General features: G+C 43.3%; 50 protein-coding genes, 1 rRNA gene and 2 pseudogenes. 10 read left to right on the forward strand and 43 right to left on the reverse strand.

What is annotated here, in order from left to right:
- Positions 1-106: 106 nt before the first annotated feature.
- The 3 genes from ACR65H_RS17580 to ACR65H_RS17590 form a co-directional block, all read right to left on the reverse strand.
- On the reverse strand, positions 107-448 hold the full coding sequence (locus tag ACR65H_RS17580) for a stage V sporulation T C-terminal domain-containing protein (RefSeq protein WP_440502135.1): 342 nt from the start codon (positions 446-448) through the stop codon (positions 107-109).
- Positions 449-561: 113 nt separating this feature from the next.
- Positions 562-777, reverse strand: coding sequence for a hypothetical protein (locus ACR65H_RS17585; protein WP_440502137.1), 216 nt, complete (start codon positions 775-777; stop codon positions 562-564).
- Positions 761-1,027, reverse strand: coding sequence for a hypothetical protein (locus tag ACR65H_RS17590; RefSeq protein WP_440502139.1), 267 nt, complete (start codon positions 1,025-1,027; stop codon positions 761-763). The genes ACR65H_RS17585 and ACR65H_RS17590 overlap by 17 nt, the downstream gene beginning before the upstream one ends.
- A gap of 228 nt (positions 1,028-1,255) precedes the next feature.
- Between ACR65H_RS17590 and ACR65H_RS17595 the strand changes: the two genes are divergently transcribed.
- Together ACR65H_RS17595 and ACR65H_RS17600 are read left to right on the forward strand one after the other, a co-directional pair.
- The gene (locus tag ACR65H_RS17595; protein WP_440502141.1) at positions 1,256-1,426 is read left to right on the forward strand and encodes an AbrB/MazE/SpoVT family DNA-binding domain-containing protein; all 171 of its coding nucleotides are present in this window, start codon (positions 1,256-1,258) and stop codon (positions 1,424-1,426) included.
- A gap of 217 nt (positions 1,427-1,643) precedes the next feature.
- Positions 1,644-2,832, forward strand: a protein-coding gene (locus ACR65H_RS17600; protein WP_440502143.1) for an IS3 family transposase whose coding sequence is annotated in 2 segments (ribosomal slippage) — positions 1,644-1,912 and positions 1,911-2,832 — 1,191 coding nt in all. Because the reading frame shifts where the segments join, the coding sequence is not laid out codon by codon here.
- Between the two features lie 391 nt (positions 2,833-3,223).
- Here ACR65H_RS17600 and ACR65H_RS17605 read toward each other — a convergent pair.
- The 3 genes from ACR65H_RS17605 to spoVT (ACR65H_RS17615) all read right to left on the reverse strand — a co-directional run bounded on the left by ACR65H_RS17605 (position 3,224) and on the right by spoVT (ACR65H_RS17615) (position 5,956).
- Positions 3,224-4,474, reverse strand: coding sequence for a trypsin-like serine protease (locus ACR65H_RS17605; RefSeq protein WP_440502217.1), 1,251 nt, complete (start codon positions 4,472-4,474; stop codon positions 3,224-3,226).
- A 98-nt stretch (positions 4,475-4,572) separates the two neighbouring features.
- Positions 4,573-4,962, reverse strand: coding sequence for a YhfM domain-containing protein (locus ACR65H_RS17610; protein ID WP_440502145.1), 390 nt, complete (start codon positions 4,960-4,962; stop codon positions 4,573-4,575).
- A gap of 472 nt (positions 4,963-5,434) precedes the next feature.
- On the reverse strand, positions 5,435-5,956 hold the full coding sequence (gene spoVT / locus ACR65H_RS17615; protein ID WP_440502219.1) for a stage V sporulation protein T: 522 nt from the start codon (positions 5,954-5,956) through the stop codon (positions 5,435-5,437).
- 822 nt (positions 5,957-6,778) lie between these two features.
- Between spoVT (ACR65H_RS17615) and ACR65H_RS17620 the strand changes: the two genes are divergently transcribed.
- Both ACR65H_RS17620 and ACR65H_RS17625 read left to right on the forward strand, forming a co-directional pair.
- A complete protein-coding gene (locus tag ACR65H_RS17620) occupies positions 6,779-7,264 on the forward strand; it encodes a hypothetical protein (RefSeq protein ID WP_440502146.1) in 486 nt (161 codons plus the stop codon).
- 21 nt (positions 7,265-7,285) lie between these two features.
- Positions 7,286-7,735, forward strand: coding sequence for a hypothetical protein (locus ACR65H_RS17625; protein WP_440502148.1), 450 nt, complete (start codon positions 7,286-7,288; stop codon positions 7,733-7,735).
- Between the two features lie 161 nt (positions 7,736-7,896).
- Here the strand turns inward: ACR65H_RS17625 and ACR65H_RS17630 are convergent.
- A pseudogene (locus ACR65H_RS17630) lies at positions 7,897-8,353 on the reverse strand (stage V sporulation T C-terminal domain-containing protein); the annotation flags it as partial.
- A 120-nt stretch (positions 8,354-8,473) separates the two neighbouring features.
- On the opposite strand from ACR65H_RS17630, the gene ACR65H_RS17635 reads away from it, so the two are divergent.
- Complete coding sequence (locus tag ACR65H_RS17635) at positions 8,474-8,734, forward strand: AbrB/MazE/SpoVT family DNA-binding domain-containing protein (protein ID WP_440502150.1); 261 nt, start codon at positions 8,474-8,476, stop codon at positions 8,732-8,734.
- Positions 8,734-9,132 (forward strand): type II toxin-antitoxin system death-on-curing family toxin, encoded by a 399-nt coding sequence (locus ACR65H_RS17640; protein WP_440502152.1) that lies wholly within the window; start codon positions 8,734-8,736, stop codon positions 9,130-9,132. Before ACR65H_RS17635 ends, ACR65H_RS17640 begins: the two co-directional genes overlap by 1 nt.
- A 162-nt stretch (positions 9,133-9,294) precedes the next feature.
- Here the strand turns inward: ACR65H_RS17640 and spoVT (ACR65H_RS17645) are convergent, their stop codons facing one another.
- A complete protein-coding gene (gene spoVT / locus ACR65H_RS17645; RefSeq protein WP_440502154.1) occupies positions 9,295-9,831 on the reverse strand; it encodes a stage V sporulation protein T in 537 nt (178 codons plus the stop codon).
- Between the two features lie 774 nt (positions 9,832-10,605).
- Positions 10,606-10,871, reverse strand: a pseudogene (locus ACR65H_RS17650) (stage V sporulation T C-terminal domain-containing protein); the annotation flags it as partial.
- A 4-nt stretch (positions 10,872-10,875) separates the two neighbouring features.
- Between ACR65H_RS17650 and ACR65H_RS17655 the strand changes: the two are divergent.
- Together ACR65H_RS17655 and ACR65H_RS17660 are read left to right on the forward strand one after the other, a co-directional pair.
- Positions 10,876-11,424 carry a matrixin family metalloprotease gene (locus ACR65H_RS17655; protein ID WP_440502156.1) on the forward strand — a complete coding sequence of 183 codons (549 nt, stop codon included), beginning with the start codon at positions 10,876-10,878 and terminating at the stop codon, positions 11,422-11,424.
- 23 nt (positions 11,425-11,447) lie between these two features.
- On the forward strand, positions 11,448-12,218 hold the full coding sequence (locus tag ACR65H_RS17660; RefSeq protein ID WP_440502157.1) for a hypothetical protein: 771 nt from the start codon (positions 11,448-11,450) through the stop codon (positions 12,216-12,218).
- A 122-nt stretch (positions 12,219-12,340) separates the two neighbouring features.
- Here the strand turns inward: ACR65H_RS17660 and spoVT (ACR65H_RS17665) are convergent, their stop codons facing one another.
- The 18 genes from spoVT (ACR65H_RS17665) to metG form a co-directional block, all read right to left on the reverse strand.
- Positions 12,341-12,877 (reverse strand): stage V sporulation protein T, encoded by a 537-nt coding sequence (gene spoVT, locus ACR65H_RS17665; protein WP_060205952.1) that lies wholly within the window; start codon positions 12,875-12,877, stop codon positions 12,341-12,343.
- An 88-nt stretch (positions 12,878-12,965) separates the two neighbouring features.
- Positions 12,966-16,508, reverse strand: a complete 3,543-nt coding sequence (mfd, locus tag ACR65H_RS17670; RefSeq protein ID WP_440502159.1) for a transcription-repair coupling factor — start codon at positions 16,506-16,508, stop codon at positions 12,966-12,968.
- Between the two features lie 78 nt (positions 16,509-16,586).
- Positions 16,587-16,835, reverse strand: a complete 249-nt coding sequence (locus ACR65H_RS17675) for an anti-sigma-F factor Fin (RefSeq protein ID WP_440502160.1) — start codon at positions 16,833-16,835, stop codon at positions 16,587-16,589.
- 56 nt (positions 16,836-16,891) lie between these two features.
- Complete coding sequence (gene pth, locus ACR65H_RS17680) at positions 16,892-17,455, reverse strand: aminoacyl-tRNA hydrolase (protein ID WP_440502162.1); 564 nt, start codon at positions 17,453-17,455, stop codon at positions 16,892-16,894.
- A gap of 73 nt (positions 17,456-17,528) precedes the next feature.
- Entirely contained in the window at positions 17,529-18,167 is a 639-nt protein-coding gene (locus tag ACR65H_RS17685; protein WP_440502164.1) for a 50S ribosomal protein L25/general stress protein Ctc, read from the reverse strand.
- 82 nt (positions 18,168-18,249) lie between these two features.
- Positions 18,250-19,209 (reverse strand): ribose-phosphate diphosphokinase, encoded by a 960-nt coding sequence (locus ACR65H_RS17690; RefSeq protein WP_440502166.1) that lies wholly within the window; start codon positions 19,207-19,209, stop codon positions 18,250-18,252.
- 14 nt (positions 19,210-19,223) lie between these two features.
- On the reverse strand, positions 19,224-20,594 hold the full coding sequence (gene glmU, locus ACR65H_RS17695) for a bifunctional UDP-N-acetylglucosamine diphosphorylase/glucosamine-1-phosphate N-acetyltransferase GlmU (protein ID WP_440502167.1): 1,371 nt from the start codon (positions 20,592-20,594) through the stop codon (positions 19,224-19,226).
- Positions 20,595-20,987: 393 nt separating this feature from the next.
- Complete coding sequence (gene spoVG / locus ACR65H_RS17700) at positions 20,988-21,272, reverse strand: septation regulator SpoVG (RefSeq protein ID WP_440502169.1); 285 nt, start codon at positions 21,270-21,272, stop codon at positions 20,988-20,990.
- Positions 21,273-21,476: 204 nt separating this feature from the next.
- The gene (locus ACR65H_RS17705; RefSeq protein ID WP_381444424.1) at positions 21,477-21,854 is read right to left on the reverse strand and encodes a RidA family protein; all 378 of its coding nucleotides are present in this window, start codon (positions 21,852-21,854) and stop codon (positions 21,477-21,479) included.
- Positions 21,851-22,684: a pur operon repressor gene (gene purR, locus ACR65H_RS17710; protein ID WP_440502172.1), complete on the reverse strand. Its 834-nt coding sequence runs from the start codon at positions 22,682-22,684 to the stop codon at positions 21,851-21,853. Before purR ends, ACR65H_RS17705 begins: the two co-directional genes overlap by 4 nt.
- A 57-nt stretch (positions 22,685-22,741) precedes the next feature.
- Complete coding sequence (ispE, locus tag ACR65H_RS17715; protein ID WP_440502174.1) at positions 22,742-23,608, reverse strand: 4-(cytidine 5'-diphospho)-2-C-methyl-D-erythritol kinase; 867 nt, start codon at positions 23,606-23,608, stop codon at positions 22,742-22,744.
- 316 nt (positions 23,609-23,924) lie between these two features.
- Positions 23,925-24,110, reverse strand: a complete 186-nt coding sequence (locus ACR65H_RS17720; RefSeq protein ID WP_440502175.1) for a small, acid-soluble spore protein, alpha/beta type — start codon at positions 24,108-24,110, stop codon at positions 23,925-23,927.
- 128 nt (positions 24,111-24,238) lie between these two features.
- Positions 24,239-24,505, reverse strand: coding sequence for a biofilm formation stimulator Veg (gene veg / locus ACR65H_RS17725; protein WP_440502177.1), 267 nt, complete (start codon positions 24,503-24,505; stop codon positions 24,239-24,241).
- A 143-nt stretch (positions 24,506-24,648) separates the two neighbouring features.
- Complete coding sequence (gene rsmA / locus ACR65H_RS17730) at positions 24,649-25,533, reverse strand: 16S rRNA (adenine(1518)-N(6)/adenine(1519)-N(6))-dimethyltransferase RsmA (protein WP_440502179.1); 885 nt, start codon at positions 25,531-25,533, stop codon at positions 24,649-24,651.
- Positions 25,526-26,086: a ribonuclease M5 gene (gene rnmV / locus ACR65H_RS17735; protein WP_440502181.1), complete on the reverse strand. Its 561-nt coding sequence runs from the start codon at positions 26,084-26,086 to the stop codon at positions 25,526-25,528. The genes rsmA and rnmV overlap by 8 nt, the downstream gene beginning before the upstream one ends.
- A gap of 208 nt (positions 26,087-26,294) precedes the next feature.
- Positions 26,295-27,527, reverse strand: a complete 1,233-nt coding sequence (locus ACR65H_RS17740; protein WP_440502183.1) for a resuscitation-promoting factor — start codon at positions 27,525-27,527, stop codon at positions 26,295-26,297.
- Between the two features lie 131 nt (positions 27,528-27,658).
- Complete coding sequence (locus ACR65H_RS17745) at positions 27,659-28,429, reverse strand: TatD family hydrolase (RefSeq protein WP_440502185.1); 771 nt, start codon at positions 28,427-28,429, stop codon at positions 27,659-27,661.
- 122 nt (positions 28,430-28,551) lie between these two features.
- On the reverse strand, positions 28,552-30,513 hold the full coding sequence (gene metG, locus ACR65H_RS17750) for a methionine--tRNA ligase (RefSeq protein WP_440502187.1): 1,962 nt from the start codon (positions 30,511-30,513) through the stop codon (positions 28,552-28,554).
- Between the two features lie 478 nt (positions 30,514-30,991).
- Between metG and abrB the strand changes: the two genes are divergently transcribed.
- Positions 30,992-31,267 carry a transition state genes transcriptional regulator AbrB gene (gene abrB, locus ACR65H_RS17755; protein WP_239433317.1) on the forward strand — a complete coding sequence of 92 codons (276 nt, stop codon included), beginning with the start codon at positions 30,992-30,994 and terminating at the stop codon, positions 31,265-31,267.
- A gap of 56 nt (positions 31,268-31,323) precedes the next feature.
- Here the strand turns inward: abrB and rsmI are convergent, their stop codons facing one another.
- The 15 genes from rsmI to ACR65H_RS17830 form a co-directional block, all read right to left on the reverse strand.
- Positions 31,324-32,202 carry a 16S rRNA (cytidine(1402)-2'-O)-methyltransferase gene (rsmI, locus tag ACR65H_RS17760; protein ID WP_440502189.1) on the reverse strand — a complete coding sequence of 293 codons (879 nt, stop codon included), beginning with the start codon at positions 32,200-32,202 and terminating at the stop codon, positions 31,324-31,326.
- Positions 32,180-32,467, reverse strand: coding sequence for a GIY-YIG nuclease family protein (locus ACR65H_RS17765; protein ID WP_440502191.1), 288 nt, complete (start codon positions 32,465-32,467; stop codon positions 32,180-32,182). Before ACR65H_RS17765 ends, rsmI begins: the two co-directional genes overlap by 23 nt.
- On the reverse strand, positions 32,451-33,200 hold the full coding sequence (locus ACR65H_RS17770) for a tRNA1(Val) (adenine(37)-N6)-methyltransferase (protein ID WP_440502193.1): 750 nt from the start codon (positions 33,198-33,200) through the stop codon (positions 32,451-32,453). Before ACR65H_RS17770 ends, ACR65H_RS17765 begins: the two co-directional genes overlap by 17 nt.
- A 290-nt stretch (positions 33,201-33,490) precedes the next feature.
- A complete protein-coding gene (yabA, locus tag ACR65H_RS17775; RefSeq protein WP_440502195.1) occupies positions 33,491-33,850 on the reverse strand; it encodes a DNA replication initiation control protein YabA in 360 nt (119 codons plus the stop codon).
- 13 nt (positions 33,851-33,863) lie between these two features.
- Complete coding sequence (locus tag ACR65H_RS17780; protein ID WP_440502197.1) at positions 33,864-34,691, reverse strand: PSP1 domain-containing protein; 828 nt, start codon at positions 34,689-34,691, stop codon at positions 33,864-33,866.
- Positions 34,684-35,679, reverse strand: coding sequence for a DNA polymerase III subunit delta' (gene holB, locus ACR65H_RS17785; RefSeq protein ID WP_440502199.1), 996 nt, complete (start codon positions 35,677-35,679; stop codon positions 34,684-34,686). The genes ACR65H_RS17780 and holB overlap by 8 nt, the downstream gene beginning before the upstream one ends.
- A gap of 41 nt (positions 35,680-35,720) precedes the next feature.
- A complete protein-coding gene (locus ACR65H_RS17790) occupies positions 35,721-36,161 on the reverse strand; it encodes a YaaR family protein (RefSeq protein ID WP_440502201.1) in 441 nt (146 codons plus the stop codon).
- Positions 36,162-36,181: 20 nt separating this feature from the next.
- Positions 36,182-36,511 carry a cyclic di-AMP receptor DarA gene (darA, locus tag ACR65H_RS17795; protein ID WP_060206001.1) on the reverse strand — a complete coding sequence of 110 codons (330 nt, stop codon included), beginning with the start codon at positions 36,509-36,511 and terminating at the stop codon, positions 36,182-36,184.
- 100 nt (positions 36,512-36,611) lie between these two features.
- Positions 36,612-37,256 carry a dTMP kinase gene (gene tmk, locus ACR65H_RS17800; RefSeq protein WP_440502202.1) on the reverse strand — a complete coding sequence of 215 codons (645 nt, stop codon included), beginning with the start codon at positions 37,254-37,256 and terminating at the stop codon, positions 36,612-36,614.
- 18 nt (positions 37,257-37,274) lie between these two features.
- Positions 37,275-38,696: an aminotransferase class I/II-fold pyridoxal phosphate-dependent enzyme gene (locus ACR65H_RS17805; protein WP_440502204.1), complete on the reverse strand. Its 1,422-nt coding sequence runs from the start codon at positions 38,694-38,696 to the stop codon at positions 37,275-37,277.
- A 253-nt stretch (positions 38,697-38,949) separates the two neighbouring features.
- A complete protein-coding gene (locus tag ACR65H_RS17810) occupies positions 38,950-40,101 on the reverse strand; it encodes an ABC transporter permease (RefSeq protein ID WP_440502206.1) in 1,152 nt (383 codons plus the stop codon).
- 12 nt (positions 40,102-40,113) lie between these two features.
- The gene (locus ACR65H_RS17815; RefSeq protein ID WP_440502208.1) at positions 40,114-41,292 is read right to left on the reverse strand and encodes an ABC transporter permease; all 1,179 of its coding nucleotides are present in this window, start codon (positions 41,290-41,292) and stop codon (positions 40,114-40,116) included.
- Between the two features lie 11 nt (positions 41,293-41,303).
- The gene (locus ACR65H_RS17820) at positions 41,304-42,236 is read right to left on the reverse strand and encodes an ABC transporter ATP-binding protein (protein ID WP_440502210.1); all 933 of its coding nucleotides are present in this window, start codon (positions 42,234-42,236) and stop codon (positions 41,304-41,306) included.
- A gap of 135 nt (positions 42,237-42,371) precedes the next feature.
- Positions 42,372-43,025 (reverse strand): response regulator, encoded by a 654-nt coding sequence (locus ACR65H_RS17825; protein ID WP_440502212.1) that lies wholly within the window; start codon positions 43,023-43,025, stop codon positions 42,372-42,374.
- Positions 43,026-43,027: 2 nt separating this feature from the next.
- Positions 43,028-44,230, reverse strand: a complete 1,203-nt coding sequence (locus ACR65H_RS17830) for a sensor histidine kinase (RefSeq protein ID WP_440502214.1) — start codon at positions 44,228-44,230, stop codon at positions 43,028-43,030.
- Positions 44,231-44,418: 188 nt separating this feature from the next.
- Between ACR65H_RS17830 and ACR65H_RS17835 the strand changes: the two genes are divergently transcribed.
- On the forward strand, positions 44,419-44,919 hold the full coding sequence (locus tag ACR65H_RS17835; RefSeq protein WP_440502216.1) for a DUF4871 domain-containing protein: 501 nt from the start codon (positions 44,419-44,421) through the stop codon (positions 44,917-44,919).
- 55 nt (positions 44,920-44,974) lie between these two features.
- On the opposite strand, the gene rrf is transcribed toward ACR65H_RS17835, so the two are convergent.
- A 5S ribosomal RNA gene (gene rrf / locus ACR65H_RS17840) occupies positions 44,975-45,048 on the reverse strand; the annotation flags it as partial.

Consider the following 45,048-nt stretch of genomic DNA (forward strand, 5'->3'; position numbering starts at 1 on the left):
AATCATCTGTATATTTAACCATAATAAAACACCCCAAAAGTTAGATTTTCAACTCTAACTTTTGGGGTGCACTTCACGATTCTTCCCGGTGCGTGCAGGCAGTTTTTCATTGTTCCATCTGTTTCGCCAAACAATGCACGGCGGTTTCTGCTGCTTTTTGTTCGGCTTCTCCGATGAAATGCACTTTCGATAGTAAATAAACAGCGCCAATTGTGTCTCCGCCCGCTACGATTGGGGCGATGCAGTAGGATTTCACTTTCTCGACTTGTCCAGGCACCCATTCCACTGCTTTTTCAAGCTTTTCCGTAACGATGGTGCGGCCCTTTAAGATGTCTTCCACGTCCGGAGCCAATTGGCGGTTCAAATAATCTTTTTTCGATAATTCGGATGCGGCGATCATTTCATCCCTGTGACCACCATCCCCAATAGCATATGGTCCTTTCCTCACCTATTTTAATCGCTGACGCTTTGATCTTGCCGGAAGGATGTTAATAACGTTGATTTCTCTATCATTTTCACGAACCACATAAAAAACAACATAATTTAGCATTCGATGCCGGCTCAGCCTTCAAAGGGTCCATGCTCAACCGTTCTGCCGACATACGGAAAAGAAGATAATAGACGATCAATTTCATCAATCATGTTATCTTCTTTAGAAAACCACCATTCAAGCACATCTTCTCCTTGTTCCGCAAAGAAAGCCTGAATTTGGTCTAAACAGTTATTGAATTCCTCTGTGAAATGAACCGAATAACTTCGGTTATTTTCTTCTCTCATGCCGCAATTCCTTTAGTTCTTTCGCAGTAAAGCGTGGCATATCAGGATTATCATAATAACGTTGGAGGGATTCCATTAACTCTGGATATACTTCAATTTGTTGTGCTAAGTTACCATCCTCTTCATCCATAAAAGACGTTTCATGAACTTCTAATGAAAACAGTTTTCCTTCTACAACAAACATTGCTGCATTTTGATCATTCAAGGCATTCGCAAGTTCTTCTTTTACATTTTTACTTAATGCACCCATTACGCATCACCTCAATAGATTTCTTTTCTTTATTATAGCACAGCAAAAGGTCCTTACTGATTATTCAGAACCCCCCACTCGCTGATTTTTCTCCTCCATGACGACAAATGAAAAACAGCCCATCCACACTTGGCAAGAATATGATATTAAATAGACGTTTTCCTCGTTGAAATGCAAATAACCTATTGTTATATTCGTTATAACAGTACTAACAAGGGTGTGAAAAGATTGGGGTTAATTGAAAAAAAAGTTACCAAGATCGGGAATAGTATTGGAATAACGCTGCCTTCGGAGATTTTAACACAAGCGGGATTATCGCAAGGATTCGACGTACAAATTGAAGTAAAAGACGGAAACATCCTTTTAAAAAATAAGGAGCATTTACAACATTCTAAATGATGCGATTAAGAAGCACGACAGAGCATTTAAAGGGCTAGTGGATGAATAATGGATTTGATTGTTTACTTAACACCTCATCAAGTAATTGCCATTTAGAAGTCAACGTTAGTTCAGCAGTACCCCCAGTATGCTAAGATGATTGATGATAGTCTAAAAATAGGACTCACTGAATTGGGGGAGTTATAATAAACTTATCCAATTGAGCGGAGTGAAAAAGATGAAAAGACAGTATGATAAAGAATTTAAAATGGATGCAGCCAGGTTAGTTGTGGAAGCGGGAAAAACAGCAGCCCAAGTGGCAAGGGACTTGGGTATCGCGGAACAGACGCTTCATAACTGGATTAAGAAATATAAAGAAGACAAGGACGGCAGTAGTTTTATCGGCAGCGGGCATAGTGCACCTGAGAAAGAGGCTATGCTGGATCTTCAGAAAAAGGTACGTGACCTAGAGGAAGAGAACGCCATCCTAAAAAAGGCTATGGGCATCTTCGCAAAAACCAGAAGTAATTTATAACTTCATCGAAGAGCACCGGCACGAATTTCGTGTCGCGAAGATGTGTCAGGTCCTAGGTGTATCTAAAAGCGGTTATTATAACTGGCGTGCTCGTGAGAAAAGTCCGCAGAAAGAGCGTCATGAAAGCCTTGTTCGCCATGTGAAGCGAGTACATCTTGCATCCAGAAAAATCTATGGTAGCCCCAAAATTACAGAGAAGTTAAATCAAGAAGGCATTAGCGTCTCGCAAAAAACAGTCGGCCGGATTATGAAAGAAGAAGGAATTAGATCCCAGACGGTCAAAAAATATAAAGCAACCACTAACTCTAAACATTCATTGCCTGTTTATCCAAACCTATTGAATCAAGAGTTTCATGTAGACGAACCAGGCAAGGTATGGGTCGGTGACATCACGTACATCTGGACAAAAGAAGGCTGGCTATACTTGGCGACCATCATGGATTTATATTCTCGACGGATACTCGGCTGGTACATGAGTGAACGAATGACAAAGGAGCTTGTCATCACTGCCCTCAAACGGGCAATCGGTCGTCAAACTCCATCTGAAGACCTTATTCACCACTCGGATCGAGGAAGCCAATATGCATCCCATGACTATCAAAATATCCTTCGAGGGTATCGTATAACCACAAGCATGAGCCGGAAAGGCAACTGTTACGACAACGCTTGCATTGAATCTTTCCATAGTATTATTAAACGTGAGTTGATCTATCACGAAACCTATAAGACGAGACAACAGGCGAAAGACAGCATCGTTGAGTATATTGAATGTTTTTATAACACAATTCGAATCCATTCAACAAATGGCTATTTGTCCCCAATTGATAAGGAAAATGCCTATTATCAGTGTCTATTAGTAGACGTCGAGGGAAGCCCCTTAACCTTGTCGTAAGTGAATAGAGTGAAACTCTGTTCGCTTATGACAAGGCGAACAAGCAAAGCGCGTTAGTTAGATTATACAAGTAGCTATGAATCTCAATTTATTGTGTCCAATTTATTGACTTAGTATCACCATTAGCTTCGCAATTTTCTCGGATATCCCATCTTTGTCATGAATGTGAACTTATAAAAGATAACACTGTTCTGTTCCATCATTAGGTGATGCAAGATATAAATTCTAAACCCTTACTACACCTGTATTTATCTTCGTCTTTCTTTTTCTTAAAGACAAACAACATTTGCCCGTAGTACCGAAAAAAACGGCGAATCGCCGCTTTTTTTGCTTATTATGGCTCAGAACTGATATTTTTAGTATCTATAATCAAGCACACACCTGTGGTGGGTTAATCAGCAACTTTCAGCGGTGTACTGCTTGTATAAAGAAACAAATCATAATGATTAAATACATCTATAATGTCTGTAAAAACTGGATGACCATTTTCTAACTTACCTACATGAATTCCTGTTAATACGTTTCCATTTGCACTAGGACGATAAATGGCTCCTCCACTATCGCCTTTGGCAGAATAATTTGCCCAGTCATCAGGAACTACTACAGACACTATTCTAGTGAATGGAGGGTTTTCCCAATTGTTAGACACAAAACCTTTCTGGATAACTCTTCCACATGTTTTAGGTGTACTTATACCAACACGACAAATTACTTGACTAAATGCAGGGCTTGTCGATGCAGCATTTACGAAATAATTATCAAATTCTTCTGATGCACTATCATCTGAAACTACTTTAATACCGTTAGTAGCATAGCGTCCACCTAACAACGCATTATCCATTATTTTCACTAAAGCAGCGTCTAAATTCACATAGCCTGCTGCAGTATGCTGGCGACCCACGTATGAACTCCATTGTCGTACACGACTGCCTGTACCGTCACTGGCTGTTGTTCCAGAGTTAAAACAATGAGCAGCAGTCAATAAAAAATATTGACCATTTTTATATGCTATCCCTGCTACAGAACAAGAACCGCCAGTTAGTTGAATACCGAGACCTGCCCCTAGTTTATTCCAATTTGATTTTACAGATTTCTCTGAAATGCTTTTTCCACTAAACTCCTTTAATCTAAACTCTAATACATCAGAGTGATTTTCCATAAGCTTTTCTAATAAACTATTATCTAAGTACTCAGCAGAAAACTTAACTTTTCCTTCAAATATATCTGGAACCAATTCAAATATAGGTAACTTTGATTCATCTCCGTAATAGTTTTTTACTTCTTCATAAATTATCATTTGCTGTTTAAATAAATCATCAAATGTGTAATTAGTTACTTCTGTTTTAATACCCCTTTTCTGAAGCTCATTGATTAATTCTCTTATGGCTTTATTGGAGATATATTCGCTCTCCTTATATCTAAAATGCAAAACGTCGTCCTCATCAAAGTATAAATCTCCAATCAACCCTATGTTACTAGACAATGTATTCAATTTATTTGCTATGCTATTAAATTCCTCTAATTGTTTGTCTTGGTTCTGGATAGTGGTTTCGGTTATTTTTTGCTGTGCAGCAAGTGTTTGACCATCAAAACTAAATAGAAGGATGACGACACTAAAGAGGAAGGTTCCAATAAATACCACTTTCTTCAAGTGAATCTACTCCCTTATTAGTAATTATGTTGCTGCCATGACTAATAATTGACTGATAACCCGGAATACCAACTCTCGATTTTAACGAGTTATTTATCCAAAAAATTAACTAACCTAGGAATAGCTTTTTCATTTAATGAATATTTTTCATCGGCTACCTCAAAACGTCCTGTAGTACTGGAAAAAAGCCATAAATCTACGACTTCTTTGGCATCATTTTTATAAGTCACCTCTAGCTTATATCTTGACCCGACATCTGATACAGGCCCTCGATATTTATCCGCATTCTGAATGGCGTCTACAAAAATATTGATTTCATCGGATTTTTTTATTTCTTGTGGGTCCATTGCCTCTGATCCTTGGTCTATTACAATAATTGACTGAATTTCGTCTTTAAATTCAAATGTATTTTCCTCCTTTTCTTTATTATTACATCCAACTAGCAACAGTAAGCTGAATAAGATAAACAGTTTTTTCATTATTGTTCCCTTCTTTCGTTTATGGTAAACTCACAAACTCATATTTTATTCCAATATCCCTTTTCTCCTTTAAACATATGACGTGTTGTCTAAAGAAATTGTTACATTTTTCTTTTTCAGTAATCAAAAAAGCTCCTTTCTTATCGTATTATTTATATTATCAATGTTTTTATTTTACCATTTTACAGGCATATGGATTCATGGATCAATTCGCTATTTATCAATATTGTTATGGCTGCTACCTTATTATCACGTGGTGAATTTTTTATTATTCGATACTGTTCTACCCCGGCTCTCCCCTCAGCGTGAACTTGCTTCGGGTGACGGCTTCATTATTATATCTCTCATGCTCATTTTCCCATTAATGGCTTGGCAAACGATAGGAAGGCAACCGTTTTATAAAAAAACTTGGATTTCACGCGAAAAAACAGCCCACCCACCCCGATTATTCCCGGTGCGTGCAGGCTGTTTTTCATTGTTCCATCTGTTTCGCCAAAAAGTGAGCTGCAGTTTCTGCTGCTTTTTGTTCGGCTTCTCCGATGAAATGTACTTTCGATAGTAAATAGACGGCGCAAATTGTATCTCCGCCCGCTACGATCGGGGCGATGCAATATGATTTCACTTGCTCGGTTTGGCCGGGCACCCATTCCACTGCTTTTTCAAGCTTTTCCGTGACGATGGTGCAACCTGTTAAGATTTCTTCCACGTCCGGAGCCAATTGGCGGTTCAAATAATCTTTTTTCGATAATCCGGATACGGCGATCATTTCATCCCTGTCACTGATCAGGGCGGGTGTTCCGAGGGTTTCGTATAGTGTTTCTGCGTACTCTTTCGCAAATTGACCGAGCTCGGAAATAGGAGAATATTTCTTAAGGATACCCTCGCCATCCCTGTCGGTGAAGATTTCAAGCGGGTCCCCCTCGCGTATGCGAAGCGTCCGTCTGATCTCTTTCGGAATGACCACCCTCACCAGATCATCAATTCTGCGCACGATTCTGTTGCTTTCATCGATAGCATACCATTGATTTCTGTCTTCCTTACATAACTAATGTTTCAATCGAGGGCATATGAAGCAATTAAAAACACAAATATACATTTACTTTTATGAGATGATTTTTTATTGTTGTTTGAAAAAGGTTTTTAAAAAAACAGATTAAAAAAAGTTTAAATGATACAGCAAACCATAGCAAATTAACATTGATCCTTTAAATGTTTTTGACTATCTGAGCGGTCTCACCATAAGTAAAATTTCCCAGCACCAAAAATTATGTAATAAATATACAGGGTACAGTGCTTATTCTCATAAGATTACTTATGAAATAATCGAAAGTATTCCTGTCTAATAATAGAAATTAGATATGGGAAAATACTCTAGTTCTTTTGACATGTTTTAAGAGTGTTTAGTTCAATTTCGATAATTGAACATGACGTATTGGCACCTGTAGTTGGGAAAATTGCTTATACGCTTGTATTTTGATTAAGAAATTGACACAATCAGGTTATAAGAAATTCAATTCCCACTATTATGAATAATTCCGCATTTAATAAAAAAAGGGAGGTTACGTGAATAGAAAAATCTAAAAAATTGCTAGAATTCTATTAGCGTTATGGTATTCAGGTGGAATGGTATAGCAATTACAGAGTTGATTTCTTCAACAGTGATCCATAATGTAACTTTTGATATTTAATGAAGAATGCAATGGTAATCCTCTGAATTTTACCACTCTGTAAAAAAGATTATTACTTAGAAGTAGATTTATTATAATCCTGTGTATCTAAAATATCTATTTACAAACAAAAACAGGGAGGGATTTTCATGGATAAAAAGAGTAAAAAGTTTATGATTTCTTTTATCTTATCTTTCTTTTTTCTATCGTTATTCAATTTTTCATTGGAATTTAACGTGAGTGCAGCAGTACCCCCTGTATGCTCAGATGATGTAAAAGCAGTACAGGCAATAGATGATGATTTAATTACAATTCAATGTTCTTCTAAGGATCAATGGGCTGCTATTAGATCTAATGCAACGTATTCCAATGTAAATGGAAATTTCGTTAATTATTCAAATACGGGAGGGTATACGAAAGCTAGACGAGATTTTGATTCGATGCCCGGGAGAGTTACAGTCAACACGTCCAGTACAATGGTAAAAGACACAGGCGAAGGGCTACATTTAACACTATATAGATCAACTGGCACTAATACAAATCCATGGTCATTACAATATCCACGCAGCCTAATTTCAGGTACTTATGATAAAATTAGATACTATGAGGGGTCGGTAATACCTATAGAACCATAAAATATGAAAGTTGGCCAGAGCATGATAAGAAAACCAACACTCATCACTTGGGAACCTACTGAAGAACTTACTAAAGGATTTATTGAAGTAGTAAAATTTGATGTGTGTTTCAGTGATAAGGGGTTAACTATAACTCTAATTGACAAAATGAGAACTACAGTAGACATCACATATGATAAGGGGACAAACTACTTGGGAGATTATGTTGTATCTTTCCGTTATACCAGTGAAATCCCCATGTCCATGCTTGCCTCACTTGCAGAGGCAGCCAGGGATAAGAGTTGTCTAAATAATTTCGAGACTTGTTTTTATAAAGCATTGGACTCTGATTATTTAGATCGGTTCAAGCCATATTTTCCCGGCGATTTAGCAGATGGTTTGGAGCACCATATATTTCCGGTGGGCACGGGAATAGTAGAGGTTATTAGTGACTATAAACCGAGCGTTACTTTAACTAAGACCACATTCTAATCAGTAGACCTATGTCGATTAACCCAAAAACAATAATCCATCCTTGAGTGTCTAGCTCGATAGGATGGATATCGAGCAGAGATGCAAAGCACGCAAGATAGCACTATTTCAAAAAAACAGCCCACCCACCCCGATTCTTCCCGTTGCGTGCAGGCTGTTTTTCATTGTTCCATCTGTTTCGCCAAAAAATGTGCAGCGGTTTCTGCTGCTTTTTGTTCGGCTTCTCCGATGAAATGCACTTTCGATAGTAAATAGACGGCGCCAATTGTGTCTCCGCCCGCTACGATTGGGGCGATGCAGTAGGATTTCACTTGCTCGACTTGTCCGGGCACCCATTCGACTCCCTTTTCAAGCTTTTCGGTTACCATGGTGCGGCCCTTTAAGATGTCTTCCACGTCCGGAGCCAATTGGCGGTTCAGATAATTTTTTTTCGATAATCCGGATACGGCGATCATTTCGTCCCTGTCACTGATCAGGGCGGGTGTTCCGAGGGTTTCGTATAGTGTTTCTGCGTACTCTTTCGCAAATTGACCGAGCTCGGAAATAGGAGAATATTTCTTAAGGATAACCTCGCCATCCCTGTCGGTGAAGATTTTCAAGCGGGTCCCCTACGTGGATCGTGAATATTCGTGATAGTCTGTTACAAGCATGCCAAGAATTCGATAGTAAATATAAGTTTTCCTCATTGAAATAGAAATAACCAAATGTTATATTCGTTATAACAGTACTAACGGGGATGTGAAAAGATTGGAATTAATTGAAAGAAAAGTTACCAAGATCGGAAACAGTATTGGAATAACTCTGCCTTCAGAGGTTTTAACACAAGCTGGATTATCGCAAGGGGACGACGTACAAATTGAAGTAAAAGACGGAAAGATCATTTTAAAAAAGAAAGAGCATTTACAGCTTCCAGATGGGGTTGACGCAGAGTTTATGGAAATTCTGAATGACGTGATTAAGGAGCATGATAAAGCATTTAAAGGGCTAGTGGATAGATAATGGAGAAAATTGTTTACTTAACAACCAATCAAGTAATTGCCATTAATACAGTGCAAATTCATCTATATTCACCAAAAGAACCGGTAGGCGTAAAAGATCCCGGACTACTCGACTCTGCAATTAACCGGCCAAAGCAGACAGTATTTGGTAGTGATGCCTACCCCTCAATTCATGAAAAAGCCGCTGCTCTATTTGAATCTATTGCTAAAAATTATGCTTTCCATAATGCAAATAAACGAACAGCCCTTGCTTCCCTAATTGTATTTTTGAAACTCAATCACTACAGGTGGACAATGGGAATACAAGAGGAACAGGATTTTACTGTGGACATGGTAAACCATGAATACACTTTTGAAGAAATTGTCCTCACTATTAAAGAGAACACCGAAGCAATTTAGTGTTATTTAAGAATCATGTCATAGCCGATTGAAATCCTATTATGCAGGCATATTTTATTGTACAGATATGCACCTAATTAATGGACAGCATGCATTTGCATAGTTTTTAAGCAAAAAACAGCCCACCCACCCCGATTCATCCCGGTGCGTGCAGGCTGTTTTTCATTGTTCCATTTGTTTCGCCAAAAAATGCGCGGCGGTTTCTGCTGCTTTTTGTTCGGCTTCTCCGATGAAATGGACTTTCGATAATAAATAAACAGCGCCAATTGTATCTCCGGCGGCTACAATCGGGGCGATGCAATAGGACTTCACTTGCTCGACTTGTCCGGGCACCCATTCCACTGCCTTTTCAAGCTTTTCGGTTACCATGGTGCGGCCCTTTAAGATGTCTTCCACGTCCGGAGCCAATTGGCGGTTCAAATAATCTTTTTTCGATAATCCGGATACGGCGATCATTTCGTCCCTTTCACTGATCAGGGCGGGTGTTCCGAGGGGTTCATATAGTGTTTCTGCGTACTCTGTCGCAAATTGACCGAGCTCAGAAATTGGGGAATACTTCTTTAGAATAACCTCGCCATCCCTGTCGGTGAAGATTTCAAGCGGGTCCCCCTCGCGTATGCGAAGCGTCCGTCTGATCTCTTTCGGGATGACCACCCTCCCCAGATCATCAATTCTGCGCACGATTCCTGTTGCTTTCATCGGTAGCACCCCATTGATTTCTGTCTTTATTAAATCATTAAGGTTTCAATCGAGGGCATATAAGCAATTAAAAACACAAATATACATTTACTTTTATGAGATGATTCTTTATCGTTGTTTGAAAAACATATGTTAAAAAAACAAATTAAGCAGTTAAAATGATACAGCAATCCAATGCACATTTACATTGGTCTTTTTGATGTTTTTGACTATCTGAGTAGCCTCACCATAAGTAAAATATCACAGTACCAACAATTATGTAATAAATATACAGGGAATAGTGTTTATTCTGATAAGATAACTTTTGAAAAAATCGAAAGTATATCCCTGTCCAATAATAGAAATTATATACGGGAAAATAATCTATTCCTTTCAACCTGTTTTAAGAGTATTTAGTTCAATTTTGATAATTAAACATGACATGTTGGCACCTGTAGTTGGGAAAATTGCTTATACGCTTGTATTTTAAATAAGAAACTGGCACAATCAGGTTACAAAAACCAATGCACACTACTATGAATAGTCCCATATTTTTAAAAACAGAAAGGAAGGTTAAGTGAATAGAAAAATCCAAAAAAATTGCTAAAGTTCTATTACGTTATGGTATTCAGAAGGAATGGTATAGCAATTACAGAATTGGTTTTTTCCTCAGTGTTGCATAATGTACCTTTTGATATTTTATGAAAAATGCAATGTAATTCCCCGAATTTTACCACTCTTTAAAAAAGATTATTACCAAGAAGTCGATTTATTATAGTTTTAAACTGTGTATCTTACGGCGATCATTTCATCTCTCTCACTGATCAGGGTTGGTATTCCGAGGGTTTCATATATTGTTTTGCGTACTCTTTCGCAAATTGACCGAGCTCGGAATTAGGAGAATACTCCTTTAATATAAACTCGTCATCCCTGTCGGTGAAGATTTCACGCGAGTCCCCTTCATGTATGCGAAACGTCCGTCTGATCTCTTTCGGGATAACCCCCTCACCAGATAAGATCTTAGCGCTATAAGTAATTAATAATTGATTACAGGGAGGCATTAACATGAATAAATACAAAAAGAAGTTAATATTTATTTTCTCTTTTTTACTTTGCCTTTTGGTTTTAACTAATCTTTTGCAAAGAGACGTATTTGCATACGAATTAAAAGGACATCGACAAGGAAACCCTTCATTTATTTCTTACAAATGGGGAAGTGGCTTGACAAGTTCAATGATACAAAATGGATGGACAAAGGGAGGAGACAGCTGGAGAGTATCAACCAAAAGTTATGTGAGGTTTTATTATAACTCAGGCTCTGTAAATACATTCTCACAATATTATATAAGAGATTATGGCGATTATGGTGAAATAATTTATCTAAATATATCTGGAGGGCTTTTGACAAGATTTGAAGCTAAATTAAATGAATATGCAATTTTAACGAATAATGTAGCACAAAGCGTAGCAGTTCACGAAATGGGACACGCTTTAGGATTAAGCGACTTGTCTAGTGGGGCATCCATAATGAATCATAATAGAAACCGAGCCGTCATAATAACGCCCCAAACAGATGACTTAAATGGTATTAGAGCTATTTATGGAGAATTTTAATCAAACACAAAGGAGTTGAAATAATGAAGAATACTTCCGAGCGCCCATACATCCTATTCATTATTCTACCAGTACTTTTATTAGCTTTTGGTGCGTTCATAATTATTCCTTTTGCAACTAGTAAGGAAAGTTCTAAAAATGTTGAAGTAGTTTTAACGCATGATTTGAATGTGCTTGGCGAACTATCCGATATGGTTACTAACTCCGACTATATTGTCTTAGGTTCTTACACTAGCTTCGATTCTACTTGGAACATGGCGAGCAATCCTCACAACCCAATGGATGAGTCAAATGACAAATATGTAGAGGGGAAATTATTTAATTTTAAGATTGAGGAAGTCTTAAAGGGCAATATTAGAGATGAGGTTATTAAGATTAACCACAGACATTCTGAAATTGTAGATCTAGAAATTACTTCAGGAGACGAGGTTATTTCTCCAGAAGGGTTACTAATCAAGTCGCCATCTAAGATTACAGTCCATAAAGTTAACAACAATTACCCTTTATTTATAGAACCGGAGTTTGGAGGAAGGTATATAGTCTTTTTAAAGAAGGATCAGTTTGATGAGATTTATTTAAGGCCGGGTGAACCTTACTTAATAAAAGTAAATAAAAATGATACGGTAGCATTACAAAGTAAACTGCTCAGTCCTGATTTGAGTTCATTCATAACCGAAAATAGAGGAGAGAAAAATATTACAATAATAAATGAATTTAGCACCACTATTGATGATAAAGTCTCTGGTATGGATTTAATTCAAGTACTCGAAAAAATCAAAGGTGAACTAGAATAGGTAGCTACGAATAATTGAGGAGCAATACCCGGTAACTATGCAAACCGTATTATGCGAATATGACTTTTTTTTAAAAAACAGCCCACCCACCCCGATGCTTCTCGGTGTGTGCAGGCTGTTTTTCATTGTTCCATCTGTTTCGCCAAAAAATGTGCTGCGGTTTCTGCTGCTTTTTGTTCGGCTTCTCCGATAAAATGGACTTTCGATAGTAAATAGACGGCGCCAATTGTGTCTCCGCCCGCTACAATCGGGGCGATGCAGTAGGATTTCACTTGCTCGACTTGTCCAGGCACCCATTCCACTGCCTTTTCAAGCTTTTCCGTTACAATGGTACGACCCTTTAAGATGTCTTCCACGTCCGGAGCCAATTGGCGGTTCAAATAATCTTTTTTCGATAATCCGGATACGGCGATCATTTCGTCCCTGTCACTGATCAGGGCTGGTGTTCCGAGGGTTTCATATAGTGTTTCTGCGTACTCTTTCGCAAATTGACCGAGCTCGGAAATAGGGGAATATTTCTTAAGGATAACCTCGCCATCCCTGTCGGTGAAGATTTCAAGCGGGTCCCCTTCGCGTATGCGAAGCGTCCGTCTGATCTCTTTCGGGATGACCACCCTGCCCAGATCATCAATTCTGCGCACGATTCCTGTTGCTTTCATGCATGATGCCTCACTTTCCAAAAATTAAAACCGTCTTCCGTTCGGATATAGTATGCATCATGCTTGGACATTTTATGCAATAGTTCCTTTAGACGGAATCCACGGATGATGGTTCCTTAATGGACGAATGCAAAATCCTCATCATCGCTTCAAGGACGTCAAATTCCGTCTTCTTGCCTGTATGGCGCTCATCCACCGTAATGATCAGCCTTCCGTCTTCCATCGTAAAACCGACAGCACGGCCGAATTCCATCGAGTCGGCTACTATTTTAGCTCCGTCCGTTTTTGCTGTTCCTTCTTCGGTCAGACGGATTTCGATGACAGCACGCTGCTTTTTGATTGATTCGACGCCTGCCATGCGCCCCCATGCTTTAATCCGTCCGACACGCAGCAATAGGTCGGCTTCTAACGGCAGATCACCGAAACGGTCTGTCATTTCATCGACAAGCTCGGAGTAATCCTCCTCGCTTTCGATCGCTTTCACCCGTTTATACATTTGTATCTTCTGGAATCCGTCTTTGATATATGAATCCGGCAAATACGCATTGATCGGCAATGAAATCTCGACGTCCGGAATTTCCGATTTGACGATGCCTGTCTGTTTTTCTTCGATTGCGTCTTGCAACATTTGCGAATAAAGGTCAAATCCGACAGAATCGATGAAGCCATGTTGCTGGGAACCTAGCAAGTTCCCGGCTCCGCGAATCGACAAGTCCCGCATCGCAATTTTGAACCCGGATCCGAGCTCCGTAAATTCTTTAATTGCTTGCAGACGGCTTTCCGCGACTTCCGTCAGCACTTTGTCGCGCTGGTAAAGGAAGTAGCCGTATGCGACGCGGTTCGAACGTCCGACCCGTCCGCGCAGCTGATACAGCTGGGATAAGCCCATTCGGTCTGCGTCATGGACGATGAGCGTATTGACGTTTGGAATATCAATGCCTGTCTCGATAATCGTCGTCGTGACGAGCACGTCGTATTCGCCTTCCAAGAAGCTCAGAATAACAGATTCCAGCGTCGACTCATTCATTTGCCCATGGGCGAAGGCGACACGCGCTTCCGGGACGAGCTGTTTGATTTCATCGACCTTGCGCGTCATGTCCTCAACGCGGTTGTATAGGTAGAATACTTGCCCACCGCGCCCGAGTTCGCGCTCGATCGCTTCTCTCACAAGGGCAAAGTTGTGCTCCATGACATACGTCTGTACCGGGAAACGGTTCGCTGGAGGCGTTTCAATGACAGACAAATCCCGGACACCAAGCATCGACATATGCAGCGTTCTTGGGATTGGCGTCGCCGTCAATGTAAGGACGTCGACATTCGTTTTCAGCTGCTTCAATTTCTCTTTATGTGTTACGCCGAATCGCTGTTCTTCGTCGACGATGAGCAGGCCTAGGTCTTTATAGACAACGTCTTTAGAAAGAAGACGATGAGTGCCAACGACGACATCGATCGTACCCGCTTTCAAGCCTTTCAACGTTTCTGTCTGTTCTTTCCGCGTGCGGAAACGGTTCAATAGTGACACTTCCACCGGAAAGCCGGAGAACCGCTCCTTCATTGTCTCATAATGTTGCTGGGCAAGAATGGTTGTCGGGACGAGGAAAGCGACTTGCTTACCGTCCGCGACCGCCTTGAAGGCAGCACGGATTGCCACTTCCGTCTTCCCGTATCCGACATCCCCGCAAAGAAGACGATCCATTGGACGCTCCCTCTCCATGTCCTTTTTCACTTCCGCGATGGAACGGAGCTGGTCTTCCGTCTCGTCATATGGAAATGCATTTTCGAAAGATCGCTGCAAATCATCATCAGCGGAGAACGCGTACCCTTTTTCCGACTCACGCTTCGCATAGAGTTTGATCAGATCATCCGCGATGTCTTTTACTGCGGATGACACTTTGCTCTTCGTCTTCTTCCATTCTGCACCACCGAGCTTATGGAGTTTTGGTTCCTTCTCCCCGGAAGCTACATATTTCTGGATCAGATCGATTTGATCCGCAGGGACGAAAAGTTTATCCTCTCCGCGATAGCGAATATCGAGGTAATCTTTATGGATGCCGTTCACTTCGAGTGTCACGACGCCATAATATTTACCGATTCCGTGGTGGACATGGACGATATAGTCGCCAGGCTTGATTTCCGAATAGCTTTTGATGCGTTCCGCGTTTGTCATTTTCTGGGGACGAGTTTTTCGCTTCGGTTTCCCTTTGAACAGCTCGGCGTCCGTAATGACAGCAAGACGGTGGAACGGCAACTCGAATCCTGCTGACAGATCCCCCTCAATGATGGAAATGGATCCTGCAGATCCTGCATCTGTCGGCTTGCCGTTCAATGTCGCATCCATCTCGTAATCTCTTAGAATCGATTGGACTTTCTTCATCCGTTCATCGCCATCAGCAACGATAAAAACATTGTATTTCCCTTGCTGCCAACGTTCCATTTCATTTTTCAACAGGTTCATCTGGCCATGAAATTCTTGCATTGGTTTGCAGGAGAACGAAACGGTTTTTTTCAAGACGATGCCAGGAACTGCCCGTACGAACAAGGATAAGTAAGATTTCGGCTGATCGAGCATTTTGTGCATCTCTTCGAATGAAAACGAGATTTTCGCATCATGGACGATCTTTCCATCTTCAAGAAGCGTCAGAAACCATTCCTTCTCTTCGCTTTCCATAGAAGAAGAAACTTCAAGAATTCGTCCGATTTCATCAAATAAGACGATGCCGTTTTCCGGAAAATAATCACCTAGATAGGATGGAACCCGATCTGAAAACGATACATGCTTCATCATCCCTTCCGGAGTGATGCCATCCCGCAAAAGGTCGATGTCTCGGGTGATGTTCATTGTCAGGGATTCTTTTGCCTCTTCATTCTTCATCCGCTTCAAACTTGCACTGAGAGCGTCCTCTAAATTAGTGGCGATTTGTGATAGTTCGGCGGCACCCCAAACATGTTCCGTCGCGGGAAGGATCGTCACCTCTGTCAGTTTGTCGGTCGAACGCTGGTCTTCTGCAGAAAATGCCCGGATGGAGTCGACATCCGTGTCGAACAGCTCGATTCGGATCGGGTTCTCTACATTCAATGGATACACGTCCAAAATACCGCCCCGAAGAGCGAAATCGCCCGGCGCAGTTACCATTTCCTGTCTTCCGTAACCCATTTCCACAAGCTTTCGCGTCCACTCGTCCACGTCGATACTGTCATCCAGATGGACGGACAAGGAATTTTCGAGCCATCTATCTTTTGGAGGAAGAAGTTTCTTCATTCCCGCAACTGGCGTAATATAAATTCCTTTCCCAACACGCGCCATATGGTCGAGCGTATCGATCCGGCTTGCACGAAGTTCATAACTAGCCACAGAAAAATCGGCAGCGACCAATTCCTCTGCAGGATACAAGTGAACGAGTGATTCTCCAAGCATTTTTACAAGGTCTTCATATGTACGTTGTGCTTGCAGCATGTTGGGAGTGATGATCAGGATTGGCCTGTCAGCGGACTGCTGGACAGTCTTAAAAAAGACGGCTTTTGCACCGCCCGATAGACCCGCCAAAAGTTGACGGTCCTGTCCCGTTTTCAGTTCCTCAACGACTTTAGTAATCTCTTTGTCTTGTAGAAATAATTCTATGAGCGCATCCAATGATCATTTTCCTCGCTTTGCAATAAATAAAATTAAGTGAAAAAAGCTTTGCGCGCGCAATACGCCAAAGCAGAAATTCTATTGTATCCATTTCCGTAATGCATAGTAATCGGGATTCATTCGCAGCGACTGTTCACATTGCTCACAAATGCAACGGACCGTCATCGAACCATTTTCATCATACTCTATGAATTGCTGGTCATGCCCTACATGCCCTTCTTCCATCCTTTTCAGTTCTCGGATGATTTCATCGGCAGATGAAAGTGGAATGCTGCCGACCTCCGTATTGCAATGTCTGCATGAATAACGAATGTCCTTCGGTTTCATCAGTATCATCGGCCCCTTTTTAACAAAGTATAGGCTAGGGAGTCGATGATTATTCCTTATGAACCATTATAGTTATTCATAACCTCTAAAAATGGGTTTTTAAGCCAATCTAGGCATGCAGAAGCGCTTTTTTCAACCATCTCTTCAATAAGCGGCTGCTCTTCCTTGCTAAATGGGGCCAGTACATAGTCTGGCACTTTCATGCCGCCAGTCGGACGTCCGATTCCGATACGGATCCTATTGAAAGCATCGGAGCCTAGATGGGCAATCAATGATTTCATACCGTTATGGCCGCCAGCGCTTCCTTTTTGACGCAATCGCAGTTTGCCCGGAGCGAGGTCCAAGTCGTCATAGAGGACGACGATGTCTTCGAGCTCTATGTCGTAATAATCCATGAGTGGTTCGACACATTCCCCAGAGAGATTCATATACGTCAAAGGTTTAACGAGCATCACTTTGCCTTCCGGACGGTGGATAATTGTGTAGGCGCCGTTGAATTTCAGTTGCATAGCAGGGGCATCCAATCGACTTGCCAATTCATCGATTACATGGAAGCCGACGTTATGCCTCGTTTTTTCGTATTGCTTCCCCGGGTTTCCGAGGCCAATTATCATTTTCATAAGGCATATCTTCCTTTTGAATAAATTATAAAAAAGGGCGCACGCTTTGCACGTGCGCTCCTAAATTGTGCTATTATTCTTCTCCCTTTTCTCCCTGATTCTCTCCGACAAGTTCAGGTTCTGCTTCAGCATCCGGGAGGTTTTCTCCGTCCAATTCCTCTTCGGAACGTGGAGCGGAGATGGTAACGAGTGCGTACTCGTCATCCGTAATAATTTCAAAATTCGTTTTCCCACGCACGTCTGCTACTGTCAATGTGTCGCCGATTTGCATTTCGGAAACATCGACTTCAAATGACTCCGGAATATCTGAAGGTTTGACTTTGATCGTCACTTCACGGTTCGGCTGCTGTACGACGCCGCCTTCCTTCTCGCCGACTGATTCGCCGACAAGATGTACCGTCACATCGACTTCAAGCTCTTCAGACATATTGATTGCGAGGAAATCCGCATGGCGGATATCGCCTTTTAAAGCATCTTCCTGAAAATCGTTCAAGACGACGTTCAATTCCTTGCCGTTGACTTCAAGCTTGATAACTCCATTGCGTCCGACTTCGCGCAATGTTTTCATTAAATCGCCCTCTTTTACGGCGATTGGTGTAGATTCTGTATTATATCCATAAACAACCGATGGGATAAACCCGTCATTTCGTAATGCTGTCAAAGCTGATCTCGTTTTTGTTTCTCTTGGTTTCGACTGAATTGCTGTACTCATTTGCGTAGTCACCTTTCCTAAAAAAGTATATTCTATCTCTTGAAATACCCAAAATCAGACGACATGAAACTAACTGACTTGCTTATTCAAACAATGTGCTGACAGATTTTTCTTCAAATACCCGTTTAACTGCTTCACCCAAAAGCTTAGCAATCGACAATTGCTTGATTTTCGGTGATTTTTTACTTTCCGGCAGTTCGATTGAATTCGTAATGACCAATTCTTTAATTTGTGAATTGTCGATCCGCTCGATTGCAGGGCCGGATAACACCGGATGCGTACAGCAAGCGTACACTTCCTTTGCACCGCTCTCGATAATCGCGTTCGCTGCGATTGTAATCGTTCCGGCAGTATCGATGATGTCATCGATCAAAATTGCTGTTTTTCCTTCGACGTTTCCTACAATGCTCATTACTTCGGCAACATTCGGACGTGGACGGCGCTTATCGATGATTGCGATTGGAGCTTTCATGCGGTCTGCCATTTTACGTGCACGTGTTACGCCGCCATGATCCGGGGATACGATAACAAGTTCATTGCCTTCCAAGCCTTTGCTTTTGAAGTATTCTGTTAAGATCGGCTCTGCCACGAGATGGTCGATCGGAATGTCAAAGAAGCCTTGGATTTGCGGTGCATGTAAATCGATTGCGATAACACGGTCTGCGCCCGCTTTTTCAAGCAAGTTCGCTACGAGCTTCGCCGTAATCGGTTCACGGGAACGCGCTTTGCGGTCTTGGCGTGCATAGCCATAATAAGGCATAACAACATTGATTGTACGGGCTGATGCGCGCATCAATGCGTCAATCATGATAAGGAGCTCCATCAGGTTATCATTGACTGGGTTGGAGGTTGATTGGATGACAAAAACATCGCAACCTCGGATACTTTCTTCGATATTGATTTGAATTTCTCCGTCACTGAAACGTTTGACGGAGCACTTGCCGAGTGGGCGTCCGATTTCGTCCGCCACTTCTTGTGCAAGAGTTTCGTTAGAATTTAAAGAGAATATCTTCAGTTTATCATTAGGATAATGATTAGCCATCATGGTCCCCCTGGTTAGTTAAGATTTAATTTTGTTGCGTATCCTTCTTTATTCTCCTGGCGCGCACGCCCAATTGCAAGTGAACTTTCTGGTACATCTTTTGTAATGGTTGATCCAGCCGCGACATAAGCGCCTTTGCCAACTTTTACAGGTGCCACCAGATTGGAGTTGCATCCGACAAATGCATTATCTTCGATTGTTGTCTGATACTTGTTTTTACCGTCGTAATTCACTGTGATCGTTCCGCAGCCGATGTTGACATGTGTGCCGACTTCCGCATCACCAATATAGCTTAGGTGGGAAACCTTGCTTCCTTCTCCAAGACTTGACTTTTTAACTTCAACAAAATTGCCGATTTTTACATTGTCGCTGAGTTTGGATTCCGGACGGATATGTGCGAACGGGCCTACTGTCGTACCGGACCCGATGATGCTGTCCCGTACAACTGACGAATGGATGGTTGTATGATCGCCAATTTCACTATTGACGATATGACTATTCGGTCCAATGATACATTTATTCCCAATGACCGTCTGTCCTTCGATCATCGTGCCTGGTTGAAGAACTGCATCCTTGCCGATTTTTGCATCCGCGCTAATATACGTACTGCCTGGGTCGATGATTGTAACACCGTTTCGCATATGAGATTCTGCAATCCTCTGACGCATCACTCTTTCTGCCTCAGACAGGATGACCCGGTCGTTAATGCCGATTGTTTCACTGAAGTCATCCGTTACGTAGGCTGAGATTAATGCTTGTTCAGACTTTAGGATGCCGATGACATCGGGCAAATAATATTCGCCTTGTGCGTTATCGTTCTTCACTTTTTTCAAAGCTTCGAACAGGGCACGATTGTCAAAGCAGTATGTTCCCGTATTGATTTCGGTCACTTTCCGCTCTTCCGTTGATGCATCTTTGTGCTCAACATTGCGAAGGACGTTTCCTTGCTCATCCCGAATGATGCGGCCGTAACCTGTGGGATCGTCGGCATGCGCGGTCAGAATTGTCGCTTTCGCCTTCGTGTCGGAGTGGTGTGCAATCAATGCTTGCATCGTTTCCGATTTAATGAGCGGTGTGTCTCCGCAGACGACGAGCGTCATTCCTTCGAGTTCGCCTAGCCGGTCCTCTGCCTGCTGAACCGCATGTGCCGTGCCAAGCTGTTCTGCCTGTAGGGCATATTCGCTTTTGGCACCAAGTGTTTCTTCTACCATTTCTGCGCCGTGGCCGACAATCGTTACGATTTTATCCGCGCCGATTCCGAGGATATGGTCGACAACGTGTTCGACCATCGGTTTTCCACAGACAGGATGCAATACTTTATATAAATCGGACTTCATCCGCGTCCCTTGCCCTGCAGCTAGGACGATGGCATATGTATTCGTCATTTGCTGGCCTCCATCCATAATTTCATTATTGACTATAGCTGAAAATAATATAAATTTCAACTATCCCCCCTTGACAATGTAATGTAATTCTTTTAATATTGTTCGTTTCTTTTTTTATTTGTGTATGAAAATGGGAATTTCCACTTCAAGCGGTTGAGTTCCACCCAAATTCCTGCTGACCTTAGCAATAAAAAAGAAAAAAGCTGTCACAGAAAGTCATATTTACTGACTTCTGTACAGCCCATCGAACAGCGAAGGGTTCGATTTGCCTTAATTACCCTCGCAAAAGCCGTTCTTCGTTACAGCTTTCGATGCAATCCTTCTTTGAAATAAAAGAAGCCGTTACAGAATGACTTCTGCACAGCCTCTGTGATGCTTTTCAACTAGTATAACTTACGCTCCAGCCTCTTCGAGCACTCCTTTTTCCTCAACCATATGATACGCGGTTAGGACGGCGTCTTGGACTTTCATCCTCGCTGAAGTGTTGATCGGGTGTGCGACGTCACGAAATTCTCCTTCCGGCGTACGCTTGCTCGGCATCGCGACAAACAATCCGTCATTCCCCTCAATGACACGGATGTCATGTACGACAAACTCACCATCCAAGGTAATCGATGCGATCGCCCTCATCCGGCCGTCCGTCTCAACTTTCCTCAGTCTTACGTCTGTTACCTCCATTATTCCCCACTCCCTTTGTTGTTTCTCTAGCTTCAAACGCCGAGGCGTCCTGCGCTTTCGTTTTATGCTCAACGATTATATTCTACAAAAGTAAGCATTTCCCTTTTATTTTTACAAACTTTTTCTAAAAAACTTTTTTATCAACTTTTGGACACAAAAAAATGGCTGGCCTGCTCTTCATCCAAGCTGGCCGCCACTTATTATTTATTCCCCTGCAAGGGCGATAACTTCAATTTCGACAGTTGCATCTTTCGGCAGTCTTGCCACTTCCACTGTGGAACGTGCAGGAGTGTGGGAACCGAAATGTTGTGCGTATACGTCATTCAATGCTGCGAATTGGTTCATGTCCTTAATGAATACGGTTGCCTTGATGACTTGATCAAGGGAAGATCCCGCTTCTTCCAAAACTGCTTTCAAGTTGGCGAAAACTTGGTTCGTCTGCTCTTCGATCGTTCCTTCGACGAGAAGCCCGTCCGGCGTCATTGGAAGTTGGCCAGATGTATAAACCAGTCCATTCACTTTCACTGCTTGTGCATAAGGTCCAATTGCTTTTGGTGCATTTTCAGTAGCTACATAATTCATTCCGTTTTTCCACCCTTCTTGAAATAGTTTCCTTCTTCCAGTTCAATCGTACGATCCTTTTCATTCACCGCACGGAGCTTGACTAAGGACAAGTAATCGTCAACGAGCACTTCCTCCGTATGTTCCGCCTCTACTAAGACAGCGGTACCCGCAAGCTCGCAGTCGAACTCCTCCAATAAGTTCTTCATGCCGGCCATCGTTCCGCCCGCTTTCATGAAGTCATCGGTGATCAATACTCTTTTGCCGCTCTTCATGCTTCTCTTCGATAATACCATTGTCTGGATACGGCGTGTAGAGCCGGACACGTAATTGATGCTGACGGTCGAACCCTCCGTCACTTTACTGTCCCTACGGACGATGACAACAGGGACATTCAAATGGCGTGCAATCGCATGGGCAATCGAAATGCCTTTCGTCGCAACTGTCATAATGACGTCGATCTCCGTATCGCCGAATGCAGAAGCAAATACTTTACCGATGCGATCCATCATTTTAGGATCCCCTAAAAAATCGGTCATATATAAATAACCGCCAGGCAACAACCGATCCGATCGACCAAGATTTTCTTTAATAAGGGCGATCACTTCACGGACTTCCGTTTCGGAGACTTGCGGAATGTATTTCACTCCACCAGCAGCACCCGAAACAGTCATCAGTTTGCCTGTCCCATTCTCCTCGAAAGTCTCCTTGATGATTGTCAGATCTTCACTTATGGATGACTTTGCGGCATGATAGCGCTCGGAGAAGAAAGTGAGCGGTATGAGTGTATGAGGATTTTCCAATAGATGACGCGTCATATCGACGAGTCTTCCGCTCCTTTTCCACTTCATGATTAACAACCCCTAAACCCGAATGTTTTATCCGTAGATTACCATAATTATACGCCTTTAATCAAGCAGGAAACGTTCTCCCACCATTCTTACAGCATGAACTTCCTTGCAGAAGCCCTTTAGTCCATTGTAAATCCTTGAGACTCTTGCCTCCTGCCGGACGAATCCGAAAACGGTCGGTCCGCTTCCGCTCATCAATACTGCATCTGCTCCAAATTGTTCCATCTTTTCTTTTAAGACGACGACTTGCGGATGTAATTTCATCGTCACCGGCTCCAGGACATTTCCTAACGATGCACACATTTTGTTGTAACTTCCCGAATGCAATGCTTCAAGCATACCTGCTGTGTCAGGATGCTTGATGGAATTGACATCGAGGTTACGATAAATATCCGCCGTAGAAACGGAGATTGAAGGTTTTGCAAGGATGACCCAGCAATTAGGTGGTGCCGGCAAATGCTGGATCTTCTCTCCGCGCCCTTTCGCAAGCGCCGTCCCTCCATGTACGCAGAACGACACATCTGATCCGATCTTTGCACCAAGTTCCGCCAATTCATCTGCACTTAGCTGCAGGTTCCAAAGCCGATTTAAACCGCGTAATGTCGCCGCAGCGTCGGAACTGCCTCCCGCGAGACCCGCAGCTACAGGTATTTTCTTGTCGAGTGTAATCTCGACCCCGTCGCGAATGCCGTATTTCCGTCTCAATAAATCGGCTGCCTGATAGGCTAGATTTTTTCGGTCATTCGGGACGAACCGCTCGGACACCCTAATATTGATATGCCCGTCATTCGATGGGCGAAGCCAGACACGGTCAGCCAAATCGACTGTCGTCATGATCATTTCCACTTCATGAAAACCGTCGGGGCGTTTATGTAGGACATCGAGTGTCAGGTTGATTTTTGCAGGTGCTTTCTCATATAGCATCCAGCCCCCTCCATTCCAAGCTTGTCATTGTTCCCTATTTTACCATAGGGCGAATGGATTTCACCCTGAAAAATTACAAAAGTTATGAGTGGTTGCTAAGAGACGACAGGATTCATACGGAAACAGCCGGGGCAAAGGTATGAAAATGACAATATATCTTAGGGAGTGATGGATAACTTTCAGGAAAGACCGATACCTTTTCATGACAGTCTTTTGCCAATATGCGTTGATCCGCTAAAAGAAAAGAGCTGCACGGCGTCTAGTACGACATCCATGCAGCTCTTCCTTTGTCAGTCGTTCATGAGATGGGTGGATCTTAGCTGTCGTTCCGTTTTTCCGCCAATCCACGCTCCGCCATTTGAATGGCATACTTCACCATGTTTCCAGCGTCACGCGATTTGATGCCTCCCCAACCTTCCCGCTGAACAACATCGTAAAAGCCAAGCTCTTTCGCAATCTCTTCCTTCAAGTGCTCAGACATTATACTACGTCTTCTCGCCATTGGGTTTTTCCTCCTTATCGACTGACAACTCTAGTATGAGCAATGGGCATAAAAAAACACCTATGCGCATCCGTTAAGGAAGACATAGGTATTTTTTATAAAAAACAATACATGATTGCTATAAAAACCTATTTGATGATCAACGCAGTGGCGTCCCCATCATCCAGAACTGTTATTTCGACTGCTTCCGTCAAAATATCCGCGTAGCTGTAAGACACCCTTTCAAAAGCATTTTCATCCTGGTCCAGTTCAACAACAAAAACTGCCCGATACGTCTCACGAAGGACTCCGGCACGTTCGATTGTTTTCTTACGGCCGCCGTTTGCTCTTAAATGCAAACGTTTCCCCAAGTGAGCATCCAATGACTTCTTAATGTCCGCTAATGTTTTTGGCACGTCGCTTACACCTCACTGGATACTAGTATAACACTTTTAAAAAGTTCTGTCAATTAAAAGAAGAATTTTATCAGTAAAACCTTATTGATGTCAATTCTTTTTTCGTCCTATTCGACGAATTCACCCATTAATTCCCCTATTTGTCATGATTTTTTAAAATCCGCATGTAAAACATTCGACAAATCCCCGAACTCCTTAATCGATAATGTCTCACCTCTTCTGCCCGGATCCATGCCGATCCGCTCGAACGCCTCAAGAATTTGCTCCTTTTTCGCCTTTCCGTCAGGCAACGAGGATTGCAAATTGTTCAGCAACGTCTTCCTTCTTTGGACGAATGAACCTCTTGCCACCTCGAATAGAAAGTCTTCGTCTATTACTTCCACAGGAGGTTTTGTTTTTTTTGTGAGCTTCAGCACAGCTGATTCGACATTCGGTTGCGGAATGAAAACCGTTTTCGGCACTATCATCGATACTTCGGCATCCATGTAATATTGAACCGCGATTGATAATGACCCATATGCTTTCGTACCTGGAGACGCAGTAATACGATCTGCAACTTCCTTTTGCATCATGATCACCATGCCACGGATGGGTACTTTTCCTAGCAAAAACTTCATAATGATTGGCGTCGTCACATAATAAGGGAGATTCGCCACGACGACAATATCGTCGTATTCGCTAAATTGCTCCTCGACAATCTTATTCAAATCTGCTTCGAGGACATCTTGGTTGATGATCGTGACATTGTTATACGGCGACAATGTATCTTCCAACACAGGCAGCAGACGTCCGTCGATTTCAAATGCAACGACCTTTCCTGCAGTACGAGCCAAATGCTCCGTCAATGCCCCGATGCCCGGACCGATTTCGATGACTCCTGTCTTGTCCGTCAATTCGGCATGCGAAACGATGTTACGTAATATATTCGGATCGATCAAAAAGTTTTGCCCTAAGCTCTTTTTGAATGAAAATCCGTGCTTCTCCAAAATTTCCTTCGTTCTAATGGGCGTTGCAATATCTTTATTCATGGCCATCCTCCTCGTGCAGGACTTTCAATGCCTCCATTAATTGATGTTGCCCAATCCGGAACATTTCAAGTCTTTTTTTCAATCCTTTGCCGTTCACTTGTCCGATTTGCAGTATTTCACTTAGCCGGTCGCGCCTTTTTTTCGCATCGGGATGCCCAATAAGCCTTTCATCCAAAAGCATCCGCAAAGGAATGTCCTCGATTGGCTGGACATCGACTGAATAGACCGCTTCGAGTGCTTTTTGAATATCTTCATCCTTCGCATGCTCGATGCCAAGTCCTTGGCCGTTTTTTGCAATCGTTTTCGATTTATGCAAAAATGCGTGTTTGACTCCAGGAATCTGTTCTTCAATAATGGAGCGAATCCGCTTGCCCGGAAAGTCGGGGTCTGTAAATACGATGACTCCACGTGTCTCCTGGGCGTGGCGAATTTTATCCAACGTCTTTTCGTCGATTGCCGATCCATTTGTTTCAATTGTGTCGGCCCCTGTTGCTCTTTTGATTGCAATTGTGTCAGATTTGCCTTCGACGACGATGATTTCTTTTATGTTCACAGTGCCCCTCATTTCATTAGGTTACGTTTGTTTAATTTTACGTGTTGAATAGGCTCTTGTACAGGCAATCGAACAACGAAGGGTTTGATTTGCCGTATTTCTGCGCACTTTGCAGATATTAAGGCAGCCTTTGGTCAAAATCATGAAAAAAACCGCGGGACTGGTTAGCCCCACGGATCGATGTGGAAATAAAATAATTACTATGAAATTAGTCAATCACTTTTACTTTCACTGTACGACGGCCAAAATTGTATGCTGCCGACTTTGTTGGTACATGAAGATCAATCTTCTTCCCTTTGATTGCGCCGCCGGTATCCCCAGCGATAGCGTACCCGTATCCTTCCACCCATACTTTGGAGCCGAGCGGGATGACGCTAGGATCTACGGCGATCACTTTGAGATTCGGATTGGCTCTTAAGTCGATGCCTGTTGCCGTCTTCCCTGTACATCCGTTACAGTGCGCTGTATAGGCAGTAGCAGTTACATAGAATTCTTTTCCGCCTGATGGTGCTGCTGAGCTGCCGCGTGATACTGCGACATTGGATTTTTTATTGTATGCACTTGCAACAACCACTTTGGAACCGACCGCAACAATTTTCTTTTGCGGTTCCTTAATGACTTTCTCATTCAATAACGTTCGAGATACTTCCTTGCCATTCTCTTTGACAATTTCAAACTTGCGTTCAACAGACCCCTTCTTGCCTTCTTGGACAACTTTTTCGCGTCCTTTCAGCAATTTGGCATCACTCTTCGTTACAACCGCAAAGTTTGTTGGTTCTTCCACTACATCGGTGACCTTTTCTACACGTACGACTTCAACTATTGAACCCGGCTTCACGTATCCGTCCGCCTTCCGGTTCAGCTTGTCGTGTTCATTCAATTGAATGTTCTCTCTCTTTAAAAAGTCAGCGACCGTAGTCGAAGTTGACCACATTTGTTTCTCATTTCCGCCATCGATAAGCGTCAATTGGAACGCTTTTTGAACATTGATTCGTAGATCATCTTCTAGGTTTTCATCCAGATTTGGCATGACCTTATCATGTTCTGTAAGGTCCATTCCGGCAGCGGCCAAAATATCGCCGACTTTACGATCCGTAGTCCAAATCTTTTCGATTTCTTTTCCTGTATGAATTTCTACTTGCTTTGCCTGTTCCCACCTGATCGATAACCCTTCTTCGACCGGGGTATTCACTGAGGGTGTTACTAAATCGTGTTCAGCAACTTCGATATCTTGACTTGCAAGAAGTTGCCCAACTGTATGTGCAGATGTTTTTATTTCAATTTGCTCATCGTTCACATGAAGCGTGACCGATTTCTTAGATCCTTCGTAAAGAACAAGTGAAATGATTGAAACGAATAGCGCCAATGCAACAGCAACAGCTACTATTTGTTTACTCCTCAATGACATCGAGAACAGATTTTTCATGGTACTTTTTGTCATGAAAAAACTCCTCCTTTATCACTCGGCTGATTATAAAGGTTCCTTTTCAACGTGTCAACTCATTAGAACCTCAAGTCATGCGACTATGTATCGTTGAATTCAGGCAGGAAGCTATACAATCAGCCTTCGCATTATTTCGAAATACGGAAGATCTTTAAAGCATTTTCGGTCGTTCGTTTTGCCACCTCTTCAACGGAAATTTCTTTCAATCGCGCGATTTCTTCCGCCACAAGCGTGACGAGAGCCGGCTCATTCCGTTTTCCGCGATGAGGGTGCGGAGCAAGGTAAGGAGCATCTGTTTCAATCAACAAATGATCCAAAGAAATGTCTGTCGCAACTTGTTTCGGCATCTTTGCGTTTTTGAAGGTGACAGGTCCGCCAAGGGAGATGAGGAAGTTCATATTTATGCATTCTTTTGCAGTCTCGACGCTTCCGCCATAGCAGTGCATGATCCCGCCCGTAATGCCGGCATCCTCTTCTTTCAATATCCTGACGACATCCCCGGTAGCGTCACGATTATGAATGATAATCGGTAAATCGACTTTCTGTGCAAGCCTTATTTGCTTTCGGAACAATTCTTGCTGAACGTCTTTCGGAGATTTATCCCAATAATAATCCAGACCCGTTTCCCCGATGCCGACGACTTTCGGATGCGCTGCCAAGGACTCGATCCATTCCAAATCTTTTTCGGTACAATCAATGGCGTCTACTGGATGCCAGCCGATGACCGCGTAAATGAAAGGGTATTCCTCAGCCAGTTCCATCGCCTTCTCAATCGTCACACGATCGAAGCCGACGACAACCATTGTGTTGACCTCCGCATCAATAGCGCGTTGAATGACTTCTTTAACATCTTCTTCATATTGCTCTGCATTCAAATGGACATGAGTATCGATATACATTTTGCGTCTCTCCTCACAAGCTTCATTCTATTTCAATGAAATATGACTTTCGTTACAGTATGGTGACAAATTGGTTAAAAGATAAAGACGGCGCCTCTATTAAGAAACGCCGTCCTTTTCAATTACTTTACTTTTGCGCCGTTTTCCATAGATGGATCAACGGTTGCCAATTTCAAAACGCCATTTGACTCGCCCGATAAAATCATACCTTCGGATAATTCGCCGCGTAATTTCACCGGCTTCAAATTGGCGACAACAATGACTTTTTCACCGATCAACTCTTCCGGTTCATAATGCTCGGCAATGCCGGAGACGACTTGGCGTTTTTCACTGCCTAAATCGAGTTGGAATTTCAATAGCTTGTCCGCTTTTGGAATCCTCTCACACGCAAGAACGGTCGCGACACGCAAATCAATTTTTGCAAAGTCATCGATCGTGATTTCTTCCGTTTCGTCTTCGACTTCAGCCGGCTTTTCCTCCTGCTTTTCTTTTGGCGCAGTAATAGCCATTTGGTCACGGATATAGACGATTTCCACTTCCGGATCTAGACGAGGGAAGATCGGAACTCCCTTTTCCACAACTTTCGTCCCTGCAGGAATAACATCGAAATCACCTAACGTTTCCCACGCAAGCATTGTTTCATCCAATCCGAGCTGTTCAATGATCTGAATCGGTGCCTTCGTCATGAACGGCTGCAATAGAACTGCAATTTGGCGAAGTGATGCTGCAAGATGAGCCATGACGGATGCCAATTTCGCTTTATCCGCCTCTTCTTTTGCAAGCACCCACGGAGATGTTTCATCGATATATTTATTCGTCCGTGAAATGATTGTCCATAACTCCGATAGGACAACGCTGAATTGCATCTTTTCCATCGAAACTTCATATTTCTCGATTGCGTTCTTCGTGAAGTCACGCAGTACATTGTCGAATTCGGTCGGCTCAAGCCCCTCTGTAGGAATGACGCCGTCGAAATACTTATTGATCATAGATACCGTGCGATTCAACAAGTTGCCAAGGTCATTGGCCAAGTCGTAATTTGTCCGCTCGACGAATGATTCAGGAGAGAATGTTCCATCTTGTCCAAACGGCAATTCACGAAGAAGGAAATAGCGTGTCGCATCCAATCCGTAACGCTCCACGAGCATTTCAGGGTAGACGACATTCCCCTTTGATTTCGACATTTTACCGTCCTTCATCATAATGAAGCCGTGTGCAAACACTTTTTTCGGCAAAGGCAGATCAAGTGCCATCAGGAAAATAGGCCAATAAATTGTATGGAAACGGACGATATCTTTTCCGACGACATGTACGTCTGCAGGCCAGTATTTATTGAATAGAGTTTCATCATCAGAGCCGTATCCGAGCGCTGTGATGTAATTCGTCAATGCATCGACCCAAACATAAATGACATGTTTTGGATCTCCTGGTACTTTTATGCCCCAATCGAATGACATACGGGAGACGGATAAATCTTCAAGGCCCGGTTTGATGAAGTTATTGATCATCTCATTTTTCCGTGATTCCGGTTCAATGAAATGCGGATTGTCTTCGTAAAATTGTAGAAGTCGGTCCGCGTACTTCTGCATGTTGAAGAAGTATGATTCCTCTGCTACCCTTTGCACCGGACGATGACAGTCAGGACAGTTGCCATCTTCAAGTTGAGCCTCGGTGAAATATGACTCACATGGGACACATTTCCATCCTTCATACTCGCCTTTGTAAATATCACCATTGTCGAGGAACTTTTTAAAGATTTTTTCGACAGCCGCTTTATGACGATCCTCCGTTGTTCTAATTAAATCATCATACGAGATGTCCATCAGCTTCCATAAATCAATAGCAATATCCGCGATACGATCAACGTATTGCTGCGGAGGAAGGCCTTCCTCTTCTGCTTTCTCCTGGATCTTCTGTCCGTGCTCGTCCATTCCCGTCAGGAAGTGGACGTCGAATCCACGCAGTCTTTTATAGCGAGCCATCGCATCGGATGCTACGGTCGTATAAGCAGTTCCTATATGAAATTTCCCACTCGGGTAATAAATAGGAGTCGTAATGTAAAATGTTTTTCGCTGTTCAGCCACCAAAATACCTCCTGTGTTTCAATCTATACTAACCATTTTATCTAAAATTCAACAAAAGCGCTATGTAGACACCTAGAAATTCGTTAATCCCCTCATAAACCTCTTTATACACGCATAAATCGTCTAAAATGCTCATAAACATGCAAAGCACGTGTTAAACGCCTGTAAGCACCCACAAACCGCTCCAACTGTGCATAAATGCCGAAATCTATTCATTATTAAATTTCCTTAATAATGCTCAACTCGTCTTTCGCTTCCATTTCCCTAAATCTCAGTTGGAATGGCTACTTATTACCTCAATGACAATATAAAAGTTAAATATCAAAAGTCCTGTTTTCATCATCCAATCTATTATTCTCTACATAATATTAAGAAGGTTTTATTGACGTTAAATGGAAGAGTTGGTATGATATTTGATAGACAAGAGAAATATGTCGAATTTTGACGAAAATTTAATCGTTTAGGAGGAATTCTTGTCATGAAATCTACAGGAATCGTTAGAAAAGTCGACGAGCTAGGACGTGTCGTCATTCCAATCGAGCTTCGCCGTACACTTGGAATTGAGCAGAAAGATGCTTTAGAAATCTATGTCGATGATGACAAAATTATCTTGAAGAAATATATGCCAAATATGACTTGTTCTATTACTGGCGAGGTGTCCGACAATAACTTGCAACTTATTGACGGAAAGCTAATTTTAAGCCCGGATGGTGCTAGACAACTCATTAAAGAGATTGAAGAGAAGATAAAATAATATTATCCTATCAATAATAATTTAAATCCAGAACAAATAACCGTTCTGGATTTTTATTATGAATTTTCGTTTATATGGTACTCCTGATAAACATCCCTTTTAGGTAGTCCTCTTTCAGATGCCACTAATTTAATCGCTTCCTTCGATGAAATGTTTTCCTTTTCCATCACCATTTCCACATGGGTTGGAATGCTTATATCCTTCCACCAATTTTCAGCCACTTCTTCTACATTCTCATTCCCTGCAATGACGATACAAAATTCCCCTCTTATTTCATTTGATTCCACCCAAGAAACGGCTTCCTCAAGCGATCCGCGGAGAAATTCCTCATACCGTTTCGTCAATTCCCTCGCCAGTACGATTTGGCGCGAACCTCCGAATGCTTCGGCAAGTGATTTGACCGTTTCCTTCAAGCGATGGGGCGCTTCATATAGTAGCAAAGTCTCCTCCTTCTGCTTCAGCTTTCGCAATTGCTCGTTGCGCTCCTTTTTCTGTCGCGGCAAAAATCCGAAGAACGAGAAGGGCTGCGTTTGGAGCCCCGAAGCTACTAATGCACTGATGGCAGCATTGGCTCCAGGAACTGGAACGACATCGAATCCCTCTTGAATCGCTTTCGTAGCAATATCATTACCTGGATCGGATATACACGGCATTCCCGCGTCACTCACCAAGGCGACAGTCTTTCCTTCCGCCAGTAACGACAGAATTTTTCCCCCGCCCTTTTCGAGATTATGCTCGTGGTAACTCATAAGCGGTGTCTTAATGTCGAAGTGATTGCAAAGCCTGATCGTATTTCTCGTATCTTCCGCTGCTATCATATCCGCTTCCTGAAGAATTCGGATTGCACGGAATGTCATGTCTTCCAAATTACCAATCGGCGTCCCAACGAGAAATAGCTTCGCATCCTCCGCTTCAGCGCTTTTCTGTGATTTCATCGATACGTTGCCCCTTCCTTATATATCGTTCCTTTGCAGGCCTCGTTAATTGTTTGAACTGATATTCAGCCCGCATCGCATCCTGCTTCGTTTCATAGCTTTCCCGGTAAATGAGGCGAACCGGAAGCTTGGCACGCGTATATTTTGCACCTTTTCCTTCATTATGGGTACGGATGCGCTTCTCCAAGTCATTTGTATAGCCGGCATAATAAGAGCCGTCATTGCATTCAAGGACATAGAACAGATGCTCATTCATCTTGTCCATATAATAAAAGCCTCACTTCTTCTGTATACTCCCCATTTTCTCCATAGACATAAAGGGGTGACAATATTTTCAAGTCTGGCTTGCCGTCTTTTATTCCTTCTATTAGCAACGTATTGGCTTCTTTGCCTTCCTTCGGGTACACGAAACGGATCCTTTTCGGTTCCAACCTGTTCGCACGCATCGCTGTTACAATGTCTAGCAGCCTTCCGGGTCTATGAACAAATGCCGCTTTCCCACCTTGCTTCAACAACTCACTCGCGGACTTTACAGCTTGTTCAAGTGTCAGACGGATTTCATGTCTAGCAATAGCGACATGCTCTTTTAAGTTTTTCTCGCTCGCTTCACTCGCAGGGAAATAAGGTGGATTGCAAGTAACCGTATCATATTTTTCATAGCCGATCTTGCCTGAAATTCCGATTACGTCGTCATTTAAAATAGAAATCCGTTCATCTAATCCATTATAGCCAACACTTCGCCGTGCCATATCCGCAAGTCTCTCCTGCAGCTCAACTGCAATAATATCGGCATTGGTCCGGGCACTTAAGAAAAGTGGGATTGCTCCGTTGCCCGCACATAAATCGACAATCTTCCCCGAACGGATCGGCACATACGCAAATTTTGCCAGTAGGACGGCATCGAGTGAAAATGAAAAGACGGAAGGACTCTGAATGATCCTTAAGTTTTCCGCCAATAGATAATCCAGTCGTTCATCGTCCTTCAATAAATTCTCCATATCTTCTCCTCCGGTTGAATTAAATCTTCTTCTATAAAACCTTCGCTATATAAGATAAAAAAAAGAAACAGACATTCTTATACAGCGTTGCATCGGACGCTTTCAGCGGGCACGGCTTCAATCTCCTCGGTAGTTGCTCCCAAAGCTTTCTCTTTTGGGACCATAAGCTACAGCGTTGGGAACACCGGCTGAGGCAACGCCCGCGGAAAGCGAGTGCTGGAACGAAAAGAAACTGTCCAGTTATAGACAGAAAAGAGCCGATGCCTACGTAATTATAGGATCGGCTCATCTCATGCATTCTGTTTGCTCAGGAAGGATAGGCAGAACAAACAATCTTCCCCTTTACGGCTGCTTCCATAATGGACATTACAGACGTGATATCCTTCATTATATAACCTGGCCAAGTTGTCCACCCCTTCGCCGATATCGACCTTATGGGGCTTAACAGGCGGTCTTTGTTCATCTATCAATTGGGTTTTGTCAGTCAGTTCTTCAAGCCGTGTCCGGAGATGATGGTTTTCCAGTTGAAGTGAGTGGTTCTCTTCCGTCATCTTCGCCACAAATCCAATAAGTTCCCGGAATTGCTCATGCATGGCTTCGAGCTGCTGCTCAAACTCCATTACTCTGTCGAGAAAGTTCCCTTCTTTCAACTATTTCACCCCATCATTTCGTCAATTGAGCTACTGAGTTTTTTCGACTCTCTATTTCTTCCCATGAATATTCCAAGACCTGTTCCTGATCCGCTAAATTCACTTGCAAAATTCTCTCAAGCAAATTCAAGCCAACCACTTTTCCTGGTCCTTCAGGCGTCTGCACCCGCTCGCCGATATCAGGCATGAGGGCTTTTGCCTCTTCATATTCATCGTTTTCGTATTTTAGGCAGCACATAAGGCGGCCGCATAATCCGGAAATTTTTGATGGGTTGAGCGATAAGTTCTGATCTTTGGCCATCTTGATGGAGACAGGTTCAAAATCGCCCAAGAATGTCGAACAGCAGAGCATTCTTCCGCACGGTCCAATTCCTCCAAGCATTTTCGCCTCATCACGGACACCGATTTGACGCAACTCGATGCGTGTACGAAAAATTGCGGCAAGATCTTTTACGAGATTCCGGAAGTCGACTCGTCCTTCCGCTGTGAAATAAAAGACGATCTTATTACGATCAAACGTGTATTCCACATCGACAAGCTTCATATCCAGTTCATGCTCCCGTATCTTTTCGACACATTTGCCGAAGGCTTGCTCGGCATCTGCCCGGTTTTCATCCACTTGGAGTTGGTCTTCCATAAGTGCCTTGCGGATAATTTTCTTAAGTGGTAAGACGACGTCATTTTCATCGACTTCCCTCACAGGACTAGCAACTTTTCCGTATTCGATCCCACGGGCTGTTTCCACGATGACATAGTCACCGACAGTAAGCGGATAATCGAGCGGATCGAAATAATATATTTTACCCGCTTTTTTAAAGCGGACACCTACAACATTATACAAGCGTTAACCCCTCCTGCAAATTGAGCACCAGCTGTTCCATTAAAAGCGTTCGGTTCATATTGCCGTACAGCTTTTTCTTCGCTTGTAGAACCGCTTCCATATTGGATGATAGGCGGCTGTAAGTCATCTTCATTGAAAGACCACGGAAAATCTGTTGCTGATCGGGAAACGACAACTCCGATTGCAGCCCAGCTTTCATCGAGACGATATCACGGTATGCATAGAGAAGCAAGTCGAGACCACGTTCTACATCTTCCTTCTCTTTCATTGCCGGCAACCATTCAGATTGGATGAATAGAAGCGCTTCGTTTACATTGCGATCTGATGCTTCAATCAATTTTAACACTGTTTTTCGCATGTGTGCAAATTGATCATTTTCCGCAAGCTCTTTCGCTTGCGCGATATCCGCTGTCATCATTGTAACCGTCGCAGCCATCGATGCAGTAATTCCTGCATCGGTCAATTTTGCAATCAACTCTTCCCTCTGAGGCGGAAGAAAACTGACGCGCTGGCATCTAGATTGAATCGTCGGGAGAATTGACTGATACGAATCAGTCAGAAGAATCGCAGTCACTTCCCCTTCTGGCTCCTCTAAAAACTTCAACAATGTATTAGCAGCCGACACATTCATCCGATCCGCGCGGGAGATGATATACATTTTACGCCCTGGCTCGTATCCTTTTCTCGTCATTTTCATGATCAAAGAAGACATTTGCTCTTTTTTGATGTCTTGTCCATCTGGTTCGATTTTCGTCACATTCGGGTGATTTCCTGATGCTACCCGTTTACAATTACTACATGTTTCACATGGAACAGCATTTTCGGGATTTTCGCAAAGTAATAATTTTGCAAAATGGATGGCTGCCTCTTCTTTTCCAGTACCCGCCTCGCCATCGAAGAGATAGGCGTGGCCAATCCGGTTATTCCGGTAGGTCGCTTCAAGTCTGTCGATGACGGCCTTCTGCCTCCGCTTGATGCTATTTTCCATGCTTGTACCTCCTTGCCACAAAAAACGTGTAAAACACGCACTCATCTATATAGATTAATGAGAAGCCCTTTGATTTCTCCGATTTTCCCTAGCAACTCGACAGACGTATGCTCATCATTCAATAAAGCTTCCGCCAATTCAATGAGCTTTTCGTCAATCGTCTGGACTGTTTTCAATCTTCTTCCTTCTCCGAATTGATTCCACGTATGTGATTGTTTCAATCCCATTCCGGATTCAACCGACTCTTTCAAGAAACGGCGGATGAGCATCTTAAATTTTGCCATATCCCTTAAATTCCGTGAACGGGCAAGACGGTCCCCTGCCGAAGAAATATCCCCAAGAAGTCTTGTAATCTGTTCCCCGTGCAAGCGTTCTTCCTGTTTCAGAACCATTTGACCAAACCGGGCGCTTCCTTGCGTCGTACGCAAGGGATCATTTCTGAATTTATCAGGCCCGGTCCGATACTCTCCATTCACTTTCATTACTATATCACCTCATTTCATCAGAAGTGATGAAATTGTTCAATCGGCAAGACGAATACCGTAGCGCCGCCCACTTCCACCTCTACAGGGTAGGGAATATAAGAGTCGGCGTTGCCGCCCATCGGTGAAACGGGGGCAACCATCTGATCGCGCGAACGGCAATTTTCGCGGATTAGTTCTAAAGCTTTCGGAACGAGGCTGTCATCCGTTCCGATGAGGAAAGTTGTGTTTCCTGAACGTAGGAACCCTCCTGTACTGGCTAGTTTCGTAGCACGAAAATCATTTTTCGTCAACGCCGCAGACAAACGGTTGCTATCTTGGTCCTGTACAACTGCCACAATCAATTTCACGGTACCCTCTCCTTTTAGCTTTTTTATATTATTTTACGAATACTGTTGATAAGCAATCATTTTCCAAATCAAGAGGTTAAAAGACCTCTACTACATTATATCATGAATCCTGTTTATTAATGAGTTGAGAACTTATAATTTTCCAAACATTTTCAGTTACTTCAGATAATGGTTTGCTGGCGTCTGTGCTGATGATGCGATCAGGGAATTGTTTGAGCAGTAATTGGTATCCTTCGTAAACCTTTTTGTGAAACTGTAAGGTTTCGTTGTCCAATCGGTTTTGTTCCCGCTCGCCGCTATTAGCAATTCGCTGGAGTCCTTCTTCCGGTGAGATATCGAAAAAGATGGTTACGTCGGGCATTGTTCCTCCGATGGCAAATGAGTTGATCGTCATGACTTCCTCCATGCCAAGTCCTCTTGCATAGCCTTGGTAGGCGAGTGAGCTGTCGATGAAACGGTCGCAGAGGACAATTTTCCCTTCATCCATTGAAGGGATGATTCTTTCGACAAGGTGCTGTCTCCGTGCCGCGGCATATAGGAGCGCCTCTGTCATGCCGTCCATTTCCTGATGTTCATTGTCGTGAATAATTTCCCGGATTTTTTCAGAGATGCGGATGCCTCCCGGTTCTCGGGTTAATATGGCCTTTTCGCCTTCTTGCTCTAACCTCTTATATATTTCTGCAATGACAGTTGTTTTCCCTGCCCCTTCAGGTCCTTCAAATGTAATAAATTTTCCTTTTGACATGTTTGATTCCTCCGACCTTCATTTCAATACAAATAGCTCTTTTTCGGCAAGACGAACAGTGCCTTGGAACCTTGCTCCGACCTTCATTAATGCCGATAATTCTTGGATGTGGCTTTCCTTGATCTCCTCGCCTTTAACCAATAACGGGATGCCTGGCGGATATGGGATAACAGATGCCGCTGAAATGCGTCCTTCTGCTTCATTCATCGATATCCATTCAGTTTCCATGTCTGTTATAGAAATTGGAGGGTATGCAAGCGTGGAGATGCCATCTGGCCAAGCAGCTAAACTTATTGAAATAGGGGTATCTCCTACTTTACCCAAGTTAGTGACTGCTGCAACCATTTTTTCCTTCCAAGCTTGTAATGGAGGAGTGAATTGTTCATTCCACAATGGTAGTATGAATAATATTTGGTACGTATCTGCGAGCTCCGCGTATATCCCTTCTGCTTCAAGAGCTGCTTGCAATGCGAATCCGGAATGCCCTTCAGCGCGTATTAACAGCTTTAATGGATCGTCCGTCTCCACAATCTCCAGGCGATCGATCCTCTTCAGCATCTGAATAAATGAGAATCGTAGCGCAACAAAATTACGTTTATCGTTATCCTTGTAGGAAGCAACGTATGCCCTCGCATCATCTAAGGAGGCCATAATTACATAAGACGGACTGCTGGATTGCAGCATCTGTAAGTAATGTGCAATTTTCTTTTCCGATATGTGATCCGATCGGACGTGCAGGAAAGATCCCATTGTCATGGCCGGTAACGTCTTATGTGCGGAGTGCACGACGACATCCGCCCCCATTTCAATCGCAGAGCGTGGAAACGGCTCGCCGATGATGAAATGCGCTCCATGCGCTTCATCAACTAAGACAGGGACAGAACGAGAGTGGCATAGTTCGATGATCTCCCTTAGCCCCTCCCCTGCGATGCCGTAATATGTCGGGTACGTCAAGACGACGGCTTTCGCATGAGGATACGCAGCGAGCGCTCTTTCCACCTGATCTGGAGTTAAGACGCCTGGAGTACGAGTATGCGCATCCCACGGTGGGCTGAGCAGTACTGGACGGGCTCCTGTCAATTCGATCGCATGGAAGACCGATTTATGGGCATTGCGCTGAACGATTATCGTGTCGTCCGCCCGGCAAGCAGCATAGATCATCGCCAAATTGCCAACCGTTGAGCCATTGACGAGGAAAAAGCTCCTGTCTGATCGGTATAGGTCGGAAAGAAGGCTTTCGGCTTCTTGAATAACCCCTTCCGCTTCATGAAGATCATCTAATCCGGTAAGCTCGGTAAAGTCGTATGTTAGTGCTTGCCTCATTTTATGGGGCAGCCCTGATAAAAGTCCATGCTTGTGCCCCGGTACGTGAAATGAAACCGGGGTCTGTTCGTTGAAATATTGTAACGCCTGCACAAGCGGGCGATCATTTTGATTCATTTAACGTTCCACTTCCTTTATCTGATTCTATTATAAAGGAAGTCTGTCATTGAAGGGTGAACTCTTTATCAGGAATTGAAAAAAGCCGGATTTCTCCGGCCCAGCCTGTTGACAAACGCTCGCATCCGTTGTTGCTCGTTTCGCTCGTCCGCTCATGAACTTTAGTTCTATTCGCGTCTTCGCTCAACTTCGCGCCTAGGCTGACAAGCGCTTTCAATCAGGCTGGGGAAGTCCCTGGCAATTGCTATTTGTCTTAAAAAGCATGTTTTATTCTCGACAAACCGATGGAAAGGAATACGATTGCAAACCCAAGCAATACAATGAGCGGCATGACGATATCCCCAATATTGCCGCCTTCCGAAATGAGCGTCGTAAATCCTTCCATTGCCCATGTCTGCGGAATGACTTTGGCGATTTTCTGCATAACGTCCGGCACGATGCTAATTGGCCAATAGACGCCGCCAAGCATGCAAGTCGAAATAATCACCAATGTGCCGATTGCGTTCTGCTGCTCGACCGTCTTCACGAAGCCTGCTATCGCCATACCGAGACCGACGACACAAAGGAGCAAGGCCGTGACGAGGAAAATCAATGCTACTGGTGTTCCCCAGTTGACGTCAAATAATATGGACGATAGCAAGATAAGAAGGAAAAACTGTATCCAGCCGACAATGAAGAACGATAAAAAATAGCCAAACAGCACTTGAAGACGGGTGACGGGTGTCGTAAACAATCTCGACCAAATACCTGTCTGCCTTGCCTCTAGCAGTATACCTGTCATCGAAAGCATCATAATCATAACGAACATGATTGAAAATCCTGCGGAGCTATAGGAAATGCCAGTTACCGGATTCCCCGAGGATATACTTGTTTGTTGTTCAGTCCAAACTTGGATTTGACCCCCATTATCGGTGATCCGTCCGTAGACAGATTCCCAGCTTTCATCAAAATAAGAACTTCCCACCTGTGCCGCCGCAACGTAAACGCCTACACCTTGTATCACCTGATTTACTTGTTGTTTGACGAGAGGCGCGGTTGCCATGCCGGGTGAAGATTGAAAACTGATGGCCGGCTCTTCATTGCGCAACTTAGATGCAATTCCTTTTTCCAATCTTACAATGCCCTGTACCTCTTTACTCGCCAATAACTCCTCTGCCTCGCTTGCTGCAACAAGCTCATACGTGATCATTCCATCGAGCATTAATCTCTGAATGATGTCCTTGGAAAGCGCCGTCTGTTCCTCGTCGACCAATGCGATCTGTAACGAATGAACCGCATCTTTTCCAAAAATGCTTCCGAATAAAAAAGTGAATAACAGCGGCATCGCGAACATTACGACTAACGCCGATTTTTTCTTGAATGTCCGTTTGATTTCAAACAGGCAAATCGATAAGATTTTCTTCACCCCGCATACCTCCTATGCAATCCGGCGTTTAAGCCGGAGGGAACTGATGAAAATGGATCCAACCCCTATACCGAGCAAAACCACTGCCGGCAGCCATAACGTGGACCATGCTGTTCCTGTCATGATCGAAGTGAAGCTCGTCAATGCCCATGAATTCGGCATTGCCATGGCAATTTTCCGCATTGCTTCAGGGAACAAGGAGAGAGGCAACATCGAGCCTCCAATCAGTGCCATTACTTGAACGCCTATGGTTCCGACGATATCCGCCATTTTCTCGTTCGACGTGAATGCTGCTACAACCATTGCCAATCCAGCTACCGAAAAAATATAAAAGAAGGTGATAAAAAGGATTTGCAGGATGGACGGACCCCAGTCGACCTTCAACAGGAAATGAGTGGCTCCTATGAAGATTAAAAATTGAATCCATGCAAATAGTAACGTGCCGATGAATTTCCCAGCCAGTAAGGAATGGACGGAAGTCGGTGTCATCATTAATCGTGACAGCGTTTCACTCCGCCTCTCCTGATGAAATGACTTTCCGCCCGCCATTGCGTTGAATAAAAGGAACATCGCCGCCATGGCCGCAGCATAGTACTTCATGGAGCTTACCGATTCTTCTTCAGGCGGCTCACTTACATAGGATCGTTGTTCATTCACCACTTTCCCTATCGAAGCGGCAAGGTCATATTGGATGGCCTCCCTATCGTCCGATGACAAGACTGCCGCCTCCGTCAAAATGGCACTTGTCGAATTTGTAATTGCTTGCGACATGTGAGCGAACGTTTCGATCAACTGCTGAATGACGATCGCTTCCGTTTCTTGCCCGGATATTGGCAGGATGACTGCACGGTCCTCCGTTCCAGTGCCCCATCCATCAGGAAATAACAAGCCGACATGCACTTCCTGTTCATCCATCCAATCCATAAGTTGCTTCTCCGACTCCGCCAGTTCGACTGTGATGGCAAGCCCATCATCATCCAGTGTCCGGATGATGATGTCGGACATTGCGTCTGTTCCAGAGGAGTAGACGCCTAAAATCGTTTCGGGCATACTAACGCTTCCCATCACCCCTTTCAAGGCGGAACCTAAAATGACTGTTAACAAAATCGGCATGAGAATCATCATCAGAATGGCTTTACGGTCTTTCAAGTGGATTTTCGCATCTTTAACGGCTATCAAAAGGCTCTTCATTTCAGTCCCTCCTATTCACGCAAAGAGCGTCCCGTTAATTGCAAAAATAACGTTTCCAAATTAGCTTCTTTAAGCTGCATATTGTGTATCGTCATCCCTGATCGACTCGCTAGCAGAATGATATCCGAAACTATTTCCATTTTCGACTGCAAATGCACATCGATTTCCTCCGAGGCTTGGACAGTAACCTTTGCCACTCCGATTAGCTTCTTTACTTGTTCAATAAATGTGGGGTGCAATGAATCGACTGTAAGCTTCAACACGGTTCCTCCCGCTAAACGATTGCTCAAATCCCTTTTCGTGCCGCTTACGATGAGCTTGCCTTCATCAATGATCGCAATCCGCTTGCAAAGAAATTCGACTTCTTCCATATAGTGACTCGTGTAAATGACAGTCATTCCTCGTTCATTCAATGCTTTCACCGTCTCTAAAATATGATTCCTCGATTGGGGATCAATGCCGACTGTCGGTTCGTCCATAATGAGCAGCTGCGGCTCATGCATGAGAGCAGCCCCAATATTGATGCGCCTCTTCATCCCGCCTGAAAAGGTTTCGATGCACCCTTTCGCCCGTTCGGTGAGCCCTACGATTTCAAGCACTTCCTTCGCACGGGATTTCGTCTTTTTGCTGGATAACCCGTACATCTTCCCCCAAAACATTAGGTTATCGAGCGCTGACATCGTCGGATAAAGTGCGATGTCTTGCGGAACAACTCCTATCATCTGTTTCGTTTCCTTCAGATGTTTGCCTACAAGCTTTCCATTCATCCGGATTTCACCGGATTCATACGGAATCAGCCCGCATATCATCGAAATGAGCGTCGACTTTCCCGCGCCATTCGGACCAAGCAAGCCGAATGATTCTCCTTTTTCAACCTGAAATGATACCCCTTTAATGACCTCGTCTGCATTAAAACTCTTTTTCACATTCGAAAGTGTAAGCAATCTCCGCAGCCCCTTTCTTTACTTCCATCTTAATAAGGAATTCCTTTTTTTACATCGAGCGCGCGATAGACTTTAAAGGCATGAAAAAAACGGCATCGATATGCCGTTTATCACGTACGTATGCAAAAAGTAATGTCAAAACCTCGTTATTCCATAACGGACGGCGTAAATAGCCGCCTGCGTCCGATCACGGAGCCCAAGCTTTTGAATGACATTGGAAACATGGTTCTTGACCGTCCCTTCGGTAATGAACAACGTATCCGCAATTTCCTTATTATTCATACCTTCGCCAAGATGAGTGAGAACTTCCATTTCCCGGTCAGATAAGTCTTCTATTCTTTCCGGCATTTTAATGGGGCTGCTATGATTTTTCATTCTAAGCTCTGCCAGCACTTGCGAAGTGAACTCCTTCGGCAATACGACACCGCCATGATGGACGGTAAGAACCGCTTGGACAATCGTATCTGTCGGCATATCCTTCAGCAAATACCCACTCGCCCCTTCTTCAAGTGCATCAAAAATATATTCACTGTCATTAAAAGTCGTCAAAATCAATACTTTCACATCAGGCAGACTGTCTTTTAGTAGCCTTGTCCCTTCAACACCGTTCACGCCGGGCATCCGAATATCCATTAACACAATATCCGGGAGAAGCGCAACCGCTTTTTGCAACGCATCACTACCATCCACGGCCGTTCCGACAACCTCAATCTCTGGCCGTAAGCCGAGCAATGTGCCGAGCCCTTCTCTTACTAACGGTTGGTCATCGACGATCATGATCTTGATCATACTTATACCCCCACTTCCTTCTGTTGAAATGGCAATGCAATATAAATCCCGAAGCCTTCCCCCTCCACGCTTTCGATTGCAAATGAACCTCCATGCTCCGCAACCCGTTCCTTCATATTAATCAACCCAAAATTCGGGTGAATATTCTTCTGTCCGATTCCATTGTCCTTAATCGTCAAACGGACTTCCTTTTCCGTTACAAAAATCTCTACAAGGCAAACATCTGCATTCCCGTGCTTCTTTGCATTTGTTAGACCTTCCTGTATAACCCTTTTAATCGTCGGCTCCAACGACTTGGGAATTGAAGAGAATTCACCTTTCACTAAAAGGCGTGTTTCCATAAGCGTCATCGTGGAAAACTCATCAAGCAGCTCCTGCAACACCTTGTGGAAGGAAATTCCCCGATCGTCCTCTTTCAATGTCCTGACCGACACTCGAAGTTCATGAAGGGAATCCCGTGTCAACTGCTCGCAGAGGGCAATCACTTCTTTCGCTCTTTCTGCATCTCTTTCTGCCATCTCACGAGCCACTTGCAACTGGACAACCAATGCCGTCATTTTATGGCCGACTGTATCGTGGATTTCTCTCGCTATCTCATTCCGCTCCCGAATGGCCGTCAACTGCTCCACTTGTTCGGCATACTCCCCCAATTGCCTGTGCGCAGCCTGCAAAGCTTCATGCGACTCATTCAACTGCCCATATTGAAGCGAAATCGTCTCTTTCGCATGATGGAAATTTCGAATGAGGCTCCCGACGAATGCACCATAAAAGACGAACATTCCGTTGACAATATTACTTGAGAGAGAGAATCCACCAGTCTGAAGATAGATCCGTAAGCTGATCATTATCCATACTGCGATAAACAGACCTGAAAAAAGACTAAGAAGCTTTTTTTGATCGTATAGTATAAAAACGGTTGTGGACAAGATGCCGAAAAAGATTAAGTACAAGTATCCGCTCTCGGCAAATAAAAAGCCGAATCCCGTAATGATAATAAAGTCAATTGAAGAACAGAGAATCCGTGTCTTCTCTCGAACGTTAGCCATTTGAATAAAATGACTAATGATGAAAATAGGAATGGCAACAATTATATAGGTCGTCCGGAAATCCTCAATTCCACTCGTCATTTGAAGAAAATAAGCACTCAGAATGACGAGCATCAGGACTCTCACTAATGAGAATAAAAACAAAGAGAAACTTTTCATGCACACTCCTCCAAACATTTATTCATCGGTCCGTTTTTATGCATCTAATAATCTAATCATGAACTACATAATTTCTTAAAGCAATAGTATCCTTTTAGTAACTATAGTTGGAGTGAAATAAAAATGAATGAAAGTTGCTAGAATTGATATGGAGAATAGGCTTTATTTTAAATAAGGGAGAGGATTTTTTGAAGCTGAAAACTTGGGGATGTATTGTTTTTTGTTTGTTTGTTCTCATTATTGGTTGTTCTAGAAATGAGCTAGTTGAAAGCAAAATTCAATTCCCTGAAGACATTCCAAACTTTGTAGCAGAGAGTGATGTAGAAAAAATTAATTGGGAAAATAAAGCAGTTACATTCAATGGAAATATAATCGGTAATGAAAATAAATCAGGCGTAATTGGTGCTGACATGCCAAGCATTACTACCAAACAAAAGTGGATGTGGCATCTTTGGGGGATTGAGGATCCTGCAGCAACCAATCTAACGGTCGTTGGTTTCCACAGAGATTCGGGCACTATCCATAAAATATTAACATCAGGTTGGATGACAGGCTTAGGAGGAGCAAATAATGGAGCAGATGCACACGCACCTTCCAATGTACGCATTCCTGAGCGAGGGGAATGGGCAATATTGCTTTATACCGATGAAGAATTATTTGATGTATTGATCTATGAAATTAATGAATGATGAGTCTACTTAATTTCAAACACAAAAAAAACCATCCCCACAGGGGATGGCCTTTGCCCGGCGACGTCCTACTCTCACAGGGGGAAGCCCCCTACTACCATCGGCGCTGAAGAGCTTAACTTCCGTGTT

The organism is Sporosarcina sp. SAFN-015 (genome assembly GCF_059415085.1).

Bases quoted from the DNA above. Each gene is read 5' to 3' on its own strand.
- ACR65H_RS17585 (WP_440502137.1), bottom strand. From the start codon at position 777: ATGAGAGAAGAAAATAACCGAAGTTATTCGGTTCATTTCACAGAGGAA.
- ACR65H_RS17590 (WP_440502139.1), bottom strand. From the start codon at position 1,027: ATGGGTGCATTAAGTAAAAATGTAAAAGAAGAACTTGCGAATGCCTTG.
- ACR65H_RS17610 (WP_440502145.1), bottom strand. From the start codon at position 4,962: ATGAAAAAACTGTTTATCTTATTCAGCTTACTGTTGCTAGTTGGATGT.
- ACR65H_RS17620 (WP_440502146.1), top strand. From the start codon at position 6,779: ATGGATAAAAAGAGTAAAAAGTTTATGATTTCTTTTATCTTATCTTTC.
- ACR65H_RS17625 (WP_440502148.1), top strand. From the start codon at position 7,286: ATGATAAGAAAACCAACACTCATCACTTGGGAACCTACTGAAGAACTT.
- ACR65H_RS17640 (WP_440502152.1), top strand. From the start codon at position 8,734: ATGGAGAAAATTGTTTACTTAACAACCAATCAAGTAATTGCCATTAAT.
- spoVT (WP_440502154.1), bottom strand. From the start codon at position 9,831: ATGAAAGCAACAGGAATCGTGCGCAGAATTGATGATCTGGGGAGGGTG.
- ACR65H_RS17655 (WP_440502156.1), top strand. From the start codon at position 10,876: ATGAATAAATACAAAAAGAAGTTAATATTTATTTTCTCTTTTTTACTT.
- ACR65H_RS17660 (WP_440502157.1), top strand. From the start codon at position 11,448: ATGAAGAATACTTCCGAGCGCCCATACATCCTATTCATTATTCTACCA.
- spoVT (WP_060205952.1), bottom strand. From the start codon at position 12,877: ATGAAAGCAACAGGAATCGTGCGCAGAATTGATGATCTGGGCAGGGTG.
- ACR65H_RS17675 (WP_440502160.1), bottom strand. From the start codon at position 16,835: ATGAAACCGAAGGACATTCGTTATTCATGCAGACATTGCAATACGGAG.
- pth (WP_440502162.1), bottom strand. From the start codon at position 17,455: ATGAAAATGATAATTGGCCTCGGAAACCCGGGGAAGCAATACGAAAAA.
- ACR65H_RS17685 (WP_440502164.1), bottom strand. From the start codon at position 18,167: ATGAGTACAGCAATTCAGTCGAAACCAAGAGAAACAAAAACGAGATCA.
- ACR65H_RS17690 (WP_440502166.1), bottom strand. From the start codon at position 19,209: ATGGCTAATCATTATCCTAATGATAAACTGAAGATATTCTCTTTAAAT.
- glmU (WP_440502167.1), bottom strand. From the start codon at position 20,594: ATGACGAATACATATGCCATCGTCCTAGCTGCAGGGCAAGGGACGCGG.
- spoVG (WP_440502169.1), bottom strand. From the start codon at position 21,272: ATGGAGGTAACAGACGTAAGACTGAGGAAAGTTGAGACGGACGGCCGG.
- ACR65H_RS17705 (WP_381444424.1), bottom strand. From the start codon at position 21,854: ATGAATTATGTAGCTACTGAAAATGCACCAAAAGCAATTGGACCTTAT.
- purR (WP_440502172.1), bottom strand. From the start codon at position 22,684: ATGAAGTGGAAAAGGAGCGGAAGACTCGTCGATATGACGCGTCATCTA.
- ispE (WP_440502174.1), bottom strand. From the start codon at position 23,608: ATGCTATATGAGAAAGCACCTGCAAAAATCAACCTGACACTCGATGTC.
- ACR65H_RS17720 (WP_440502175.1), bottom strand. From the start codon at position 24,110: ATGGCGAGAAGACGTAGTATAATGTCTGAGCACTTGAAGGAAGAGATT.
- rsmA (WP_440502179.1), bottom strand. From the start codon at position 25,533: ATGAATAAAGATATTGCAACGCCCATTAGAACGAAGGAAATTTTGGAG.
- ACR65H_RS17740 (WP_440502183.1), bottom strand. From the start codon at position 27,527: ATGACAAAAAGTACCATGAAAAATCTGTTCTCGATGTCATTGAGGAGT.
- ACR65H_RS17745 (WP_440502185.1), bottom strand. From the start codon at position 28,429: ATGTATATCGATACTCATGTCCATTTGAATGCAGAGCAATATGAAGAA.
- abrB (WP_239433317.1), top strand. From the start codon at position 30,992: ATGAAATCTACAGGAATCGTTAGAAAAGTCGACGAGCTAGGACGTGTC.
- rsmI (WP_440502189.1), bottom strand. From the start codon at position 32,202: ATGAAATCACAGAAAAGCGCTGAAGCGGAGGATGCGAAGCTATTTCTC.
- ACR65H_RS17765 (WP_440502191.1), bottom strand. From the start codon at position 32,467: ATGGACAAGATGAATGAGCATCTGTTCTATGTCCTTGAATGCAATGAC.
- ACR65H_RS17770 (WP_440502193.1), bottom strand. From the start codon at position 33,200: ATGGAGAATTTATTGAAGGACGATGAACGACTGGATTATCTATTGGCG.
- holB (WP_440502199.1), bottom strand. From the start codon at position 35,679: ATGGAAAATAGCATCAAGCGGAGGCAGAAGGCCGTCATCGACAGACTT.
- ACR65H_RS17790 (WP_440502201.1), bottom strand. From the start codon at position 36,161: ATGAAAGTGAATGGAGAGTATCGGACCGGGCCTGATAAATTCAGAAAT.
- tmk (WP_440502202.1), bottom strand. From the start codon at position 37,256: ATGTCAAAAGGAAAATTTATTACATTTGAAGGACCTGAAGGGGCAGGG.
- ACR65H_RS17805 (WP_440502204.1), bottom strand. From the start codon at position 38,696: ATGAATCAAAATGATCGCCCGCTTGTGCAGGCGTTACAATATTTCAAC.
- ACR65H_RS17815 (WP_440502208.1), bottom strand. From the start codon at position 41,292: ATGAAGAGCCTTTTGATAGCCGTTAAAGATGCGAAAATCCACTTGAAA.
- ACR65H_RS17825 (WP_440502212.1), bottom strand. From the start codon at position 43,025: ATGATCAAGATCATGATCGTCGATGACCAACCGTTAGTAAGAGAAGGG.
- ACR65H_RS17830 (WP_440502214.1), bottom strand. From the start codon at position 44,230: ATGAAAAGTTTCTCTTTGTTTTTATTCTCATTAGTGAGAGTCCTGATG.